The organism is Bradyrhizobium tropiciagri, assembly GCF_018130505.1.
Lineage (GTDB): Bacteria > Pseudomonadota > Alphaproteobacteria > Rhizobiales > Xanthobacteraceae > Bradyrhizobium > Bradyrhizobium tropiciagri_B.
This window is the reverse complement of record NZ_JAFCKH010000004.1, coordinates 337173-390762: the sequence shown is the minus strand read 5'-3', so window position 1 is coordinate 390762 and position 53590 is coordinate 337173. Positions and strand designations below refer to the sequence as shown.

Here is a 53590-nt window from a genome sequence, read left to right as displayed (position 1 = left end):
GCGTCTTGGCGCGCGCCATCGCATCGTTCAACCGGTCGACGGCGACGGCAGCCCGGCCGGTCTTCGATATGCCGTCGATCTTCTTTGCGATCTTGTCGAAGACCGCGCCGGTCCTGTCCTCGGCGCTGATGACCGCCTTTGCCTCGATGATCTTTGCCATCAGCGCCGTCCGGGTTGACGTGGTCGCGGCTTCTTCGCCCACGCGACGGCGCGGGCGTGCCAGTATCGAAGGTCGGAGATCGTCAGCTTCTGGAGGTCGGAGAAGCCCTGCCTCCCGACGCCGCTGAAAACAAGCTCGTCCGCTAGGTCGCGGAGACTTCGCCCGTTTCGACGTCGGGCCGGAAAAAATCCAGCACGGCTTCCTTGACCTGCTTGGCCAGACGCGCCTTGCCCTGCGACAGGATCGCGGGATCCTTCGGCTCGACAAGGCAGACCTTGATGTAGACGGCGATCACTTCCGGGTTCTCGACCATGAAGGGATTGCCGCCGGCGAACGAGGCGGCGATCGTGTAGGGATCGCCGTGGATCAGATACTCGTCGAAGGTCGGCTCGCGCAGCACGATCTGGCTGACTTCGCCAGAGGGCGACTGCAGCGGCTTCTTCAGCGGGATCGTAATCGTTTCAGGCATACGACCCCTCGCCTTACGCCGTCAGCGTCTTGTAGGTATCGGCGGCGAGGCCAAGGTCGCTGACCTCGCCGGTCGCCGTGTTCAGCTTGGGCTTGCCGGTGAAGAAGCCGCCGGACAGCAGATGCGTGACGCCCGTATCCTGTTCGATGAAGGTGATGCCGATATTGGTCAGCAGCATCAGGTTCTCGTCCCAGCGCAGTGGGGTTCCGTTGACGTCGACGAAGCGGTCGAAGGTGATCTCCGCGGTGCGGGCCTTCGGCTTGACGGTACGATAGAGGCTGCCGTCCTGGTTGACGCCGGCCTCGGACTCGATGTTCGACGGATCGAGGGTGATCTCGCCGCGGGCGGAATAAGCCACGCCGCCGATGACGGTGGAAACGCGGCCGCCTGAGGTGTGCATGATCGGTGCCTTTCGGGTTTGGGTTGGATGCGTTGAAGACCGCCGCGCCGCGATGATGCTTGCGCATCACGCGGTCGCGATGTCGATGAAGCCTTTCGGCTTCACGACGGGAATTGCAGGAAGGTCGTCGCGTTGGCGGCGAACACGCGGAACTGGTTGACCGTGTCGACCGGCAGGTAGGCATTGACGCGGTTCGGATCGGACGAGCGCTCGACGACGAGCGCCTTCGCGAAGGCGTCGGAATTCTCGACGAGGCCGCCCTGCTCGAGCTCGTTGTAGACGTGCACGCACTCGGCCTTGAGGATCTTGGTGGTGACGATGCCGGGATTGCCGGTCGGGTTGTCGTCGGCGAGCGCGCAGCGGCTGTACTTCTGGGTGATGCGCTGGCGCATGTAGCGCACGAAGTAGACCATCTGCAGCCGGGTCTCGATGTCGAGCCAGGTGATGTCGGGCTGGCCGAACGAATTCAGCCGGTAGGTCGTGACGACGCGGTCCAGCGCCACGGTGCCGTCCGTCGCCACCTTGAAGCCGGCGATGCCGTCCTGGTACAGCGTGTTGCGCTGGGTGATGCTGAACCAGTTCACCCGCGACTGCGGCGGCTGGATGCCGACCAGGTCGAGCGTCTGCACCGGCATGCTGATCCGATACGCCTGGTCGGATTCACCGCCGAGGTTCTTGTCGCCGGCGATCCGCGCACCATAGGCCGCCGCCCAGCGCCAGGGCGACGACGGGGAATCCACCACGCCCATGATCGAGACGTTCGGATCATTGCGGCCCGACCCGAACGCGGCAAGGTTCGCATAGCTGTCGAACATCGCGGTCAGGTAGTGGCCGTAGAGCTGCTGGATCGGCGACCAGCGGCCCGAGGTGGCCCCGAGGAAGTCCTTGATCACGTCCAGCGTCGTCGTGTCGGCATAGGGCGCGCAGATGTAATCGAACTCCTGATCGCCGAGCGCGGCCAGCGCGGTGCCGAGCGTCGGCACGCCGGTGCCGGCGGTTCCGGCCGCGATCGTGATGTACTGCTGCAACGGCCCTTCGTCGCCGACAAGATCCTTCAGGATCGACTGCTTGCCGCCGAGGGCGCCGGCGTTGCGCGCCGTCAGCGTGACGACGTTGGTCGCGACCGACGCGATCACCGGGAACGACAGCTGCCGGCCGAACTTGTAGAAGCCCTGGTTGATCGCGGCCGACAAATTGGTCGCGACGTCGGCATTCGTGTCGGTCGACGCGACGCCGATCGAGACCTTCTCGCCGCCGATATAGACGCTCAGCGTTCCGCTGCTGCCGGCGATGCCGGAGCCGATCGTCAGCGTGTGGGTCTGCGTCGCGCCGCCGCCGTCAGCGAGCGGCAGCATCCATATCTCGCCGAACGGATTGTTCTGGCGCGCCCAGATCGCCATTTCGGTCAGCATCGACCCGGCGCCCATCAGCGGCGTCGGATCGCCCGACAGGATGACCGGTGCATTGGCGGGCGCTGAGCCGCCCGAGGTCTTCTGGCCGATCAGCAAGGTCCGCGACGGGCCCTGATACGGCGACTGACCGGCATTGACCTCGGCATAGAACAGCGGGACGCGCAGGTTCGACGGGATGTTCTGGAAGGCGACTGACATGGTTCACGATCTCCTGTTGACGGGTTCGCTCGCAGCGCTGGTGATCAGCCGCGGGACTTGCGGGGAGCCTCGGCCGGAGGCGGCGGCGGTTCGAGCGCACTCGACTCGTCCGGCCCGGCCGGTTCGGAAGCGGGCGGCGGCGGATCGCATTCGACGACATCGCCGCCGATCAGCAGGCGCTCGTAAAAGTCGATGCGCGGCACCCATGCGCCGGACTCCGGCATGGGCATCGAATTGCGCTCCGGCATGCGGACGCGCCCGCCGGGCGACGGCTTGACGTAGATCGAAGTCATTGCGGGTTTCCTTGATTAGGACTGCGGCAAGTCGATTGTCGCCTCGACCGTCGGCGCGCCCGGGTCGACCGGGTTGCCGGCGGCATAGGTCGGGTCGAAGCCTCCGAGCGGCGGCGTCGACAGCGGCGCCAGCGCGGCGGCCAGCGCCATGCAGACGTCGGCCTCCGAGGATCCGTCCGGCATCGCCTTCGCGACCCGCAACAGCGGCTCGGGAAGCACCTCGAGGCCGGTCGGAAGCGATGCCGTCTGCGCCTGGTTGTAGACGACTACCTGATCGTCCTTGGTGTCGCAGGTCAGGGTCAGGATCCGCGCCGCGACCTTCACGCCGGCATCGTTCAAGACCTGCCGGTGGCACGCATACTTCACGATGCGGGCGAACGACCGGAACAACACGCTCAGCGGCGCAGGATCGTAGGACAGCCGCCGCACGATCTGGAATTCCAGATAGTCGAGCGACGCCTCGAGCCGCTTGTCGGTGTCGGGATAGCCGACGATATAGGCCGGCCCGCCATCGCCCTCCTGCGCCAGCGCCTGGACCATGCCGATCTCGATGACGAGGTCGATCATGCGCCGGAACGGCGAGCCGCCGTTCTGCCGGGACAGCGCGTCGCCCTCGTCCGCATCCGTGAAAACGATCACGGCCGCCTTGGCGTCGGCGACGTAGTTCTCCGGGTTCAGGTCGTCCATGCGGCTGTCATAGACGCGGTTCTGCGCGATCGTCGGCCGCGCATCGGCGGCGCCCTTCAGCGCCGCCGTAGTGCAAAGGCGAAGGGCCGTGCGGGCGAGGGTCATCGACTATCCTATGCCCAACATCGTTTGAGACCCACCGGTCGTTACACTGGTCACGGACCGCCAGACCTCTACGCCGATTTGGGTAAATTGCGCGGACGGAAGAACGCTGAACCACGCATCGACACCAACCTGAGTGAAGACAGCATTGGGCTGTATGAGAGGCCACAATTCAACGCCGACTTGGGTGACGACGGCATCGGTCATGCGACGACCTTTGGTCCGATCTGCAAGGCGTTGACGGCTCCGACGGACCAGGGCGAACCGGTGTCCGGATCAACGGGCAGCACCTGCGATTGCCACTGATACGACGTGGTCAAGGTCAGTGTCGCACCGTCCTGAAAGGTGCCGCCGGATTTCAGACGAGTTGTCGCAGTTCTGGACCCTGCATCACTCTTCTTCAGCAGAGCGCGAGTGATGACCGCCACGATGGCCGTCGGGGTGCCAGGGATATCCGCAAGATCGTAGAGATCAACGTTGCCGGCTGCACTTCCGGACACATAGTCTGTGTCGCCATTCTGCTGCGGATCGTTCACCTGGGAGTAGTTTGCGGTCGCGATGGATAGACGCACCGAACTTGTTCCGCCCACTCCCGAACCTGTCGTCACCGTGGAAGGAAAATTGCCGGAAGCAGTAGCGTAGTTGAGCGCCTGCGCCTTGGTGGTCCCTCCGCTTGCGGTGTTAAGAACAGCGGCCGTATCGGTCCAGAAGGCGATCCAATACGAATTGCCATCAACCAACGCTGGAGGGGACGTAAACGCAAAGTCGTTGTCCCCGGTGACGGGGTTGATGACCTCGCTGGTCTGCGCGACCAACGTACCAGGGAGACCCGAAGTATCGGTGTAGAGCGCGCACTTCATCTTGCCGGTGAAGCCTGCGTTGAGCTTCGCAGTGATCTTGCTCGCCGTTCCACCGACCGCCGTTACCGCACTCGGCTGGAAATAGATGGTGTTCGCGTTAAGCGACTGTGTGTTGGCCGTCGAATTCGTTCCCACCACCGAAGTTACAGCACTGGGAACGAAATCTTTCTGGGCGGTGTCCGCGGTCGGCATCAACTGCATTGATCTCAACTGCCCGGGCCAGCTGGTCGGTGCTGCTCCGCTGGCGGAGTTGACGAACAAATCGTCGAGGCCCATGCCGCCAGACGAGGCGATGGATATCTTGTTTGCATACGCGTTCGCCGTACCGTTGCGGGTGTTCACCCCGGTCAACGTGTAATTGTTGGTGGGGTTACCGTCTTTGCGAAGTTCCACAGAGCCGGTCGTATCGTTGATGACCACTTTCACCTGATAATGCGCCCACAGGTTCTTCACCATGCCATGCGGCCACGTTCCGATGATGGTGCCGGTCGTGCCACCAGCGCGCACATAGAAATTGCCGTCATAGGCCCACTGCAAGGTGACTTGCGACCCCGCAGTTTCACCAAGGGTCACAAAGGCTCCCTGGCTGTTGGTGCCCGTGATGTTGTCGGAGAGAACAACCGCAAAGGCTAGATAGATGGTGCTTTCATTGCTGAACGCATTTGAAGAGATACTCGTCGACGATGATCCCATCGACCGGCCAACACCATACGGCGTGCCGGACGACAGGTTTGTGTTAGCCGTAGCCCACGAACCTCCAACCACGACCATGTCGGAATTGGAGCTGTAGAAATCGAAGCTGTCAGCAAGCAAAATGGCCATCTGGATCAGCTCGCATCATCGTCGAAATAGGAAATCGCGTAGTCGACCGTGTCGGTGTTGCCGACGTCGATCGAGAGTTTTTCCCCCGCGGCAGTCGCGAAAAGCCACGACGGCGCCTCTACGGCGAGATTGGCGCCGAACAGTGAGTTCAAGGCGGGCGCCTGGAGGCGCGTACGCCAGATTTCGGTTGCGGCGTTGCTCTTGAAGATCAGCGGGTTTGAATTCGTGCCGCTCGAAATCAGCGAATAGGCGATGACCTTGATCCGCTTTCCGGCAACAGCAGTGACAATGTCCGCATCCGCCGTAAGGCTGCCGGACACGCTCTTGATCGACTTGCTTCGTCCGGCCAGCGCGGCGACAACCGCGTCAAGCTTCACGTTCGATATGCCAACGAGCGTTTCCAGCCCATCGATGTAAGTCGCCAGAGCCGCGTTGTCGGTGTGCAGAACGTCCAGCTGGTCGGCCAGCGTCTTCAGCCGATCCTGCATCGTGTTCGCCGTCGGCTCCGGTGTGACCTCGCCGATCAGCGCCATCAGGTCGGCGATCTGGTTGATCGTGACCGGATCGCCGTTACCGTCCAGGACTGTGATGGGCATTTGTGGCGTTGCTCCCGCTATGTCCGCTTCCGGGCGGACAGGTAGAAGATCGTCCGGCGCACGCCGTCCGGCATCGGCCGCGAGATCTCGAACGTCTCTCCAGTCTTGAGACGAGTGACCCGGTCGCCGACCGTGGCAGGCCACGCCAGATTGGCGTTGTCGAACGACACCAGCGGCACCGAAGCGGAGATGCGCTGCGCGTTGTCCTCGGTGGCCGGCCCGCGCGTCGGCGGGAACATCGACTGCGACGGCGCCGCGTAGGCGCCGATCGCCGTGAACGTCGGCCGCGCCGGATCCGGCACCCGCGGCAGGTCGACATCCGGGCTCGCCATCGTGGCGACGAACTGAAACCCTTCTTTCTCGCCGAAGATCCGGTCGACGGCGGCCGACGTCATCGACGCGGCGATTTCGAAGGGTGAGGTCATGGCTGCCCGGCCGGAGAGAGAGCCTGGCGCGAGAGCTCGCGCCAGGCGGAGACGTCAGTTCGAGGTCATGCACTCGACGAGCGCCTCGGGCCGCTTGCACACCGCGAGGCAGTTCGACTGCGACTTGAGCTCGATACCCTCGCCATGCTTGAGGATTTCGGGCGAGATCCAGATGTCCTGACCAGGCTGGTTGACGACGCGCACGTCTTCCGCCGGCGCGTTCCAGGTCTCGAACATGTTCTGGGTGCCAGCCGGATAGGCGTAGCCATAGTTGGCGGGCACGAAGGGCGTCGAGACCGGCGGCTTGCCGACGGGCGCGGTGCCGTAATATTCGCGGAACAGGATCTGCTGGAACTCGAACACCCGGCCGAGCTGTCCGCCCGCCGGGTCGTACTTCGCCCGCGCCAGTTCGCTGGCCGCCTGCCAGTTGACCCAGAACTTCTCGACCTTGGCATGCTGCACGAACTTGCTGAAGAAGTTCGAGTCCACGATGACCTCCGGACGGGTCATCGTCTCGCCCTTCAGATTCGTTGCCATCGACTGGCGCAGCTCCTGGCACTTGGAGATGATGTCGGTGCCGGCGGTCCCGAGTGCGAAATCGATCGTCTTCTTGGTGACGCCGAAGAAGTCATAGAGATCGAGCAGCGTGTCGCCGTTGCCGTCCGTGATCACGCCTTTCAGCGCGCCCATTCGCACCCACTCCAGGGTCACGGAATGCTTCTGGCGAATGCTGAACAGGCGCTTTGCGACTTCGCTGTCGAGGGTCCGCGTCCCCTTCGACCGCCCGATGATTTCCACCATGTTCTGCAGGTCGCGCGGGGTGATCAGGTCGAGCATCGGAAAATGCGGGATCTCGACCCAGAACGATTTGCGCTGGCCGCGATCGTTCGCCGTGCCGGGCGCGCCGCGCTCCTTGGCGGCCAGCACGCGAATGGTGCCGTCCTCGATCGAGATCTCGACGAGGGTCGACACCGAACCCTCGGAGGGGAAGAGGCCCAGCGCATTGAGCAGGCCATAGTTGTTCGGGATGCGGTTGACTGCCGTGGAGAGCTGCAGCGAGGTGTAGGGAAAATTAATGACGTCGAGCGTGTCCGACATGGCCGGGGATCCTTTGAAGCCCGGCTATGCCGGGGAGCCTGGTTGAACGTAAGGGTGAACCGGCGCAGCGGACCGCGCCGGGCAAGAGCGATCAGGGCAGCTGGATGATGTGCTTCTTCTCGAGCTGATCGAGCGCGGCAGCTTTCTGGTTGTCGGTCGCGCCGGCGGGCCAGATCAGATAGTTCGGATCGATGGCAGCCAGCCGCTTCAGCGTGAGGATCGGCTGATCGGCGCCGCCGTCCTTCGCCACCTTCTTCGCCAGCGCGATCGCGTAGGCATTCTGGCTGCCATCGGTCGCGGCGAAATTGATCGGCACCACCTTGGCCGATCCGGCCGCGGCGGTGACGGTGATATCGGCCGCGTCGCCGACCGCGGCCGGGGTGCCGCCCGCGGTGATGGTGAACTTCAGCGCGTTGGTGAACGCAACGCCGGTCGTGCCCTCGCCGAGCTCGATGCCGTCCGGATCCTCGACCCGGAAGCGCGTCGCGGCGACGAAGGTCACGGTGTAGACGCCGAGCTTGGAGCCCGGCGCGACCTTCGGATTGGCGAACGCGTTGGTGAAGTTGCCGGTATTGCCGGCACGCGCGGCATAGGCGGCGTCGAGGGCGCCGAGGGTGATCTTGCCGAGCACGGTGCCGAAATCGGTAACGTTGTCGGAGCCACTGCCGGCGGCGAGAATGTCCTGCCCCTTGGAGATGACGTTGTCGACGACGTACTTCAGGACGTTGGTCTCGATACGCGGCTCGGTGGCCTTGAAGGTGGTCAGCATGATGGAAAGTCCTTTGAGCTGGGAATCGTTGAAACCGCGAGGCTGGGCAAATTTGCACAGCCTCACCGTGAGACTGGCCCGACTACGCCAGGCGCTTTTTCTGGGCAGCCACCATGCCGTCGACGGCGGCGTTGAGGCCGTCGCCCGGCTTGACCGGCTCGGTGCCGGGCTCGACCTGCGGATTCGGCACATTGCCTTCCAGCCGCGAAGTCTTCACGTCGCCGCCCTTCGGCGCCTTGCCGAGCATCGCGGTCGCCGCCTCCGCGGTCATGTCGGTGTCGAAGGCGAGATGCGCGGCGAGATCCTCGCGGCCCTTGGCATCGGCATGGACGAGGATCGCCTTGGCCCGGCCGCGCTCGGCCACTGTCGCATCGGCCTTGATCTTGATCACTTCGTTGCCGGCCTTGACGATGCCGGCCTTCTCGCCTTCCGCCAGCGCCGCGGTGATGGCGGAATCCAGCGCGGCACGCGACACGGAATCCTTGGAATCTGCGCTCAAACCGATAGCCGCGAGCACGGCGGCAATTCCGGACAATCCAGACATTTGCAACTCCTCTTGATGGCTCGCCGCGCGGGCCATTGGTGGTGGAAAAGCCGCTGAGAGACTCAGCGGATCAGCGAAACGAACTGCTCGAAGGCCTCGGAGGGACGCGCGACCTCGTCGGCCAGGCCGATCCGGACGGCCTCGTCTCCGGTGAAGGCGTCGGCCTCGGTGGCCAGCGCGGCGGCCTTGGTCATGCGGCTGCCGCGATAGCCGCCGACGGCCGCGGCGAACTGGTCGCGCATCCGGTCGAGGCGCGCCTGCATCTTCGCAAGAACGTCTTCCGAGAGCGGGCCGAACGAATGCCCGTCGCCCTTGTGCTTGCCACTGGCGACGATCGTGACCTTGGTGCCGGCCTTCTCGAGCCGGGCCGAATGGTCGAGATGCATCGTGATGGCGCCAATCGAGCCGGCGGCGCCCATGGCGGGAATGATGATCTGCCTCGCCGTCGAGGCGAGCAGATAGGCGGCCGAGAACGCGAAATCGTTGAGGATCGCGATCGTCGGCTTCTCGCGCGAGAGCTGCGCCATCATGTCGGCGGTGTCGAACACGCCGGCGCCCTCGCCTCCGAACGAATCCACCTCATAGGCCACGCCGCGCACCGACGGATCGCGGCGGATCGCCTGCACCTTGGTCTGCAGGCCCTGGTAGGACATCTCGCCGGACGATTGGCCTAGGAACGCGCCCTTGTGGATCAGCGTGCCCTCGATCGGCACCAGCGCGACCGGTCCGATCCGATCGAAGATGCGCCCGCCCTCGCCGGCCTTCTCATAGGCGCGGCCGAGGCGATCGCCGAGCGTGCCGAGACTGTCCGACACCCGGCCGCCCTCGAACGCGATGTGATTGAGCGGAACGGCGCCGGTGAACTCGACGCCGCCGTCGACGACACGGCCGCCCAGGCCGGTCAGGATCGCGGCCGCCTTGCCGGCGTCGATCAGCAGCGGCGTGTTGAACATCCGCGACGCGATATGCGGCATCAGCATCGTCATGCGTTCGCCCTCTTGTCCTGTTCGGGGTCGTTGCCGGCGTCGGAAGGATCGGCCAGAAGCCCGCTGCCCGCCGACAGCGTGCGGGTCAGCCGGCGATCGGCCAGCATCTCCTCCTCGTCCGCGATCTGATCGAGCGTGTCCTCAAGATCGCGGCCGAGGTCGGCGCATTCGTCCTCGAGCGTCGAGGTCATGTTGCCCATCCGAAGCGAGGCGCCCTGCGCTTCCTTGACCGGATCGACATAGCCGCGGCCGGGCCCGATCCAGCGGGCGCGCAGATAGGCGCCGGGCATGTCCCAGAAGTCGGGCGCGCCAGGCGGCGGCTTGATGTAGCCGCGGTCGAAGGCCTCCTCGAGCTGCGCATAGTGGATCGGCGCCACGACCTGGTCGACGAACACGGCGAACAGCATCTGGATGTGCCGCCAGACCTCGTTCAGCGCGGCGCGCGCGCTGGAATAGTTGATGCTCTCCCAGTCGCCGGACAGCTGCTGGTAGGAAATGCCGAGCGCCGCAGCGATCGACTGCAGGAACGCCTTCTGGAAATCGTTGAAGGCCGTGGTCTGGCGCGGCGACGAGTTGATCTGGATCTCGTCACCGATCGGCATGACCGGGATGCGCACGCCGCCGACATGCGCGGGATTCTTGGTCCAATAGTCGAGCCGTTTGCCCTCCATCGTCAGGACGGTCTGCGGCGTAAAGGCCGCGGTCGCCTCGCCGACGGGGAGCGACGACTTCACAAACGCGGCGAACAGCGCGTTCACGGTCGCCGAGGCAAGCTCGGTATCCGAGAACTTGCCGATCATGTGCAGCCGCTTCACCAACGCCGCGAACGGCGTCATGGCGCGCGCCTGGTCCTCGCGCTCCGGCTCGAAGCCGTGGATCAGCACCGGCCGGCCGCTCGGCGTGCGGAACGGAATCCGCGTCCAGGTCATCGGCGGCGGCACGATGTACCAATCGGCCGGGTGCCCGTTGCGGATATGGCCGGCGATCGGCGCGCCGTCTTCGTCGAACTCGATGCCGCCGCGCAGCTTCTGCGTGGTCGGAAGGCCGTTCGGGTTGGACAGCCGGTCCGGATCGATGGCCAGCACACAGGTCGAATAGCGCCCGCCGGGCTTCCACTTCAGGCAGGACGTCGTCTCGTTCATGGTCGCGAAGGTGCGCGCCAGCAGGCGGAAGATGCCGTTGATCGTCAGCCGGCGCTGCGCATCGCAGCGCCGCTGCGGATCGTTGCCGAACTGGTACCACTCGGACTCGATCGAGCCGGCGAGATCGCGCAGGATCTTGCGGTGCGCCTTGTCGGTGCGGTCGAGACCGAGCGCGCGGGCGTCCGGCTTCGATGACAGCGTTAGCTTGGCGCCGACCAGCATCTCGACCAGGCGCGAGACGCCCGACTGCGCGGTCGGATCGTTGCGCACAACGTCGCGGGTACGCGCGACCGTGAGATCGCGGTTCGGCAGGACGGCGGAATCCGCCGACGTCGGCGCCGGCATCCAGGCGGCGAACTCCTGCCCGCGCCAGCCGCCGGCGCGATAGGCCGGATCGGGCGCATCGCCCTGCCCCTGCCGGATCGCAGCGATGCGTTCGGGCGGAACCGGCGAGCCGGTACTGTCGAAAACGGCGAGACGGGTCATGCGATCTTTCAGTTGAGCAGCGAGCGCTTCAGCTTGGCCATGGCCTCGTCCGGCGAAGCGCCGAACTCGAACCAGACGTCGCCCGGCTCACGCAGGGGATCGCCGTTGACGAACGGCTCCTTCTTCGCCATCGCGATGAAGTCGCCGCCGGCGTGAGATGCGTGCACGTGGAAGTGCCAGCCCTCCATCAGAACACGATCCCCATGGCACCGCGGACCGGCAGGCCCGCGATCCGCGCCTCGAGCTCGGCGACGTAGGCGCGCAGTTGGTTGATGTTGGCCTGCCCGAACTTCGTCTTCTGACCTTGCCACTCGCACTCGACGACGGCTTCGCCGATCATCAGCCGATGCAGCGCGGCCTTGGCCTGGTCGAGCATCTCCTGGTCGGTCATCAAATCCCCCGGTTCATCTCGGCGAGCCGCGCCCACGGATCGTTCGGCGGCGGCGGCTCGATCGGCAGTTCACCCGTCACCATGTCGGCCCCGCGCTGAAACGCACGCGGTGAGAACAGGTCCGGCTTGCGCAGATCCTCCGGAATGCCGCGCTCGCTGGCGAGCAGCGCCCAGTCATCCGCCGTGAAGCTCGCGAAATACGCGTCGAGCGAGGCCATGTTGTAGATGCGGGTGTCGAGCCAGTGGTTATCGAGCCCCTTGCTGCGCGGCTCCCAGACTTGCTGCTTGCGCCCGCGCGACATCTTCTGATCGACGAGGTGCTCGCTCGTGATCTGCTTGAAGTACGCCTCTTCCTGAAACAGCCCGAAATGGCAGTAGCCGACCGGGTAGATCACCGAGGAGCCGTCCGCCTTCACGGCGAGGTTCACATAGGCGTAGAACGTGCTCTTCAGCGGCCATGTGCCGACGAAGCGGACCGTCGAGCCGCCCCTGATGACCTTGCCGCGGTAGTCGATGTCCTGCGGCTGCGCCGCCGACAGCGGCGGCCGGCCCCATCCATCGCGGCCGATCACCGCTTGCGTGCCCGGATGCATCCGCGTCCACGTCTTGACGGCGCCGGTGTTGTAGTTGGCGTCGACAGAGAACGTATCCGGCCGCCGCTTGTTGCCGTACGCATCCGGCCAGGAGCGATGGTAGAGCTTGGTCAGCTCGATGAACGCGCCATCGTCGTGATCTGTCGTTGTGCCCGGCAGAAAATCGGCGTCGATGACCCAGCTTTCGCGGTTCGGCGCGACGGCCAGGGCTTCGTAATAGATCCCGGTCTTCTGCACGTCGGCCGCGATCGCCAGCAGCAGTGCGCCCGGCGGGATGTGGCCGCGGCGGTAGTCCTCGCGCCGCTCGAACAGCCGCATGTGGTCCGGCGCATCGCCGCGGAAGCGGTAGGCCCGGCCCATTTTGAGGGTCGAGAAGTCCTTTTTCGCGGTCTCGCTCTTGCGCGAGCCGATATAGTCCTCGGCGATCGCCTCATAGCTCATCATCAGCGAGATGAAGGCGTCGATGTGGAAGCTCGGCTGACGCGCGAGCTCGTCGAGCACCTCGGCGACCCATTTTCCGGCCCGCACCGCGTCGACACGCTCGCTCTCGGTGACGTGATGGCCGCAATCGCAGCGATAGACCGACAGATGCGGCCGCTTTTCGTCGATCAGGAACTGCTCGAACCGGTGCACGAAGAATTTCCGGCACTCCGGGCACAGGCAATTCCAGTATCGCTGATCGCCTCGCTCGAACTTCAGCGTGATCCGGCAGTGGCCCTCGGTTTCGCCGCTCGGATCGCCGGTGTCGATCTCCGGCGTCGAGATATTCAGGATCTTGAAGTTCTTTCGCCGGCGGAACGCGGTGAAGCGACCCTTGAACAGCGTATCCGGATCGCCAAAGCCCGGAATGTTCTGCCACTTCGAGAATTCGTCGCGCACGCCCTTCTTCGCGGTCTTGCCGCTCATGTCCATGACGGAATGAGCGTTGGCGAGCCACAGCCGGCCGCCCGCGAACACCTTTTCGAACGTCGTCGAGCCCGCCATCGTCCGTGCCAGCGGATAGATCACCGGCGGCTTGTTGCTGCCGATGCCGTCGCGCCTGGTGTGCTTCTGCCAGGCATCGATCATCGGCTGCAGTTTTGCGTTGTTCAGGTCACGCAAAAACTCGATGCCGGGCGTGGCGTAGAGCGTGTTCGCCGGTTCGCAGTCGGCGATGTAGAGACACCATGCGAGCGCAAGGATCGAGGCGCCCGATTGCTCGGATTTCCTGAGGCTCACCTCCGTACAGGGGTGGTCGTCACTCAGGCAGTGAGCGATCTCCAGCAAATACGGCGCGCCGTCGGCATTCCAGAGCTCGCCGGCGTTGGGCCCGTCGACCAGCTTGATGTTTCGCGGCAGCCAGTCGGCGAAGGAGATCTCCTCGCGCGGCGACAGCGCCGCATCGAACACCGCCGCAAGCCGGTCATACGCTGTCTGCAGGAACTGGATCGTCATGACTGAGCGGCATCTCCGCCTGGACGGCCACACCGGCCGCAGCAGACGCCGCCCGGGCACGCACCGCGATCGCCATATCCCTCATTGCCCGCACGATCGCCTCGCGCTGGGCCCGAACGGTCCGTTTGAGCGCGGCGCGCATACCGTTTTCGCCTTCCCTCACCGCGATCGCCGTCAGCTCGCTGTCGCGCGCCTGCAGACTGTCGACGATATCGGCGATACGGCTCGCCGCTTCGTCGGCCACCGCGTCGAATTCGGCGATCGGCAGCAGGTTGCCGCGCGCGCGCTCGAGCTCGAGGAACTTCAGATCCGCGGCGTAGGCCTTCTCGCGGGTCTGTTCGTCGCGGAGCCGGCCGTCGACCGTCGCCCTGGGCGCGCTCGGCGCCGTGGTCCGCCCCGCATCGGCCGCTTTGGTCGCGGCGCCGAGCTCGCGGGCACCATCACCGACCTCTCCGACCGCGATATCGTATTCGGCGACGTTGATCAGCTTGGCCTTGCCCGGACCAGGCTTCACCCTGACGCGCTGCTCGGCGACGAGCCGCTTCAGTTTCTCCGAGATCGTCGACTTTCGGACGCCCTTGCGCTCCGCCAGCTCCGTCACCGAGAGCCACAACCCCTCATCCGGCGGCGCTGCCGCGCCTTGTTCGGCGTGTTCGGTCATGGGGCGTTCGGATGTTCGGCGTGTTCGGTCAGTTTTCAACCCCGTTTAACTGGCGAACCCCCGGGGCCGTTTCTGGCCGCGGGGGTGGGGGTGGCGGGAAGGACCCGCCCGCCCTCAAGCGTCTCACCCACGCCCATCGCCCCATGTATTGCTCGCCGAGAGGCCGCACGTTCAGCCCGCGAGGATGCGTGACAGTTCGTGCTCGAGGCGCGGCGCGAGGTCGGACTGCAGCACGCCGTAGAACGCGGCCTCGGACTGCCCCTTGACCATCTCCTCCGGGATGAACAGTCCGGACTTGACGCCGTGCAGCGGCAAGCGCCTTGACCCTGCGCGCTGCATCACCTGCCCGCCCATCCCGAGCGGCTTGCGGTTGGGAAACCGCCCGCCCTTCATGAACGTCCCGGGATAGATACGCCGGGCATTCCATGGTGCGGCGCTGACACCCTTGCGGGTCTCGCGTGCACGGAAGAACTTCAGGCGGATGTTCCCACCGTGCGACTTGATGATGTAGCCGAGGCCAGCCGATGATCCCTTCACCGCACGGACCAGCGTCCCACGCTTCAGGCCGGTCTGGTCGACGAGCGCCGAGCGCATCGCCGACGTCGCCTTGCCGCCGGTATGCTTGACGGCCAGGCGCAACACATCGGGAGCCAGCTTCTGCGCGCGATGCATCACGTCGGACACGTGCCGGATCGATGAGAGATCGTATTTGATCTCGATCCCGCTCATCGGCGGATCAACCGCAAGCGCGCGGCCGCGATCGACTGCCGCAGCATGGCTGCGGTATCCTCGGCGCTCGACTTCACGACGAAGTCGATATTCCTGACCACATCTTCCGTCTTTCCGACGCTGGCACTCTTCACGATCCGGACGATCGCCTCGCGCCGTTCGTTGCAACGACAAGCCATCTAGACCGTCCCGGGAAAAAAGCCGCGCGGCCCGGATCGCCGCGCGGCGTCAAGTTCAACAGCGAAGTAAGGTGGCCACGCTCAGGAGAAATGGTCACCTGACCAACTACAAAAGCAAAAGCCCCGGACGATGCCGGGGCTTTGAATATTGCAGGCTTCGCACTCTGCGTGGCCAACAGGGTGGCTGCAGGGGTGGCTGGTGGGGTGGCTACGCTTTGGCGACTTGCCAGTGCTCGAGTTCGACAGGCGTTGCCCGTCCGAAGATTTGTACGGCTACCTTGATTCTCGAACTGGCGTCCAGCTTCTCGATCGGAAGGTCCACCGCTTGTTCGACGACACCGGGGAATGACGCGAACGGGCCATGGGTGACGATCACCTTCTCACCGAGCGCGAAGAAGTAGCGCAGCGTCTCGGTCGTGGCGATCGGCTTGCCGCATCGCTCGCGCACGCGGGCGATCGCGTCGTCGGGCATCCATACCGGCATGCCGCCATGGCACATCAGCCCGCCGACACCCGCAAACTCAAAGGCGTCCCGCCAGCCCAGCGACCGGATGTCGAACCGGGTGAAGACATAGCGCGGGAAGATCGCGACGTCGTGCGGCTGCATCACCGTGAGACCCGACCGGCGCTGCACCGCAGACATGCGGCGCCGTGGCATCGGTTTCATCTGCACCACGGTCGGATAGTAGGTTTCGATCTTGTGCCGTTCGAACGCATCGAGCGCCTGCCGATCCGTGCCACGGATGCACTGGACGATGTACCATTTCGGTCCCGCCGCCTCGCGCTCCCGCGCGCGCTCGGCCGCACGCTCCTCGGCGTAGATCCTGCGCTGCTCGGCTTCCTTATCGACCGGCGTTTTCATGAGCATTGCTTCCTGCCTCGCTGTTCACTGGAAATCGCTGAAGTCCTGTTCCGTCATCAGGCTGTCCGGCGGCCCGGCCGCCGACAGGTTGCCGTCCTTGCGCGGCGGCCACGGCCAGGGCGCCTGCGAGCCCTCCGCCATGCGTTGGCGGACCTGAACCGTCACCGCATCGGAGATCAGCCCTTCCCACGCCGCGGCCTGCTGACGCTCCAGCCGCACCCACTCCGACCGCTGTGGCGCATCGGCGAGCGCGAGCAGTCGCGGCGAGATCGGCCGGGGGTAGTTGATCGCGCCGTTGCGCAGCATGAATTGCCGGAGGAAGTCGCCCTTGCCGGCGATCTCGTACAGCGCGGTGAGCGCTTTGCCCTCACGGCTGGCGAGCGGAAACGCCATCGAGGCCGACACGGCCGCGCCGCTTGCGTTCGGCGTGTACCGAAGCCACTGCGACCAGCCGGCGATGTCGCGGAGGAACGATTGCGCGCTCTGCGGCGATGGCGCTTTCGGGTGCGCCTTGAGCCAGGCCCAGTAGCCCTTCGCTGCGGCGACCCCTTCCGACCGCTTCACGGTCGCGATGTGGTCCCATGCGCTGCGTGCCAGTGCCATCTTCGGGATCGGCTCGCCCCATGCGGTGACGAACTCATCCCAAAGCTGATCCGGCACGCTCGTCCCCCCGGAGGGGGGTAAGGGGGGAGTTTTGGAATCTAGTATGGAATCCTTATGCATTCCCACGATTGGGAATGGGCCAGTCCCACCCGTGGGACCAGTCTCACCATGAGACTGGCGCGAAACGTCGACGCTCGGCGCGTCTACGCTGCTGATTTCGCTGCCGAAATCCTCATCGTCCACAGCCTCATCGTCGCCAGTCTCACCATGAGACTGGTCCCGCCCATGGGAATGAGAGGCCTCGATCTCGTCGATATCGTAGCGCGCCTCGAGGTCGAGGCGGATGGTCGGGCGCTTCTGTCCGTCGGCCAGCACCACCATCGAGCGCTTGCACAAGCCGAGCTCGATCAGCGTGTTGATGTGACGGAACAGACTCGATTTCGACAGGCGCGTGCGGTCGACGAGATACTTCCACCAATGCTCGCGGCCGGGCCATTCGGCGAATGCGACGCCGCTCGGATCGGCGCAGTTCGCCAGCACCAGCAGGATCAGCTGCTCGTGCGGCAGCTTCATCCGCTGCCGGCTGGCCCAGGTGACAGCCTCCCAGCTCATGAGAGCACCTGTGCACAAGTCGGAAAACGAGGAGAAACGAAGGTCCGCGCGCCCTCGCGAGGCGACGAAGTCGCCCGGAAACGGCAGGATCGGACTGTGGAGAAGTCTTGGGTCATTTCCCCCTCTGCAAATACATCTCGGCCAGCTTCTTCAGGCGGGATTCATCGGACGCGACGGCTTGCACGCCGCGGCCAGGATCGAGGATGCCGAAGGCCTGCGACGCCTTCAGGCCGTGCAGCTCGGCGATCAGCGGGTCGGAGCCGCCGTTGGTGATGACGTAGAATTCGTCGATCGGATCAAGGCGCGCGTGCGGGCGCAGGCGGCCGCGCAGCTGCTCGTGGACCTTCGGCGACCAATCGAGCTCGCCGTGCACCACGGTCTTGCAGCGGTGCTGCAGGCCGTCGAGGCCGGCACCGGAGCGCAGCGACATGATGATGCAGTCGCTCTTGCCTTCCATGAAGGCCTTTTTGACCGCGTCCTTCTGCTTCACCGTCTCGCTGCCGGTGTAGAGCAGCGGATTGAACGGCGCGAGCTCGCGCAGCCAGATGTCGTAGACGTCGCGGTGCCAGCCGCCGAGGATGATCGGCGTGCCGGCCTCCAGCAGCAGCCGACAGAACGCGGCGACGTGCACGGCCTTGGCGACGCCGGTGGTGTGGCGCGCCATCATGTCGAGCTCGCGCGCTGCCTGCCCGCGCTGGGTGAAGCTGCCGGACAGCACCTTGATCGCCAGCTGCCGCGCCAGCTCCTCATCGGCTGCGGCCGCCTCGGCGTCGTACGGCACCTCATGGATGATGCGGTTCGGCGGCGGTCCCTTGCCGACCTCGCGCAGGATGAAGTTGAGATCCCGCAGGTGCGCGCCGAGCGCGACCGGATCCTTGACGATCATCTTGCTGTCGTCGTCGAACCGGCACCACTCGCGCACGAACTCCTCGCGCGTGCCCAGAATGCCCGGCTCGATGATGTCGCAGATGTTGAACATCTCGCCGCCGTAGTTGAACACCGGCGTCGCCGACAGGCCGATGCGCAGGCCTGCGTTATTGGCGAACACCGCGGCGGCATCGCCCTTGCCGGTGCCGCGGCCGTGGCGCAGCTCCTGCACCTCGTCGAAGACGGCCGAGCGAAAGCGCCCGGTGTCGGCGATATCGACCCATCCGAAGATGTTCGAATATTTGAAGATGTAGCAGTCCCGCACCGGCAGCACGTACGGCGTCGTGCCGGTGATCACATGCGCCGACAGCGTGGTGAACTTCTTGATGAACTCGTCTTCCCACTGGTTGGCGACGTGCGGCTGCACGATGATCGCGCAGGGCAGGAATTCCGGGTCCATCACGGCAGCGAGCGCCGCCAGCGTCTTGCCGAGGCCGACGTCGTCGGCAACCATCAGCCGGCCGAGCCGCCGCGCGATCTCGACGGCCCGCGCCTGGTTTGGCCGCAGCTCGAAGCCGTCCCTGAGCCGCGCCGGTACGGTCTGCGGCTTCCAGTCGCCGCGCATGATCTGCTCGAGCTCGATGCGCGACTGCTCGAAGCGCAGCCGTCCCTCGCTGAGGCGCTGGCGATCGGCCGCGGAGACCTGCAGCGGATAACGCGCCATGAACCATTCAAGTTCGGCGCGGCCCTCGTCATTGTCGGCGAAGTGGAACGCACCGACCTGCGTCGGGTTAATGCGCGGGAAGACACGCTTGATCCTGATCGCGACCTGCGGCTCCAGCTCCTGGATCACCCAGACGTTGCCGAACAGGTTCAGTTTGCCGTAGGTCCGCTCCCGCGCATCCTCGTCGCGCCAGGCGAGCCGCGACGCCGCGGCGAGGAATTCATCATCCTGCACCAGCGCGCTCACAGCCATGCCCTCCCCAGCGGCAGGACATGGGCGGGCTTGCCGCCGATCGTCTCCGGCAGACCCATGTAGACGGCGGTCGCGAGGATGATCTCCTCGACCGCGTCATGGGCGCAGTAGCGCTCCAGCTGGCGGAAGATCGCGCGGCGGCTGCCGCCGATCTTGACCTCGATCGCGACGCCGGGCGCCGTGCCCTTCTGCAGGCTCAAGCCCGGGCGGAGCACCATGAAGTCGACGATATCGCCACCGCCGAGGTCGACCTCGCGTTGGTGCGGCAGGTCGCAGGACATCAGCACCTTCGCGATCTCGACCTGCAGGGCCTTTTCGTCGGTGAGCGGCATCCGGTAGCGCGACAAGACCTCGAGGATCCGGTGCGAAGGACCGTTCATGTCCGATCCTCCCCGCGCGCCGGCGCCGGTTCGCCGAGCACGTCGCGCAGCGTCCGCTCGACGAAATCGAGCGCATCATTCCAGCCGCGCGGGTGCGCGTACTGCTGGCCGCGCTCGACCGGCTGACGGTTCGAGGCCAAGCGGCAGCGGAAGTTAGTGAGTTGGTCGGGGGTCACGCAGCCGCCTCGACAACCGCACTGCGATTGTGCAACCTAGTCGAATGCAACCTCCTGCCACGCACACGATTTACGAGATTCTGAAGGATTTCCAGCCCGCTCTGGCAGCGTTGATCGCGCTCGCCGCGGCGGGAATTGCCTATCTGGGTGCAACACATAAAGCTCGATCGGACGCGAAGATCGCACTTCGCGAGCATCAGCGTGCAATGTTGGGCGACCGCCTTCGACTTCGATATGAGGTCGGTCGCATCATGCTGGCCCTCAAGCACCTCGAAGAGAGCGCCGACAAAGTCCAACTCGTGTTGCAGAACCCTAATCGATCGCCGGTGGACGAAGCTGTGATCAAGCTTTATGAAACTGAGCTTGACACCACACCAGAGCTGGACTGCGCCTGGAACAAGCTTCAAAACTATTCGGAAGAGACCGCGAACGATATCGATTTGCTTCGGCGTCGACTGTTCGCAATCAAACTGGGTCTCAGAGTGGATTTTGCAAGTTTCAGCACCACACCTGATGAGGCAGCGAAGTTTGCAGTAGACGGTAGGGAACCGGCACAGCGATTGCTCCAAACCTTGTCGCGCGAAATTCGGAAAATGCATTCTTAGGCCGCTGCTTACCATCACAGCATCCCCAGCGCCTGCATGTAGGTCTCGAGGATCGTCTCCTGCTCCTGCCGCTCGTTGACGTCCATCTTGCGCAGCCGGACCACGGTGCGCAGGGCCTTGACGTCGAAGCCGTTGCCCTTCGCTTCTGCGTAAACGTCGCGGATGTCGTCAGCGGCCTGTTTCTTCTCCTCCTCCAGCCGCTCGATCCGTTCGATGATCGATTTCAGCTGATCCTTGGCGAAGCGGGTCGACGGTTGTTCTGTCATGGCAGCAGGTTCCGTGCGCGCGAGCATGGCGCGGTCTCCGAGGTTGACGGTTACAGGGGACGCGAGGGACGCTACAAAACAGGATCAGATCGGGTCATGCGTACTCGGCTGTAGCGCAACGTGATGATCTCCTCGCGTCGCGCAACGCATCAGGGCGCCGACCCCGCCATCAAATCGAAAGAGCAGCGGGCCGGGCGTCGCGGTCTCAAAGGCGATCTCGACGTTTGGCAGCGACAGCAGTTGCCGGACATACTTCAGCGCGAAGATCGCGCCTGCAAAGTCGACGGACACGGTCCGCTCCGGGTCGATCGATCCACGGCCGCCGCAGGCTTCGCACTGGCATTCACACCTTGGACAATCGTGCTCGGTGCCGCGCCCCTCGCAGGCGTTGCACTCTTGAGCCGGCATTTTCGCTGCCAGCACGATTGTGCCGACCGGCGCAAAGGTTGCCGCGTCCAACCCAATGAGAACCTTTTCAGCAGCTATCTTGTCGTCGATCGGCGCGCTGTCCAGGCGATCCACGCGGATCAGGATATGGCCATCCGTCGCGTAGGTGTAAGCCCCGCGCGTGAACGGGCTTTGCAGAACAATCCGACGCTGTTCCGGTCCGGCACAAAAGGACTGAATGTCGACCGCCGCGGTTGCCTGATTCATATTCATTTCTCCGGTCATCGCGGCTCGATCTTGTAGCCGGCCAGTTTCAGCGACAGCAGCACCAGGCGGACCATCGGCCCGTCCGGCGAGATCAGCCGGGCCGGTCCCGGCTGAGATATCGAGAGCGCGACCGCGACCGCCTCGCCGGGATCGATCAGCGGCGCGGCCGTCGGCTTGCGCAGCGACAGCGCCAGTTCGTCGATCAGGACGCGTTTAGGTTTCCGGCGCATCACAGAACCTTGGGATAGCCGATCTCGACCGACTTCGCGTTGAAGACCTCGATCGCCGCGTCCGCGATGTTAAAGCCGCACGACTGGCACAGCAGATCGAGGTACACGAATACGTCGCCGAGCTCCTTGCGCAGCTGGTCGCGCAGCTCTTGCTCCGACTGCTTGTTGCCGGGCACTCCATCCCGGTATCGATTGAGCTTCTTGATGACGTTGGCCGCCTCACCGAGTTCACCGACGGTTGCCGTCATCCAGTCGGATGACGACCATCCGTTTAGAGGGTGCTTGAAGCCCTGCGGGCTTTCGCAGCGTTCGCGATTGGCATTGCTGAATTCCTCAAACGACAGGGGCGACATCTTCATTCTCCATCGGTTTCGGTGGGGGTGTCGGAGACATCCGCCTTCGCCGAGGCTTCGGCGGACGCATCGAACTTCGCCAGGTCGAATAGCGCCGGCGTCGCCATCTTTTCCTCCGCCGCACGCAGATAGTGCACGCCGTCCATGAAGTACGTGGCGGAGAGCTCGGTCGCGGCGCCGCGGCGCTTCTTCAGCAGCGCGCGATAGGGCACGGTCATCAGCCCGCCGAAGGGATCAACGACGAGATCGCCCTCGTTCGAATAGCGCTCGATCAGGCGGTCGACGATGTCGAACTGCAGCGGGCACAGGTGCATCTCGGCGCCCTTGCGCTGCTGCAGCATGTTCAGCGTGCGCATCCGGTTGACGTCGTGCCAGACGTCCGGATGATGCGAGCCCGGCGCGATCGACATGAACGTCGCCGGCAGCGTGCCCTGCCGCTCGAGGTTCTCGCCGATCTTCACATGCGCCTCGAAATCATAGACGCGATCGGCGCTGATCTTCGAAAACAGCTTGGCGTGATCGCCGGATTCCAGCGCAGCGAACTCCTCCGGCGTCAGGTGCCGGTTGCCGCTCGATTTCCAGTAGGCATGGGCATCGATCTGCCAGCGCGCCCGGGAATAGCCCTCGCGCGGCTCGCCGCCGTCCTTCGGCCGCAGGTCGGCGTTGACCTTGGTCACCGGCTCGTCGGCATAGGATCGCGTCCGGTCGCTCTGGGGTTTACGCATCAGCAGCACGTATTCCGGCGAGCCGCAGCCCATCTTGGTGGAGTCCTTGGCGTTCTCGCTCCAGCCGAGCCGATAGGTCTGGTTGTTCTCGCGCACCACGTCGGTGACGACGGTGATCATGCCCATGTACTGGAACCCGTGGGCCCGGTAGTGCATGATCGCCTCGGCATGGAACGGCGAGATCGTCGGCACGCCCTGCCCGGTGACGGCGCCGAACAGCACGCGATCCTTGACATGGATGCAGGCCAGGCGCCCGGGCTTCAGGATCCGCAGCAGCTCGCAGGTCAGGAAATCCATCTGCGACCAGAAATGGCCGTTGTCGTCGGTGTGGCCAAAATCCCGGTAGCTCGGCGAATATTCGTAATGGTTGGAGAACGGGATCGAGGTGATGATCTCGTCGACCGAATTCTCCGGCCAGGTGCGCCACTCCGACACGGCATCGTTGTTGATGGCGCGAAAATTCTCGCCCGCGATCTCGACACGCTGCACGCCGATGGTGCGCAGCAGCGCATCGCGCAGCGGCAGCGTGTTGAGCCCGTGCGCCTTGATGATCTCCGACATGCGCCGCCGCATCTCGGTATCCAGCGCCCATTTCTCTTCCAGCGTCGCCCGGCCGGCCCGCTCATCCTCGCTGTAGATGATGTCGACCTCGACCGGGAATTGCTGGCCGAAGCGCTGCAGGCGATACAGCGACTGGATGAAGTCGTTGAACTTGTAGCCATAGCCGGGCATGGCGACGTAGATCGCCTTGTGGCAGTGGTACTGGAAATTGGAACCGGAGCCTGACAGCACCGGCTTGGTTGCGAAGAATTTGGTCCGTCCCTCCTCGAAATCGTGCAGCCGCGCCTCGCGGGTATCGAGGTCCATTCCGCTGCCGGTGATGGTGACGACGTCCGGCAGCGCATGTTCGATCGCCTCGCGCTCGGCCTCGAGGTCGTGCCAGATCAGCCGGTGTGCGTCCGGATCCTGCGCGATGATCTCCATCATCTTCGCGATGCGGGTCGCCAGGCTGTCGCGCCGCGCGGCCGCGGCGTCCTTCAGCGAGACCGCGACGTTGCGGAACATGACGCCCTGCCCGTCGCGCTCCGGCTCGGCCTTGGTGTGATCGGCCGGCACCTCGTGCCAGGTGAGTTTCAGCGGCGGCAGCTCATAGCCGTCGTCGCTGTAGCCGAGCTCCGACGGCTTCTGCAGGAACGCCGCCCATGAGTGCACCCACATCCAGAATTCGTCTTCCTTGTGCGGGTAGAGCGTGAGGTCGCCGGCCTTCTCCGAGTTGCGCTGGAAGAACCGCGTCAGCGCCAGGCCAGTGTCCATGACGCCGAGGAAGCCGGAATAGTGGATCAGTTCCTTGTAGCGGTTCGGCGACGGCGTTGCGGTCGCGACCAGCTTGAACATCACCTTGGCGAACAGCGGCAGGAATTCCTGAAACGTCTTGCTGCCATAGCTGCGCAGCACGCTCGCCTCATCCAGCGAGACGGCCGCGAAGTGGTTCGGGTTCAGCTTGCCTTCGCGGATCGATTCATAGTTGGTCAGGTAGAACGGCGTGTCGCCATCCTTGCCCAGCAGATATTCCTCGGTGGTCCGGATGAAGCGCACGTCCATGCCGAGCGACAGCGCCTCCTTGATAAAGCCGTGCCGCACGCCGAGCGGCACCACGCACAGCGTCGCGCCGCCGGTCTTGCGGTGCAGCTGCCGGCACCACTCCAGCTGCATCGCTGTCTTGTGCAGGCCGAAGCTGGCGAAGATCGCCGCGCAGCCGAGCCGCAAGGCCCAGACAACGAGATCCTTGCAGTGCGGCTTCAGGTACGGATGCAGCTCGTCGCGCGCGACCTCGATCCCGCGCAACGGCGCGGTCACGATCTTGTCCTCGAGGAAGGAGTCATAGGACGGCCACTCGATCGAGAGATCGTCCACGTCATCAGGTGACGTAACGACGTTTTCAGCCGCGGGTGGGCAAATTTGCCCAGGCTGGCACGCGGCGCATTTTTCGTCGGAAAGAGGTGAGCCCGCGTCCGCTGGGGTGATGTGGGCGCTAGTCTCGGACGCGGGCTCGTTCCGCGGGGGGACAACCGCGGAAGGGGATGCGCCCGCGCCAGGGGTGGCTAAGTCCCCTGACGCGAGCGCGGGCGCTGGCGAAGTTTCAGCGCCGATCTGATCTGACGTTCCGGGCGCTACACCGGCTTCTTTTCTCTCGCGCTCGTCAGCCGATGGCCCCGGGAGGTGGCGCGGCTGATCAGCGGCTGGCGTCACGGCCTGTGAAGGCTCGGCAAGACGGTCGCCAGTGCCTGCGGGTCTTTCGGCCGTAGCCGGAGCTTCCCCGCCTCCATCAGAACTTTTGCGTTTGCGCGATTTCTTGGCCTGCGGGATCCGCGTGCCGTTACCCGGCACGATCGGCTGGCCGCGGCCGTCGACCATCGGTCCCTCCGGATGCCGGCGCCAGTGCGCCTCGATCGCGGCATTCATGCGCAGGTAATCGTTCGAACCGAACTTGAAGACGACGCCGCCGCAGCTGCAGGTCGCAACCGAGACGATCCGGCCGTCGTCGACCGCGGTCGTCATCGAAAAGGTGTGCTTCAGCGGGAACTGCTTGCGCAGCCCGTGCTGTTCGACCAGGTAGCGCACGATCGGATCGCTGATCTCGGCGCCCGCCTCGATCGCGGCATAGCCGGCCTGATCGGCCTGATCGACCGTCGCTGGGGTGATTTCCTCCGGCGTGGTTTTCACGTCCAAGACGCTGTTCGGATTGACCTCTTGGTTGATTTCCTCCGACGCCACAGGTGAGCCGCCGTTATGTCGAGCCCCCGTTTCAATGACATCTTCGGTTGCTGGGCTCGGTACCGACGGCTCGCCTGCGACGTCAGGCGCCGGGGTATTCGCAACGGCGTGCTGATCCGCTGCTACTGGCCCCGGCGCCGACGTGTCCGGTTCTCTCCGCATGACTAAGGCGCTGCAGGCACCGGCAACCCCGCCCACCTTCTCGCTCGCCGCTTCCGACGAATTCCCGTCGAGGAAGGCCGGGCCTTCCTCGGTCAATTTCAACGCAGTCGTGGTCGCATGCGCCAGGCCTTCGCCGACCAGCGCGCGTACCAGCTCCCGGTCCTCGACCGGCACCCCGCGCGAGATCGCGACCAGGGCGGCGCGGCGCGGATCATCAAGACAAGCATTCCGGTCAGTTTGCGAATTTGCGCAAACTTGCAAACTGGCCTCTGGCATCAAGGTCCGCGCCCAGCGGATCACCTGGTCGGCGTAGTCCCGCTCCCAGCGCGTGCCCTCGCCCTCCGGCGTCGTCGCGTATTTTTCCGCCTTCAGCACCAGCGCGGCGACCGCGAACGACAGCGCCTCGTCCCGCGCGCCGAACGGCTCATAGCCATCCCGGAAGCCCGGCGGCATCGCCAGCCAGCGGCCGTCGTTGAGCTCGAGCACGCCGACCTTCGTCAGCGGCGAGCGGTAGCGCGGATTGTCGTGCTCGAAGATCTCGCCCTGGTCGTCGCGGAACGACAGCCCGCCGGCGCCGAGCGGCGGCTCGCCGGCGGCGGTGCGAAGGATGGGCGCGGCTTTCAGGGCGGGCGCGGTCATGACGTGGCTCCGCCCAGCATTGCAGCGCCGGCCGGGGTCAACCTGCATGTCACCCGGTTCTCCGCATTGCGACCCCACTCAATCATTCCCATCTCGGCGAGCGGCAGCAGCGGAACGCGTTCATCTGGCCGCACCCACTCCTCTTGCACGGTGCCGAGCAGCCTCAGTTCCTCATCGGTCAGAACTGGCGCAACGTCGAGCGCGGCCAGCGCCTCGGCGAGGCTCGTGCACGGCGTCTTTCCGTCAACGAGATAGGAGCGCTGCGTCGACCGATCCTTCCTGATACACTTGTCGATCACCAGCAGCCGCGGCTGGTCTACGCAGCGATGGCCCCAGCCGAAGAATTCCTTGCCGCCGTTGAAGTGCACAACGTCACGATTGAAGCGCCAGGCGTTGAAATCGGCCTCGGTGAAGCTCATGACGCATCCCCATCCTGCTTCACCGGCTCGGCATCGACGGCGAGCGACAAGCCACGGCCCGACGTCAGTCGCGACTGAATGTCCTCGCACAGCACCTGCGCGCCGTAAGCATCGGTGCAGATCAGCTCGATCAGCACGGTCTCGCGCTTGACGCTGACGGCGATGGACTTCGCGATCTCGGCGAGGCTGCTGGTCACTGCGCTGACTCCGCAATCGGATCGCGGTAGACAAGCGGATGATCGGCCGGGAACTCCGCGCGCCACTCGGCGAGCGCTTCCTCCAGGTTCGGATGCCGCCGCGCCATGCCGCCTTCCACCCCGCGCTGATGCAGCATGATGCGCAGGTACTGGGGCGCCAGCGACGAGATTTCACCACGGATACGCGCCTCGTGGCAGAGCAGGACAAAACGCGTCAAGTCGCGGAAATCATAGGTTGCCAGCGACTTGAACCAGGACACGCCGATCGCGTTTGGCGCCCAATAGACGCTGTCCCATGAGAACGGCGCGTTATAGATGCCGCCGCCAACGATGCCGAGCACGGTAAAGGCGCGCTTGTGGAAGTCGTTCAGCTCTTCAGGCGCAGCCGGCCCCCATGTCTGAAACTCCTCGACGTTCTCGAGGATGATGACGCGCGGCTTCACCGTGTTGGCCCAGTGCACCACGACCCACGCCAGGCCGCGGATGTTCTTCGAGACCGGCTTGCCGCCCTTGGCCTTGGAGAAGTGCTTGCAGTCCGGCGAGAACCAGGCGAGGCCGACCGGCCGGCCGCCGGTCGCGGCATACGGATCGACGTTCCAGACATCCTCGGTCAGGTGCAGCGTGCCCGGATGATTGACCTCATGCATCGCCAGCGCGGTCGCATCGTGGTTGATCGCGATGTCGGGCGAACGGCCGAGCGCCATCTCGATCCCGGTCGAGGCGCCGCCGCCGCCCGCAAAGCTGTCGACGATCAGCTCCCTCATGCCGGCACCATCACTTTCGCGATCGAGGCCTGCAGCGTCGCGGCGGCCCAGGTCTTGGCGTCGCCGCCGAAACCGTTCGGCCCGTCGCCGACATGCAGCTCGCCGATCTGCCGCGCGGCTTCCGCGAGCCAGCGCGACGACGCATCGCGGATAGACAGCGCACAGTGAACGCCCTTGATCGCGTTGAGCACGGGGCATTCCGGCCAGCCGTCGAAGTCATCGTCCAGCAGGCTGATCAGGTAGTCGACGTCGGCGTGGTACCGCGGCATCAACTTCAGCAGGATGCCGACCGTCTCCGCACCGAAGTGACAGAGATCGGCCTTAGCGCGAATGCCTTCGATCAGGTCGCTGATGAACATGCCTTCGCAGCATTCGCACAGGCGCGCGTCGCCGGCCGGCAGATCGATGCTGCAGCCGAATTCACGCGCGGCGCGGCGAAGCCGATCGATGGCTGGAAACTCGGTCATCGGCCCCTCCCCCTGTTCCGCGCGCGATCGAAACGCTCGCCTTCGGCCACCAGCAGCGCGCCGGCGCGCACCAGGTCGCGGCGGCGGCCCTGCGGCTTCCACCACGATCCGTCCCATGGCCACAAAGACGGCACGGTCCGGGATTCCGTCCCGGCGTGGATCAGGTACGTCGCGCCCGCCAGGCCGAGCTCGCCGCGATCGTGCTTGTCGTCGTGATCGAGCGACCAGCCTTCCTGGTCGATCTGACGGAAGCGCTCGGCGATGACGGCCTGCATGAACGGCGACAGCTTCCGCTGCCGCCAGCCCATCGCCTCGAAGCAGCGTTCCAGCACGTAACCGCGCGCGATCGACACGGCCGTCATGATCGCGGCAAAGGCCAGGTTCGCATGCAGCGGCACGGGCGCGCCGATCAGCACGGGGAGGATCAGCCATTGCAGCAACAGCGAGAGCGAGAAGCCGACCGCGGTCGAGATCACGCTCTTGAGCAGGGAGATCGAGCGGGACTGTTTCATGCCGCCTGCTCCTCGCCATCAGGTCGAGGCTCCGAGAACAAGGTCCCGGCATCGCCCGTGTATTCTTCTTCGCTGTCAGTGAATGCGAGCCCACCCTGCGCCGGCTCCGGCGCCTCATTGCCCCACGGAATCCAACCCTCGCGATGCCGCCGCGCGTTCAGCTCGACCTTCGGCAGGCTCGGGAAATAGTGCTCGGCGATCTCGTATTGAAAATCGGGCTTCTCGGAGTGCTCGCCCTTCGGCGCCGGGATCGCGCTGTCGAACTGGTCACCCATCGCCGGCGCCGGGATCTTGCCCTTGACGCCGATGAACAGCAGCTCGTGCTTGTCGCGCACCCAGAAGCCGGTGCCGATCGACGGCTTGATCCAGGCGAATTGCGAGACATAGGTGAAGCCCTGCAGCTCCATCACCTTGTGCCCGATCGCCGAGAAGCAGGCCGGCACCCACATCAGGTGCACGCAATCGTCGGCCGCGATCGACATGCGCTCGCGCTGGCGCTCGACGATCGCCTCAGGCGTCTGCGCCTCGCGCGCCGTGACGTAGTGGTTGGACGCGTGCCGGTCCATGCCGGTCTCTTCGGACCGCACCTTGAAGTGCCATTCGAAGTCGGAGAGGATCAGCCCGGCCTTGACCTCCGGCAGCGCTAGGATCTTGGCTCCGAGCTTGGCCTCCTTATCCGCGCGCTTCTGCTTTTTCACGGCCTGGTCGTCGGCGCGGACTTCCTTGGCGACCGCGCGGACCTGCTTCTTCGCCTCCGGCGTCAGCTTGCCCTGCGCGTCGCGCGGCAGCGCCTCGAGGATGGCCTTCTGCTCCTCCGCCGGGCGCTCGGCGATCTCGGCGGCGGCGGATACCGCGACCTCGCCGCGGTCGACGGCTTCGACCACCTCCGGGATGGCCTCGCGCTGCACCTTCGCCGCCGTTTTCACGCTGCGATGGCTGACGTTGAGGATCCCGGCGGCCTCCGACTGCGAGACGGCCGGCTCCGGCTCCGGCGGCGGCGCGACCTCGCTGAGCAGATCGGGCGTGGTTGGGCAAATTTGCCCAGCCTGCGAATGCTGGTTGTCGCCGAGCTTCAGCGTCGCCAGGCGGGCCGCGACCATCGCGCGCTGGCTCTCGGTCAGATGCCGCCGCTTCAGGTTCTTGGAGATGACCCAGTCGAGCGCCTCGCGATCGGTGCCCGGAAACACTTCGGTCCGCACCGGCAGGCCGCGCTTCACCAGCTGGGTGTAGCGGTTGCGGCCGTCGAGGATCATGCCCTTGTGCAGCTTGACCGTCTCCAGCTGCTTGTTCTTCTGCATATCCTCGCCGAGCTCGTCCTGCTCGCGGTCCCCCATCATCGGGAACAGGTTCGCCAGCGGATGATGTTTCAGCGGCGCGTGGCCGGGCATCAGCGTGCTCATTGTGCGACCCGCATGCCGAAGGTCCGCTTGGCCTGCTTGGCGGCCGACCGGCCAATCAGGCGCCTGCGCGTGCTGCCAACGCCGTGATGCGCCTCGACCGGGCGCCGCGCGATCGCCTCGAGCTGCTCGCGCGAGAAGCCGGGCATGTCGCGATAGGGCGAGGCATGCGGGTCGGGTCGACGGCGGGCCAGCGTGACCGCACAGACCAACGCGATGGCCGTGAATGCCATGAGGATTGCGAGGACAACTTTCAGGAGAATGATCACGCGATATGCTCCAGTGACGAGAAAATCCGTTCGCCGTGCTGAGGCACGGACGGCGCGACGGTCGAAATTCGGGTACGCGAACTGAGGAAACTAAAGAGGCGGGCTGCGGCTAAGCCGCCGCCCTCCGGCGAGGCGGCGGATAAAGCGAGAGCAAGTAGTTCAGCATGCGGCGTTCTTCGGCGATCAGGGCATTCTCGATCGCTTCGAGACTGTCGTAGCGGGGCTTGGACCTGCCCCCGAGCGTCGCCCCGACGGCCTTCTCCGACCGGTCGGCCAGCAGCGCCAGGGCCTTCCGGTCGAGCCGGATGGCTTGGGCGCGGCAATTTATTTGTTCCGGTGACATCTTGGCGGGTCCGAATCAGTGATGTACGATCTCGTACATTCAGATGGCGTTAACCGTACTTCGTCAAGGCAGATTTTGGCCATAGCCGCAGCCATATCCACAAGGGATAGTTCGATGGACGCTTTGCTCCATCGGAACCGCCCTTTCGCCATGCCTCGGTCAACGACCTCGCCGCCGCCTGCTCCGAAGAACCGTTCCGCGGTTCATTCGGAGGAACATGCGCGTCAGTTCGCCTGGGTCGATTGGCTGCTTGCGCGGACCGGCCGCACCGACGCCTCGCTGGCAAAGGATGCGGGCCTCAACGTCAACTACATCTACCGGAAGCGGAAGGACGGAACCGTTTTCGGCGCGACACAGATCCGCATGCTCGTCGAGCACTACGGCCTGCCGGGCCCCGACACCTATCAGGTGCCTGGCGCCAGCGGCATTGCCGACGAGGGCGCGCCGTTCGATACGCGTGGCACCAGCGTGGCGATACCCTCAATCGTGAGGTTCCTCGCGCAGCTCGCGAAAGACCATCCCAATGCGACGCCGTGGGAGTTACGGACCCGGGCACTCGAACAGGCCGGCTACCAGCCGGGCGATATCGTCGTTGTCGACCCAAGCGTTCCGCACCGCGCCGGCGATGCCGTTGCTGCGCAAGTCCACGACCCCCGGTCAGGCGCGATGGAAACCGTGTTCCGGATCTTCGAGGCGCCCTATCTGATGTCGGCCTCGAATGATCCGAGCCTCCGCAAGCCAATGCTTGTGGACAACGACCGGGTCATCGTGATCGGCCCCATCACGGAAAGCATCCGGGCTCGCCGGCGCTGACGGCCTTTCCGGACTACGTCCATCTGGATGTACATTTCAGTATACATTGATGGCCGAATAGGGTTAGGCTGCTGACGCAACCTTGGGGGTTTCGTCAATGGCACAACTATTCAGCCCACTCGATGGTCCGCTTCTCGATCCCGACGATCGCCGCGCGGAAGTCACCAAGCGAATGGCCCGCGACCTGCGCTTGCTCGACGCCGCCGGCAGCGAGCGCGAGGCCATCGTCGCCCTGATGCACATGGGTTACAGCGCGTTCGACGTCGCCCGGCTGGCCGACGATGCCCGCCGCCTTTGCAACGTCGCGGCGGTGCATTGATGACCGCACAGCTCGTCCAGGCACAGGCCGACCTCGCACGCGCGCAGCTCGCCTTCGAGAAGATCGTGGTGGCGGAGTATCCCGTCGGCAGCACGGCGACGTGGTGGCGCAACAGCCGGATCCGGACCGGCAAGGTGATCCGGCACGGCTTCAACGGCCGGCTGATGGTGCGCAATGGCACCAGCATCAAGAGCTACTGGATCTCCGCCGGCGACATCATCGAGGCGATCGCGCGGCTTCCCGGCCGGCCAATTCCGCGCGAGGCCGACATTCTACAGGTGGCGGCCGAATGAGCCTCAGCGACGCCTGCGCCGACTTCGTGATCAAGATGCGCGCCGCCGAGAGCGAGGCCGCCCGCCAGACAGCGGTCGTCGGCCTGCTGGCGTCGACCGCGTCCTGCCTGCGATCGCCCATCGCCTACGGCGACGAGCTGCTGATGGTGGCCGCCGGCTGCCGCGAATATCTCTTCGCATCGAAGTCGAACGCCGATCCGGTCCAGCGGATCATCTTCGTGGCGGATTCGGTGCGCGAGTTTCTCGATCGGCCGCCGTACGTCGAGGCGCGCGCATCATGACGGCGCCGGTCACCGAGGAGCGGTTGATCAACGCGATCGCCCTGGTGTCCGAGATCATTCTCGAGCACGGCCCGAAATATGCGCCGCTGCTCGATCGCCTCGAACAGGAGCTCGAGGACCTTCGCCGGCGTGGCGATCCCGTCAGCCGCGCGCGGCAGCATCTGGCGCGGGCGTCCGTCGCCGCCCACTGACCTACTCCGGCTTGTATAGCGGATGCGCCTCAGGGGCCGGATAAACGGGCGGAGCTTCAAATACCTTCGCCCACGCTGCCGGATCACCAACCAGACCGTCGAGCTTGTTCTCCATAACGCGATAGAACGCCCAGACTGTCGCCGCCACAAAGTCGGTCTTGTCTATGAACGACTGGAGCCGTTTCTTGCCGTACCAGCGCGCCGGTTCATCTTCCATAAGCGTCGACCAAAACACGTGGGGCCGCAGCTCCTCCTGGGTCTCACCGACCCTCCTGCGAGCGAAGACAGTGTGCCAATGAACAATTTCATTTCGCTGTTGGTCTAGCGCAGTGATCATGGCAAACAGCCCAGGCTGTCGCTTCTGGCCGGGTGCACCCGATATACCGCGAAAGAAGTCGTCATATTTCTTCCGGTGCTTTTTATCGAGCAGATCCTCAAGCATCGTGTTCCGCGCGCGTGAATTGACGACGCGAAAAAAAACGACGCCGGCCTTGTCGGGGCTCGTCTCGAGAAGGTGGCCAAATAGATAGTTGAGCGCACTCTCCAGGCCAGCGTACGCCTCGATAGCGAGACCTCTTTTCATTTGGAATTCTGGATCGCGTGGAAAATCTGACGACATAAAATGTTGCCCCGTTAGTTGATCAACAAACCCGCAGGCTATCACTCCTGCCAGTGCCGCGGCCGTTTCCAGGGACGGTCCTTGCTGTTCGCCTCGTACTCCCGCGCCGTGCGGATGTCCTCGTCGGTCAGGGTCGGCCGGATGGCACTCCACACCAGCCGCACCATCCTCTTGCACTCGTCGAGATCCGCGCAGTGCCCGCGATGCTTCGGCGGTTGCGGCTTGCCGGGGAATGCGACGCCCCACGCGACATGCGGCCGTCCCGGCGGCAGGCCGGCCGGGCGATGGATGCGGCCGATCGTGATGCCGTCCCAGATCACCACGTAATCGTCGGGCGCGGTCTCACCGGCGATCACCGTCCGGCGTAAGAGGAGCTGATCAGTCATGGCGCCTCGCCTGCCGTCGATCGACGTGGCGCCAGCTGCAGCAGCTCGGCGATAGGCCGCTTGCCGGCCTTGCGGCATTTCTCGCAGCGCAGCCGGCCGGCGAGATCGTGCACGCAGGTGGTCGGCACGTGCGGCAGGGCGGCGAGGTCGACGGCGCGCGGCGTCTTACAGCGCGAGCAACGGATCTCGAGCCAAGCGTAGCCGCCGTTGATGGCCTGGTCGATCGAGGGCGACGGGTCGATCGGTCCGCCGTCCGACCACATCCGCTCATTCCAGCTCTGGCAGGCAAGATCGTCGGCCTCGCGGATCAACGCCTCGCCGGCCACGCGCTTCTCGGCCGAACGGGTGGCGAGAATCGTCGTCATCGCCCTCGCCTTCGCCAGCTCCTTGGTCAGCGCCTTGCGGTCGCCTCCAGAGAGCGGCATCGGGTGGTGTTTGGGGGCCATTTGCGGACGATAACGCAGCGAACAGGACAAGAACAGATCGGCGTTTTCGACTGTGCAACAAACTGTGCAACAGCAAATCGGGCACCAGCGCAAGTGGCTGTATTTGCTCAGATATTTTTGGGGATTTTGCGCGATGGCGCTCCCTAGCGGAATCGAACCGCTCTCTCCACCGTGAAAGGGTGGCGTCCTAACCGATAGACGAAGGGAGCAAAACTACCAGCAAATCAATATGTTAGACGTGAGATGCGCTGGACCGGCCACAGCCGTCAACGGCCGCGACGAGCGAACGTATAGTGGCGATTGGCCGGAGGGGCAAGCGTTCAGAAACGCCGTCGGTAGAAGGGTGTGTGTCAGTGGCTCAGCCGGCTGACCGGGACGGAAAGGGCTGAAACAGACGAGGCATGCTCATCCATGTCGGGAAGCGACAGCAGGGCCAACGCCCCAGCCACGAGCGCAAACAAGATCAAGCCGGTACGCAACATCAAATCCACCTGGCAAAGTATAGAAAATACTCAGCTGGCGCGCCCCCGCGTTTCCCCTGCGCTGGTGCGCCCCCCCTCAAATCGATTTCTTGCGCCGGTTGAGAACCATTTTCGCGTACCTCCTGTCATGACCCAAATGGATCAGTCGAGTGTGTCCGTTTGTGACAGCCATCCGGGTTCCCCGAGACGGCCGCGCCCTCTCCGCTCGCGGCGCGAGCGCGCCCGCGGTTACTCGCAGGACAAGCCGGCCTCGATTGAGGTCCAGAAGCCGCAATGTGGCGGCATGTGCGCGTGCACCCGCGTGCCGCTGAGGTGAATCAGGAGCACGGTGGCAAGCACGAAAATGATCGCGGGAACGATGGGTCTTCCGAACAGCATGCGCCTGCGCATCGAACGACAACGTGGCCTAACTATGGCCTCTGAACACATCACCCGTGCAGTGAAATGCACAGGCAGCAATCACTGCCGGCTCGCGAGGCTGGTCACGCCCTGCTGCTCGCTCGACTGCGTCGCGGCAGGCTTGATGCAGGTGCTGCAGATCACGAGCTTCCGCGCGAGCTGGGCATCCGTGTCCGCCGTCAATGGGTCCTGAGCGTCCGTCGTTTCGGCGACGGCTGGTGATGCCTTGCGCGCGTGACGCTGCGATGGACCGAGGTTGGGGTCCCGGCCCGCGCCGTCCCAGGCGAGCGGTCCCTGTCCGGACGGCGCCGATGTCGTCATGCTGTATTGCTGCGCATACTGCGCGCAGGCGCCGAGCGTGATCGGCAGCAGCAGCACGGCGGCCTTGCCGGCCCAGTTCCGGATTGCAGACATCATCAAACTCTCACGCTATTTCGTGCTGCGAGCTAAGAGCAGAACCGCTAAGAAATCGTTTGCCCTGTTTGAAACCGTCGCAGCCAACCAAGACGGCAATGAGGCGTCAAAGCGCTAATCCGGAGTCCATCATGCGTGAGATCAACGACAGATTCGACGGCGCGCGTGTGCTCGCGGACCTCAACGCGCTCCGCGCCATCGGCGCCTACAAGACCGGCGTGCACAAGCCGACATTCTCCGAACCGCATCTGCGCTCGCTCGGCTGGCTCGCCGAGCGATTGCCCGAGGCGGGACTCGCCGCCGCAATCGACGGCATCGGCAACGTGCTCGGCACCAGCGCGAAAGCTGGGCCGAAACTGCTCGCCGGCTCGCATCTCGAAAGCCAGAACCATGCGGGCTGGCTCGATGGCCCGCTCGGCGTCATTTATGCGCTCGAAGCGGCGCGGGTCATCAACACCGATCCGGCGATCAACGGCGCCGTCGAGGTTGCGTCGTGGTGCGACGAGGAAGGACATTTCGGCAGCTTCCTCGGCAGCCGCTCATTCGTCGGCACGGTGACCGAGGCGGACATCGACGCGGCGCGCGACCGCAGCAGCGGTCGGACCATGCGGCAGGCACTGAGCGATGCAGGCTTCGCCGGACGCCCGCGCCTGCAGGCCGAGCCCGGACGCCACATCGGCTATCTCGAGGCCCATATCGAGCAAGGCGATGCGCTCGAGAGCAGCGGTCTGAAGATCGGCGTGGTCACCTCGATCGTCGGCATCTGGCAGTACCGGATCGCGTTCACCGGTGAGCAGAACCATGCCGGCACGACGCGCATGGCGGTCCGCAAGGATGCCGGCCTCGCGCTGGCGCGGTTCTGCGTCGCGATCGACGACAGCTTCCCTGCGCTGTGCGGGCCGCGCACGGTCTGGACCACCGGCCGCATCACGCTGGAGCCGGGCGCACCGAGCATCATCCCGGGCCGCGCCGAAATGCTGTTCCAGATCCGCGACGACAATCCCGAAGTGATCGCTCGCCTCGAGCAGCACCTGCAGCACATGGCGGCCGAGGCCACCGCGCAAGGCCGCTGCGGCGTTGCCGTCGAGCGGATCCGCACCGGCGCACCTGCCAAGATGACATCAGCGTTCCAGGATGCGATCGAGGCCGCGAGCGCAGCCGGCGCCGAGGGCAAGTCGGTGCGCATGCCGAGCGGCGCCGGCCATGACGCCCAGATCCTCGCCACCATCATGCCGGCCGCGATGCTGTTCGTGCCGTCGATCGGCGGCATCAGCCATCACTGGACCGAGAACACCGCCGACGCCGATATCATCACGGGCGCCGCGGTCTTCGTCGAGACCTGCCACCGCCTGCTGACGCAGGCGGTCGCGGCGCGCTGACCTCAGGTCAGACCCGCCTTCCGAACGGAATGACCGCCCAGACCCGCTCGTGAAGGTAGTACCAGACGATCTTGGTTGCGATCTCGAGTGCGGCGATCGAGCTGGCGAGCCAGACCTTGCCGGTCATGAACCAGCTGATAGCGAAAGTGTCGAGCGTTCCAAGCGTCCGCCAACTGATCGCCTTGAGCACCGATCGCGTATGAGTTTCCGTCCCGCGTAGCAACACCCGGCAATGCCTCCCGATTGATCAAACGCACGTCTATCACGTCGTTCATCGGCGCGCCGCCGCCGGCAGCGCAGTGCCCCATGTCCGCCCGGAGCAGTGCGCCGGGCCATCTACAGCCAAACGTGAATTCCCAATCGCGTGGCCGCGGCCTCGGGCCACCTTGCAAATGGCTGGGTTTGCGGCCATTTTCCGCTCCCGACGAGGACAAATTGCCTTCATGTTGTTGCTTGAGTCGCTTCCGACTGTGATTGGGGCTGCCGCCATTGCGCCCGCCTTGCTGGTGCTGTGGCTGGTCATCGCCGCCGACGAGCGGCCCGGACCGCCGACCCAGGTGTGGCTGGCCTTCGTGCTCGGCGCCGCCAGCATCTCGCTGCTCGGGCTGGCACGGGCGCCGTTCAATGCGCTGCTCGCCATTCCCGACGATCCCTGGCTGACACAGGCTGTCCGCGCGGTGTTCGGCGTGGCGGCGCCGGAGGAGATCGTCAAGGTCCTCGTCATAGTGGCGATCTCGGCGCGCCGCCGTGCCCTCGCCGATCCGATGGACACGGTGGTCTACGGCGCGGCCGCCGGCCTCGGCTTCGCCGCCTATGAGAACCTCGCCTATCTGGTCCAGCACAAGGACATGTGGCGCGCGCTCGCGGCGCTGCGCAGCGTGCTGACGGTGCCGTTCCACGGCGCGCTCGGCATCATCGCGGGCGCGTATCTGGCGATCGCGCGCTCCGGCGGCGCGCTCGGCGCGCACCGGCATCATCGCGACTGGGCGCGGATATCGAGCTGGTCGATGGTGCTGTTCGCGCCGGTCGCGCTGCACGCGGCGTTCGATTTTCCACTGCTGTCGCTGCAACGGATTCCCGATCTCGGTTCGACCACCCGCTTCCTGCTCGGCACCGCCAGCGTCGTGATCGGCTTCTCCTCGATCGGTTTCGCCGTCCGACTGGTGCGGCGCGTCGGCCGGCACCATGCGCCGCGCACCGATGTCGCACGCGAGCGGCTCAGCCAGCTCAGGCGGATGTGGGCGCTGCTGCTGATCGGCGGCGGCGCAGGCTTTGCCGGCGTCTCCTTCCTGCTCACCTCGCTGCATCACTGGTACGTCAACCCCGAACGCAACGCCTCGTTCATCCTGGTGCCGATCGGCTTCACCTCGATCCTGATCGGCCTCGCGCTTTTGGTCGCGACCACCGCCGTCTACTTCTTCGGCCGCAACCGGATGCGCAACGCGGGAGAGGGCTTTTCCTCAGCATCGGGCCAGAGCTAAAATCCGTCTTACGTTTGCATATCGGGAGAGCCTGCGATGACCCTTCCCCACGACCTCGACAAGCTGCGATCGGAGATGAGTGCCGCGGTCAAGGCGCACTGGAAGGCGTTCCTGTTCGAAGGCATCCTGCTCGTGGTTCTCGGCATCGCGGCGATGCTCGTGCCGGCCTTCGCGAGTCTCGCCGTCACCATCTTCCTCGGCTGGATGTTCCTGATCTCAGGCATCGGCGGTCTGATCGTGACCTGGTGGGCGCGCAACATGCCGGGCTTCTGGTGGTCGCTGATCTCGGCCGCGCTCGCCGTGCTGGCTGGACTGATCCTGATCGCCCGGCCGATGCAGGGCGTGCTGACGCTGACCATCGTGATCGGCGCCTATTTCGTCGCCGAGGGCGTTGCCACCATCATGTACGCGCTGGAGCACCGCCGCGAACTGTCCGGGCGCTGGTCGTGGCTGCTGATCGCCGGCCTGATGGACATCCTGATCGCCTTCTTCATCATTGCCGGCCTGCCCGGCTCGACGGAATGGGCGATCGGGCTTCTGGTCGGCCTCAATCTGATGTTCGGCGGCGCCACCCTGATCGGCATGGCGTTGGCGGCGCGCAACACCTGAGGCCGAACCCGCTTGCCGGGTCGGATTTTGGGGTGACAGGCCCAATTCCATGGGCTATAGAGCCGCCCATGATCACCGTCGCCACCAGCTATTTTTGGTACTTTAGCTACGACAGCTTGCTGGCGGCAGGAGGATCGCGCTCAATCTGAAGAATTGCAGCAGACCACCAAAACAAGCCGCCAGACCTGGTGGCTTTTTTGTTGCCGGCAGGTCCCAATCCCAAAAGGAGCCAGCCGTGTTGAGTACGACAGACGATCTTCGCATCAAGGAACTGAAAGAGCTGAGTACGCCCGACGAGGTGATGCGGGAGGTCCCGCGCACCCTGACGGCGACCCGCGTCGTGATGGGCGCGCGGAATGCCATCCATGCCATCCTCCATGGCACCGATGACCGCCTGCTGGTCGTCGTCGGTCCCTGCTCCATCCACGATCCCGCGGCGGCCGTCGATTACGCCGAGCGCCTCGTTGCCTTGCGCGAACAGCTCGCCGACCGCCTCGAGATCGTGATGCGGGTCTATTTCGAGAAGCCGCGCACCACGGTCGGCTGGAAGGGATTGATCAACGACCCCGGTCTCGACGGAAGCTTCGACATCAACAAGGGTCTGCGACTGGCCCGCAGCGTGCTGTCGGCCGTGAACAATCTCGGCCTGCCGGCGGGCACCGAATTCCTCGACATGACGACGCCGCAATACATCGCGGACCTCGTCTCATGGGCGGCGATCGGCGCGCGCACCACCGAGAGCCAGATCCATCGCGAACTGGCGTCGGGGTTGTCCTGCCCGGTCGGCTTCAAGAACGGCACTGACGGCAACGTGCGGATCGCCGCCGACGCCGTGCGGTCGGCGTCGCACCCGCATCATTTCATGGCGGTGACGAAAGGCGGCCGATCGGCGATCGCGGCGACCAGCGGCAATGAGGACTGCCATGTCATCCTTCGCGGCGGCCGCGCGCCGAACTTCGATGCTGCCAGCGTCGATGCCGCGGCGGCCGAGCTCGGCCGCGCAGGCGTCGCCGCGCGGCTGATGATCGACACCAGCCACGCCAACAGCAGCAAGAAGCCGGAGAACCAGCCGGCCGTTGCTGCCGACATCGCAGGTCAGCTCGCAAACGGCGAGCAGCGCATCGCGGGCATGATGATCGAAAGCAATCTGGTGGCGGGCCGTCAGGATGTCGTGCCGGGCAAGCCGTTGACCTACGGCCAGAGCATCACCGACGGCTGCATCGGCTGGGATGCGACGGTCGAGGTACTGCATCGCCTGGCTGACGCGGTCGACGCCAGACGGAAAGCGCAGCAGAGCGGCCTGAAGGAGCTCTCGGCCTGACGCTGCGAACAGATCGAGCGCAACTGGCGGGGCGCGTCGCGCTCCGCCAGACTTGCTGCGTGGTCAGCAGCCGCGGCAGATGCTCTTGATCTTCTTGTCGAGCGCGGCGTCTTCCTTGTTCATCGCGCTGTTCGGATCGCTCAGATTCTTTTCGTTGGGCACTTCGCCGCGGCGCGGCTGACGATGGCCGATCGGCGCCTCCATCAACGGCCGGTCCTTCTGGATCGAAGATGATCCGCCCTGCTGCTGCGCCCAAGCCTCAGGCGCTCCCGCCACCATCACCAAAGCCATCGAGAAAACTGTTTTCCGCATCTTGCGCCTCCGCCTCTCGCCCTTCTTACCGCGCCCGCTCCGGGACGTCGATGGTCGTGCAATTGCGCCGTCCCTGCGCCGCGCAATCCTGCACCTTCCGTATATCGGCCATTGCGCCAAGTAGCCAGATTCCCGCGGCGACCAGCACTGCAAAGAAGCCGAGCATCACAGCATTTTCGATGCCGCGGTTGCCGTCGTCGTCGGGCGGCTCCTGCCGTCCCTGCCCCGACCCGTCCATCGCCGGCTCAGGGCTGCGGCGGGTAGTGATGAACATCGCCGCAATAATCGACGATACGATAGCGCGGGTCGGCGGTACCGTCACGTTCGCGGGAAGCCGGCTGCGACAAATAGCTCGGGCCGATCGGCGCCTTGCCGTGGCCGCCGGGGATGTCGAGCACATAGTCCGGCTGGCACAGGCCGGAGACGCGGCCACGCAGGCCGCGCATCAGCTCCTGCCCCGCCTCGATCGTGGTACGCAGATGCGCGGTGCCTGGCGCGAGGTCGCCGTGATGCAGGTAGTATGGCTTGATCCGGCACTCGACGAAGGCCCGCATCAACGCCGCGAGGGTCTCGGCATCGTCATTGACGCCGCGCAGCAGCACGGACTGGCTGACCAGCGGTATGCCGGCATCGCTGAGCCGCGCGCAGGCCGCGCGGGCGCCGCTGCTCAGTTCGCGCGGATGGTTGGCATGGACCGCGACCCAGGTCGTCGCACCCTCGAGCCGCAGCGCCGCGACCAGATCGGAGCTGATCCGTTCGGGATCGGCGACGGGCACGCGGGTGTGGAGCCGGATGATCTTCACATGCTCGATCGCGGCGAGATCGGCCATGATCTCGGCCAGCCGTCGCGGCGACAGCATCAGGGGATCGCCACCGGTCAGGATGACCTCCCAGATCTCCTGATGTCCGCGGATGTAGTCCAGCGCCGCGCGATAGGCGTCATCGGACAAGGCCGAGGCCTTGCCGGGCCCGACCATTTCCCGGCGGAAACAGAACCGGCAATACACCGCGCAGACATGCACCAGCTTGAACAGCACCCGGTCCGGATAGCGATGGACGATTCCGGCGACCGGCGAATGGGCGTCGTCGCCGATCGGATCAGCGTTCTCGCCAGGCTGCTCCACGAGTTCCGCGGCGGTCGGGATGAACTGCTGCGCAATCGGATCGTTCGGATCGTCCGGATCGATCAGCGCGGCAAGCTCCGGCGTCACCGCAACGGCGTAGCGCGCGGCGACCTGTTCGAGCTCGGCGAGCGCATCCACCGGCGCCAGACCTGCATCGATCAGTTCACGCGGCTGCCGCAGCGTTGCTGCGAGCTTTGGGTCGATTCGGTTCATGTCTCTCCTGCAGGCGGTGTCCAGACCACCTGATCAATGCGCGGCGCGCCGCTCGCCAGCATCACCAGTCGGTCGAAGCCAAGCGCCACGCCGCTTGCCTCCGGCATCTGGCCGACCGCAGCAAGGAAATCCTCGTCGAGCGGATAGCGCTCGCCGTAATGGCGGGCCTTCTCGTCCATCGCGGCGGTGAAACGTTGCCGCTGTTCGGCGGCGTCGGTCAACTCGCCAAAGCCGTTGGCGAGCTCGACGCCGCAGGCATAGACCTCGAATCGCTCGGCCACGCGCGGATCACGCGCCGCAGTTCGCGCCAGCGCCGCCTCCGGCGATGGATATTCGAACAGCACCGTCAGCCTGCCCTGGCCCAGATTGGGCTCGATATGCTCGACCAGCACCTTGCTGAAGATATCGGACCAGGTGTCGTCGTCCGCAATCCTCACCCGCGCCTTTGCCGCCTCCGCCAACGCCGCGCGATCGCCCTCGTTGCCCGCGATCGTCGACAACAGGTCGATCACGGCGAAGCGTTCGAAGGCTGCCGCGACGGTCAGCAGTTCCGGCTCAGCGAACGGGTCGGCGGTCTTGCCGCGAAACGAAAACCGCCCGATCCCGGTCGCCTGCGCGGCATGCGCGATCAGCACCACCGTGTCGGCCATGATGGCGTCGTAGCCGTCATTGGCGCGGTACCATTCCAGCATGGTGAACTCGGGCAGATGCAGGTCACCGCGCTCGCGATCGCGGAAAACCCGCGCGAACTCGTAGATCTTCGGCTCCCCGGCCGCGAGCAGCTTCTTGCAGGCGAACTCCGGCGAGGTGCGCAGATAGCGCGTCGCCGTCGAGCCGTCCGCCCGCAGCAGGTCGGTGCGCGGCGCATGCAGATGCGTCTCGTTGCCCGGTGAGACCTGGAGGACCCCGGTCTCGACCTCGACAAATCCCTGCTCCTCGAACCACGCTTTGGTCGCCTTGGTGATCGCGGTCCGCGCCTGCAGGAACGGTCTGCGGTCGGCGAAGCGTGACGGCGCCCACCACGGCGATTGGTCTTGCCCGGTCATGGTCGCACCGCTCCGCGGCCCGCGGATTCGACATCAAGATGCCGCCATCCACCCTCAAGAAATAGCAGCAAGCAATTGATTTTGAATGGATTTAAGACTGTCACGACCTTGATCCCGCGCCCTGTGGCGTCGTCCGTCCCTTCATGTCGAAAGATACCGGCGTTGTCCATGTGCGCGATGGGCTGAACCGGACCGGCTGCTGCGGTGTCCCATCTGCAATCCACGGATCAAGGGATACGACGATGTTTGGCCGGCTTCCAGGATTGGTGCTGTTGTTCGGGCTGGCCCTTGCGGCGCCGGCGTGCGCCAACGGACCCGGCAGCGAGTTCAAGCGGGTTAACGATGCGAAGGCCGTCACCTCGCCCGATGGCAAGCTTCGCGTCGAGCAGTATTCGCGCGACATGGGCGACGACGGCATGCTGTTTCAGTTCTGGACCTTCGACCGCGGCCGCAAGAACGCGTCGCTGCTCAATGAGGGCGAAACCACCGATCAGGCCGGCTATCGGGCCGGCTTCCGCTTCAGCCCGGACAGCCGATGGCTGGTGCGGATGCAGAAGATCGGCTCCGGCACCCAAACGCTGCATCTCTACAAGCGCAGCGGCGACCGCCTTGCGCCCGCGACCGAGAAGCCGCTCGGCGATGCCGCCTGGGACTATTTCTTCACCCAGCCCGCCGCCAAGGTCGTTCGCTACGACCCCAAGGACCCCTATTCGCTCGATCATATGCAAGCCGGCCTGGTTAAGGGGCTCGAGGACAATTATCGCTGGCTGGGCCAGAACTGGCCGGACAACCGCTACCTCGTGATCGGCCTGTCGTTCGACATCCAGGGCGAGGACACGCCGTTTCCCTGGGTCGAGGACTGGCGCTGCCTCTACGACCTGAAAACCGGGACGTTCTCGGTTCCCGAGGCCTTTGCCGAGCACAACGCCAAGGCATGGAAAACCCCCGAACCGAGGCCTAAATAGCGCCAATCAGCGCCATCCGGCCGTTGGCAACCTGCCGAAATCGGCCGCAAAAGGCTGGCATCTCAGGTGCAAATCAGTATGTTGCAGCCCGAAATCGCCGCCATGGCCGAGGGCTGGCGACCGGTTTGCGCCCCCGGCTCCCCAAATTCAGGAAAACACCTTTGAAAGTCATCGCCAGTTCTATCCGCAAGGGCAACATCATCGAGCAGGACGGCCGGCTCTATGTGGTCCTCTCCGCCGAGAACATTCACCCCGGCAAGGGCACCCCGGTCAGCCAGATCGAAATGCGCCGCATCGGCGACGGAGTGAAGGTCTCGGAGCGCTACAAGACCACCGACCAGGTCGAGAAGGCCACCGTCGAGGATCACAACTACAACTACCTTTATGAAGATGGCGACGGCTTCCACTTCATGAACAACGACAACTACGACCAGGTGCAGGTCTCCAAGGAGATCGTGGGCTCGTCCGCGCCGTACCTGCAGGAGAACATGACCGTGAAGCTCTCGATGCACGAGGGCAATCCGGTCGCGATCCAGCTGCCGCAGCGCGTGACGCTCGAAGTCGTGGAGACCGAGCCCGTCACCAAGGGCCAGACCGCCTCCTCGTCCTACAAGCCCGCGATGCTCTCCAACGGCATCCGCACCGGCGTGCCGCCGCACGTCACCACAGGCACCCGCATCGTGGTCATGACCGAGGACGGCTCCTACGTGGAACGCGCCAAGGATTAAGCTTGATACGCGATGCTTTGGAATGAACTTCCGGATCATGCTTTAATCCCTCCGGCGTAACAATCGAGCCGGAGGCGAAGTGAATACGAAGGTTGTCAGCCTGTGCGGTTGCTGGCTGGCAGCCTTTTTTCTGATTCTCCCCGGCGCTTCCGCCGACGAATTCAGGACGCCGTCGATTTCGGCCATGCGGGTCGAATGGCGCGGCGCACTGGACCAGCTGCGGCAGGAGATCAACGCCCGGCCGGCGATCGCTCCGAGCTTCAGCTTTGCGAGCCAGCGTCGCGTCCCGGCCTCCGATCCACGTTCGACACCGGCTTTGGTGCAGTTGAACGCGATCACATCGCCGATCTTCCCGGGCATCGCCCGCAGCCCGATCCCCGTGCTGCTGCCGTTCGACACTGCGAGCTACCTCGAGGCGCGGCAAGGCGGCGCGCCGGACAGCCTTTCCGTGTCCCGCTATCAGGCCGACTTCCGCGCCGCCGACGTCTTCCATGCCGGCGGGTCCGGCTATGACGCGGTGTTCTCGCTCGCGCCGGGTGCCGGTGACGGCATGCCACCGCGGATCTTTGCCAAACCGGTCGAGGTGCAGATCTCGGGCTCGATCCTGGTCTACGACCTCGCCGACCGGCTCGGCGGCAAGGGCGAGCCGGTCAAGGCGCTCGCCAGTCAATTCCCTGACATGCGCCGCTTCATCCGCGAAGGCTATCTCCGCTATGCCTTCACCCGCTTCGGCATTCCCTATGTGGTGTCGATCCAGTGTCTCGACAGCGTGCCGCGGTCGAAGCGGCTGGCGTGCCGCGAGGCCTACCCGGTCGCCGAGCGCTTCCTGAAGGCGTTGCGGATCGCCGGCGGACAGCCGTCACGGCCGCGCAGCGACATCGCCTCCGAGCTCGCCGATCGGCCGGCGGCCCAATCATCCGATTTCACCTATCGCCCCAGCGGCGACATCGTGGCCGGCAGCGGCGGACGCAAGCAAGGCGGCCACGCCGACCTCACCGTCTATTCGCAGATCCGCTTTCCGCTCGAGAACGCGCCGGCGTTCGCGCATTCGCAATCCTTCGCGCCACGCAGGTCGGCGGCCACCGAATATCCGTGGCAGGACAATTTCTGCGAGGCGCGCAGCTTCGAGGTCGGGCAATGCGACAGCGGCTTCGGCCATCAGGGTCAGGACATCAAACCCGCCGCGTGTCCGGTGGACGGCAATACCGGCTGCGATCCCAGGCAGCAGGCGGTGGTGGCGGCGCGCGACGGCATCGTGATCCGCTCGGCACAGCAGCAGGCCGCGACGGTGCAGGTCAACACCCGCACCGAGCATGTCCGCTTCCGCTACATGCACATGAATCCGACGGCGATGGATAGCGACGGCCTGCTCAACGGCCGCCGCGTCGAAGAGGGCGAGAAGATCGGCGTGGTCTCGAACTATCTCGACCACCCCAACGGCACGTCGCGGCACCTGCATTTCGACGTGCAGGTGTTCACGCGCGACGGCTGGCTGTGGGTCAATCCCTACACCACGCTGGTGTCGGCCTATGAGCGGCTGATCCGCGGCCGCGGCCGCGAGATCGGGCCGGAGCCGCCGCCCGCGTCAGCCGTGGCCCATGCCCTGCCGGACGACGTCGCGCGCCACATCGACACCCAGGAAGGTGGCGGCAATTAGCGCGCGGCGCGCGCCTGCCGCACCATCAATCAATCTGCATTCCGGCCATGACTTCCTTGACCCGGCTCTGGGCCTCGGCAGGCAGCGGCATGATCGGCAGCGGCGGCTCAGCCACACAGATGCCTCTGAGATTGGCGAGCGCGTAGGCCACGCGAATACTCGAGAACGTCTTGAACAGGTCCCAGACCGGCTGCAGGCTCGCGTCGAGGCGTCGCGCCTCCGCGGCATTGCCGCTCGCGGCAGCACGGACGATCTCGGCGCAAATCCGCGGAAAGACTCCCGCGAGAACGCTGTACCAGGTGTCGCAACCGGCCAACAGCGCCGCGGTGCAATTCCAGTCGGCGCTGTAGCCGAGCGAGAAGCCATCCGGCGTCGCGGCTCGCAGCTCCTGCAAATGGCCCGGCACGGCTGCAGCATCCAGCGCCGGACTCTTCACCGCCACGATGCCATCGACGCGGCTCAAACGACCGATCAGCGCCGGCGTGAAACGAAAATGCGTGGTGCCGGGATTGTCGTAGATGCAGATCGGCAACCCGCTTTCGTGCGCGACCGTTCGGAAATGCTCGAACACCTCGTCATCCGTGAGCGGCGTGTAGGAGACGGCCGCCAACAGCCCTGCCGCCGCGCCGGCATCGCGCGCGTCCTGCGCCAGCCTCACGGTCTCGTCGGTGCGCAGCGCGCCGATCCCGACCAGGATCGGCGTCGTCCCCTCTGCAAGGCGAACGGCCGCCTGAACGGCACGCCGCCGCTCGTCCCGGCCGAAATACGGATATGAGCCGGTGCTGCCAAGCAGCCCGATCGAATCCACTTTCGCGGCGATCAACGGCTCCAGCAGCGCCCTGAGGGCGCCGACATCGACCCGTCCATCGCGATCCGACGGCGTGATGGGAAACGCGGAAAGTCCCTTCAGATTGGTCATCGGTTCATTCCTCTGCAGTCGCTTGCGCGTCGGTGGGCATCAGAACTCGACACATAGCGCGGACAATCACGGTCGAGGTGATCCAGTTTCCATCAATCACGCTGTACCACCCGGCCTACCTTGCCAACCCCCGATGGAAGCCGCGCGACAGGCGGCGCAGCCACCGGTTCCATTTCGCAACCACATGCGCGTCATGTCACGGAGACAAACGCCCGCTGCGTCGATCAAGATGGGCACGGCAGCCGCACTGACGAACGGCCGCCAAATCGCGGGATCCGATTCCGCTTCCATCGACGGACGCAGGTGTATCGCTGATGCCCTCACAGGCCGGACCGCAACCAGGCATGCTCTCGACTTTCATCTGGTTTTTTCTCCGAGTGAAAGGCCGCATCAGCCGGCAGGAGTTCAGCCTGGGCTTTTTTGGTCTCGTCCTGGTCGACATCCTCGTCATCCGTATCGGGACCAGGTTCGGCTCCGCGCCGCGCTACTATACCAACAGCCCACCGGGCGATGACGTTTCCATCACGAGTCTTCTGCTCATCCTTTCCTTGTGGCCGTTCGCCGCGATCATCGTGAAGCGGCTGCACGACCTCAACGTCTCCGGCTGGTGGGCGCTGGCCATTCTGGGGGTTCCCCACCTCGCCGGCGCGCTCCACGAAAGAACCTGGATACCCTACCTTGCGATCGTGGGGACGCTGAGCCTGCTGCCGGGATTGAAGGGAGACAACCGGTTCGGCCGGGATCCCCTGGCGCGCGCGGGTATCTAGCGCGCGCCGCTATTCCAGCATCGTCGTCAGCTGCGCGCCCTCGTCGGCGACGAACACCGCGATCAGCTCGGCCGGCTCGGTGTTGCTCGCATTGGCCGAGACCATGTGGGTGGAGCCCGGCGGCTCGAAGAAGGACTGGCCGACCTTGAAGGTCTCGACCGGCCCGCCGCCGAGCTGGGAGCGGATCTCGCCCTTGGTGATGTAGGCCGTCACCGAGCCCGAATGGCGGTGCGGCGGCGTGAATCCGCCGGGACCGTAGAACACGCGCACCACGGTGACGCGCTTGCCCGCCACGTTCGGCAGCGCGTGCGAGGTGATGACCTCGACCTTGTCGAGCGGCGACGCCGCATTCGCGCTGGCGCACAGCGGCGCGATCACCGCCGAGATCGTATCCATCGGAAGCGGCAACGCCTTGCCGATCACGAACGCGCAGGCGAGGCCTGCGACGACGGCCAGTGAGACCGGTCGCGGCGGTCGCATGAATGGAAGAGACACTGGCGCAGTCAGCGTGGTCATCGTTTCTTCTCCCTGTTCGATTGTCGTTCAGATCGTCTTGCCGGCGGCTTCACGAGGCCGCCGCATTAGCCCTTTGCTTGCGCGCCGGCGGCGTCCAGCGATAGGCCGCACCGAACCTGTTCCAGACATTGATCGATGCGATCGCCGAGGTGAGATAGGTCAGCTCCGGCTCGGGGAATTCGGCGGCGACCTCGGCATAGATCGCGTCGCTGACGCCGTTCGGCAGTGTCGTCAGCGCCTCGGTCCAGGCCAGCGCGGCACGCTCGCGCGCCGAGAACTGCGGTGCATCGCGCCACGCCACCAGAAGGTTCAGCTTGTCGGCGGGAACGCCGAAGCTTTCGCCCTGCAGGACGTGATACTGCACGCAGAAGGCACAGCCGTTGATCTGCGAGGCACGCAGCTTGACGAGCTCAAGCAGCTGCTTGTCCAGACCGGCCTTGGCCGCGAACTGGCCGAGCGAGCGCACCGCGGCGAACACATCGGGCGCGAGCTTCTCGAAATCGGTGTATTCCTTGCGGGCGTGTGACATCTGCCTGGCCTCATGTTATCAGTGCACTGATACATTATCAGAGCCCTGATATCATGGGCAAGGCACAGGCATCGGCGAAGACGGCATCGGGCGACATGGCGGGAATGCAGAAAAGAAGGAAATCCGGAGCCGCCCTCGCGCGTCCGGTCGGCAAAGCGGCCGCAGCAGATCGCTTTTCGGCCAAAGCCACGCCCGCATTGCACGTCCCTCCGCCGCCGGGCGAGGGTAAACGCGGCGAGCAGGGCTATCTTGCCTATCTGCTCCGGCAGGCGCATGCCGCCTCGCGGCTGTCGATGGAGCGCGCGCTGGCGCAGCTCGGCGTGACCACGCCGCAGTTCGTGGTGCTCACCATGCTGAAGGCCTATCCGGGGCTGTCGGGCGCCGACCTCGCGCGCGTCGCGTTGCTGACGCCGCAGACCGTCAGCGTGATCATCAAAAATCTCGAACGCGATGGCGCCATTCGCAAGACGCCGCACCCGGTGCACGGCCGGGTGTTGCAGTGGACGCTGACCGGCCATGGAACCACGCTGCTGGAGAAGTGCCGGCAGATCGCCCAGGCCCAGGAGCGACGGCTCGCCGCCGGACTGGACGAGAAGGCGGAACGCGCGGTCCGCCAATGGCTGTCAAAAATCGCCACAGATTTGCAGGATAGCTAGAGCTTGACCCGGAAAGTGGGCACCGGTTTTCCGGTCGGGTCATGCTCAAATGATGTTCCCGCGGCGTCATGGCTTTTGGCCCATTCCGGCAGCGCCGCTAGACTGGGCATATGAAACAGCTTGATTCTCCGACGTCCCCTGCCCGCCGCGCCATCCTGAAGGCGGGGCTCGCCGCTGGCACGATGTTCGTAGCTCCTCTCGGTGCGCTGGCCGCGGCGCCTGCCGGCTTCGACCAATGGCGCGACAGCTTCCGCGCCAAGGCAGCCGCAAAGGGCATCACGGACGCGACCTGGAGCCGGTGCATGGGCCGGGTCGAGCCCGACATGAGCGTGTTCCGGCAGATGCGCAATCAGCCGGAGTTCCACGAACAGATCTGGCAGTACATCAACCGGCGCGTCTCCGACTGGCGCGTCATCCACGGCCGCGAGGCGCTGAAAAAGAACGAGGCGCTGTTCGGCCGGATCGAGCGCGACTTCGGCGTCGAGCGCGGCACGCTGCTGGCGCTATGGGGCGTCGAATCGGCCTATGGCGATCCGCTGGTGCAGCAGAACCACATGACGCCGGTGTTTCCCTCGCTCGCCGCGCTCGCCTGGAACGAGCCGCGCCGCAAGGCCTATTGGGAAACCGAGCTGATCAACGCGATGAAGATCGTGCAGCGCGGCTGGAGCACGCCGGACGAGATGAACGGCTCCTGGGCCGGCGCGATGGGCCATTCGCAATGGATGCCGGAAGTCTGGCTCAATGTCGGCTTCGACTACGACGGCGACGGCAAGGTCTCACCGTTCGGCCGCCCCGACGATGCGCTGGGCTCGACGGCAAAATACCTGATCAACCGCGGCAAATGGCACCGTGGCGAGCACTGGGGCTACGAGGTCCGCGCCCCCGGCGGCGGCGCCGGCGGCAGTCGCAGCTACGCGGCCTGGGCCAGCGCCGGCGTGACCCGCGCCGACGGCCAGCCGTTCCCGCAGCCGAATGCGTCGGCGCAGCTCTGGATCCCCGTCGCCGGCGGCCCCGCCTTCCTGCTGGGGCCGAACTTCTATTCGGTGAAGAGCTACAACCCCTCGATGAACTATGCGCTCGCGATCTGCCATCTCGGCGACCGCTGCCTCGGCGGACCGCCCTTCATCCAGCCGTTCCCGGGCTCGGAGCGCGCACTGACGCTCGCCGAGGTGCAGGAGATGCAGACGCGGCTCACAAAAGCCGGTTTCGACACCGGCGGCACCGACGGGCGCGTCGGCAACGACACCATGAAGGCGATCAAGGATTTCCAGACCAAGGCAGGCTTGCTGCCCGCCGATGGTTACGGCGGGCTGAAGGTGCTGGCGCGGCTCAGGCAAGGCGGTTAGCCTTCTTCTGGCGTTTGAGCTTCGTAGCCTGGGAGAGCGCAGCGATACCCGGGGACATTCCCGCATGTCGCTTCGCTCATGCGGGCTACAAACTAGCCAGCCGGAGGCTGCCGCACCACGCCGCCCGCATTCATGCCGCCGTCGATCACGAGCTCGGTGCCGGTCACGTAACGCGATGCATCCGACGCGAGATACAACACGCCCTGCGCGATCTCGATTGCATGGCCGGCGCGGCCGAGCGGCGTCGCGAACCGAGCGCGCTCCTCCGGATCGATCGGCGCGTTCTGGCCGGCACCGGTGGCACTGGTGGGAATCTTGCCCCAGATCGGCGTGTCGATGATGCCGGGGTGCACCGAGTTGACGCGGATGCCGTCGCCGATCTGCGCGCATTCCATCGCGATCGCCTTGGCGAACAGCCGCACGCCGCCCTTGGTCGCGCAATAACCGGCGAGGTTCGCCGATCCGCGCAGGCCCGCCAGCGACGACATCATGATGATCGAGCCGCCGCCATGCTTGCGCATCAGCGGCAGCGAATGCTTCACCGACAGGAACACGCCGTCCAGATTGATCGCGGTCTGCCGGCGCCAATCCGCCAGCGTCATGTCGACGATCGAGGGAGCACCGATGCCGATGCCGGCGTTGGACACCATGACGTCGAGCCGGCCGTAGCGCTTGCCGACCTCGGCGACGACCTCGATCCAGCGCTCCTCGCTGGTGACATCCTGCGGCAGGAAGATCACCTCGCGTCCGGCCTTCTTGAGGCGCGCGGCAATCTCGGGCCCGTTCAACTCGTCGATGTCGGTCGCAACGACGGTCGCGCCCTCCTGCGCCAGCAACTCGACGATCGCCGCGCCGATGCCTGACGCGCCGCCGGTCACCAGCGCGACCTTGCCCTCAACCTGTCCTGCCATGTCCACTCCCGCTCGTTTCTTATCGGATCACCGCCGGGCCCTGATCCGGCACCGCGACGTCGAGGACACGGAATTGCACACGTTCGGTGCCTTGCCAACGGTCGACTGCGAGAGAGCCTGCCACATGCAATTGCTGGCCGCGATTTTGCGTCAAGGCGCTGCCGAGCTTCTGTCCCACCGCACGGAATGCGATACCGTTGACAACGGAGCCGTCGCCGGACTTGAAGCGCAGCCGCAAATGCGCCTGCCCGACTTCGTCGGCATACACCAGTTGATGCGAAGGCAACGCGATCACGGGCTCCGGATTGGCGGCGCCGAACGGGCCGGCGCGGTTGAGCGTGGCGGCGAATTCCGGCGTCACCGCGCGCGCGCTCACCGCACCGTCGATGAACAGCTCGTTCTCGTGACGCGAGTTGGCGACGTCAGCGGCGAGCGCGCTTTCCATATAGGCACGGAATTCGGCGAGCTTCTCCTTGCGCAACGTGACGCCGGCCGCCATCGCGTGGCCGCCGCCTTTCATGAGCAAGCCATCATGCACCGCCTGGCGTACCGCCTTGCCGAGATCGACGCCGCCGATCGAGCGCCCCGATCCGGTGCCGATGCCGCCGGGCTCGAGCGCGATCGCAAATGCAGGGCGCGCGAACTTCTCCTTCAGCCGCGCGGCGACGAGGCCAACCACGCCGGGATGCCAGCCTTCGGCGGCGGTGACGATCACCGCGCCTTTGTCCTCGAGCCCGAGCGAGGCCAGCGCCTCGGCTTCGGCCTGCGCCTCGGCCGCCTGCTCGATGACGCGGCGCTCGGCATTGAGGCGGTCGAGCTCGGCCGCGATCCGCGCCGCTTCCGAGACGTCGCCTTCGAGCAGCAGCCGTACGCCGAGATCGGCGCGCCCGATGCGGCCGCCGGCATTGATGCGCGGCCCCAGCATGAAGCCGAGGTGCCAGGCCTCCGGCGGCCCGTTCAACCGCGCCACATCCATCAGCGCGGTATGGCCGACATGATCGCGGCGACGCATCGCGATCAGGCCCTTGGCGACGAAGGCGCGGTTGAGACCGGTCAGCGGCGCGACGTCGGCGACGGTGCCGAGCGCGACGTGATGCAGCATGCCGAGCAGATCCGGCTCCGGCATCTCGCCGGTCCAGAAATCGCGCTGACGCAACTCGCGGTTCACGGCGACCAATGTCACCAGCACGAGGCCGACGGCGGCGAGATGGCCGAGGCCGGAGAGATCGTCCGGCCGGTTTGGATTCACCAGCGCGTCGACCTCGGGCAGTTCATCGCCGGTCTGGTGATGATCGATCACGACCACCGACATCCCGAGCTTCTTCGCCTCGGCCAGCGGCTCGATGCTGGTGGTGCCGCAATCGACGGTGACGAGAAGCGTCGCGCCTTTGGCGGCGAGCGCGCGCACGGCGTCCGTATTCGGTCCGTAGCCCTCGAAGATCCGATCCGGAATGTGGATCAGCGGATCGAGCCCGCAATGGCGCAGATGCCAGGCCAGCAGCGCCGCCGAGGTCGCGCCGTCGACATCATAGTCGCCGAAGATCGCGACCTTCTCGCCGCGCACCGCGGCGTCCGCGATGCGCTTGGCCGCGGCTTCCATCTCCGTCACGGTGTGAGGATCCGGCATCAGCTTGCGGATGGTGGGATCGAGATAGTCCGCGACACCATCGATCTCGACGTCGCGCCCGGCCAGCACGCGCGCCAGCATCTCCGGCAGATTGTGGCGCTGCACGATCGCGAGCGCGCGCGCCGCGCCGCGCGCATCCAGCCGGTCGCGCC

67 protein-coding genes, 1 tRNA gene and 1 pseudogene (2 of these 69 only partly in view) are annotated in these 53590 nt (G+C 65.3%); 16 read left to right on the top strand and 53 right to left on the bottom strand.

The window, feature by feature from the left end:
• The 25 genes from JQ633_RS12595 to JQ633_RS12475 all read right to left on the bottom strand — a co-directional run.
• Positions 1–160, bottom strand: the 5' portion of a protein-coding gene (locus tag JQ633_RS12595; protein WP_211985334.1) for a phage tail tape measure protein. It extends 2399 nt beyond the left edge of the window; the window shows 160 of its 2559 coding nt (coding positions 1–160); its start codon is at positions 158–160; the stop codon falls past the left edge of the window.
• Between the two features lie 142 nt (positions 161–302).
• The gene (locus tag JQ633_RS12590) at positions 303–629 is read right to left on the bottom strand and encodes a hypothetical protein (RefSeq protein ID WP_211985333.1); all 327 of its coding nucleotides are present in this window, start codon (positions 627–629) and stop codon (positions 303–305) included.
• Positions 630–642: 13 nt separating this feature from the next.
• Complete coding sequence (locus JQ633_RS12585) at positions 643–1029, bottom strand: phage tail tube protein (protein ID WP_211985332.1); 387 nt, start codon at positions 1027–1029, stop codon at positions 643–645.
• Positions 1030–1130: 101 nt separating this feature from the next.
• The gene (locus tag JQ633_RS12580; RefSeq protein WP_211985331.1) at positions 1131–2639 is read right to left on the bottom strand and encodes a phage tail sheath subtilisin-like domain-containing protein; all 1509 of its coding nucleotides are present in this window, start codon (positions 2637–2639) and stop codon (positions 1131–1133) included.
• A gap of 44 nt (positions 2640–2683) precedes the next feature.
• A complete protein-coding gene (locus JQ633_RS12575) occupies positions 2684–2932 on the bottom strand; it encodes a DUF2635 domain-containing protein (protein ID WP_211985330.1) in 249 nt (82 codons plus the stop codon).
• Positions 2933–2947: 15 nt separating this feature from the next.
• Positions 2948–3724 (bottom strand): hypothetical protein, encoded by a 777-nt coding sequence (locus JQ633_RS12570; protein ID WP_211985329.1) that lies wholly within the window; start codon positions 3722–3724, stop codon positions 2948–2950.
• Between the two features lie 200 nt (positions 3725–3924).
• A complete protein-coding gene (locus tag JQ633_RS12565; RefSeq protein WP_211985328.1) occupies positions 3925–5403 on the bottom strand; it encodes a hypothetical protein in 1479 nt (492 codons plus the stop codon).
• A 5-nt stretch (positions 5404–5408) separates the two neighbouring features.
• Positions 5409–5999, bottom strand: a complete 591-nt coding sequence (locus JQ633_RS12560) for a hypothetical protein (RefSeq protein WP_211985327.1) — start codon at positions 5997–5999, stop codon at positions 5409–5411.
• Positions 6000–6016: 17 nt separating this feature from the next.
• Positions 6017–6424 carry a hypothetical protein gene (locus JQ633_RS12555; protein ID WP_211985326.1) on the bottom strand — a complete coding sequence of 136 codons (408 nt, stop codon included), beginning with the start codon at positions 6422–6424 and terminating at the stop codon, positions 6017–6019.
• A 54-nt stretch (positions 6425–6478) separates the two neighbouring features.
• Positions 6479–7522: a major capsid protein gene (locus JQ633_RS12550; protein WP_211985325.1), complete on the bottom strand. Its 1044-nt coding sequence runs from the start codon at positions 7520–7522 to the stop codon at positions 6479–6481.
• A 91-nt stretch (positions 7523–7613) separates the two neighbouring features.
• On the bottom strand, positions 7614–8291 hold the full coding sequence (locus JQ633_RS12545) for a head decoration protein (protein WP_211985324.1): 678 nt from the start codon (positions 8289–8291) through the stop codon (positions 7614–7616).
• Between the two features lie 82 nt (positions 8292–8373).
• The gene (locus JQ633_RS12540) at positions 8374–8835 is read right to left on the bottom strand and encodes a hypothetical protein (RefSeq protein ID WP_211985323.1); all 462 of its coding nucleotides are present in this window, start codon (positions 8833–8835) and stop codon (positions 8374–8376) included.
• A gap of 62 nt (positions 8836–8897) precedes the next feature.
• A complete protein-coding gene (locus JQ633_RS12535) occupies positions 8898–9821 on the bottom strand; it encodes a S49 family peptidase (RefSeq protein WP_211985322.1) in 924 nt (307 codons plus the stop codon).
• The gene (locus tag JQ633_RS12530; RefSeq protein WP_211985321.1) at positions 9818–11449 is read right to left on the bottom strand and encodes a phage portal protein; all 1632 of its coding nucleotides are present in this window, start codon (positions 11447–11449) and stop codon (positions 9818–9820) included. The genes JQ633_RS12535 and JQ633_RS12530 overlap by 4 nt, the downstream gene beginning before the upstream one ends.
• Before the next feature lie 8 nt (positions 11450–11457).
• Entirely contained in the window at positions 11458–11637 is a 180-nt protein-coding gene (locus tag JQ633_RS12525; protein ID WP_211985320.1) for a hypothetical protein, read from the bottom strand.
• On the bottom strand, positions 11637–11840 hold the full coding sequence (gpW, locus tag JQ633_RS12520) for a gpW family head-tail joining protein (RefSeq protein WP_211985319.1): 204 nt from the start codon (positions 11838–11840) through the stop codon (positions 11637–11639). The genes JQ633_RS12525 and gpW overlap by 1 nt, the downstream gene beginning before the upstream one ends.
• The gene (locus JQ633_RS12515) at positions 11840–13867 is read right to left on the bottom strand and encodes a terminase gpA endonuclease subunit (protein ID WP_211985318.1); all 2028 of its coding nucleotides are present in this window, start codon (positions 13865–13867) and stop codon (positions 11840–11842) included. The genes gpW and JQ633_RS12515 overlap by 1 nt, the downstream gene beginning before the upstream one ends.
• Positions 13836–14528 (bottom strand): hypothetical protein, encoded by a 693-nt coding sequence (locus JQ633_RS12510; RefSeq protein WP_211985317.1) that lies wholly within the window; start codon positions 14526–14528, stop codon positions 13836–13838. The genes JQ633_RS12515 and JQ633_RS12510 overlap by 32 nt, the downstream gene beginning before the upstream one ends.
• A 171-nt stretch (positions 14529–14699) precedes the next feature.
• A complete protein-coding gene (locus JQ633_RS12505; RefSeq protein WP_211985316.1) occupies positions 14700–15257 on the bottom strand; it encodes a hypothetical protein in 558 nt (185 codons plus the stop codon).
• On the bottom strand, positions 15254–15436 hold the full coding sequence (locus JQ633_RS12500) for a hypothetical protein (protein WP_211985315.1): 183 nt from the start codon (positions 15434–15436) through the stop codon (positions 15254–15256). The genes JQ633_RS12505 and JQ633_RS12500 overlap by 4 nt, the downstream gene beginning before the upstream one ends.
• Before the next feature lie 208 nt (positions 15437–15644).
• Positions 15645–16298, bottom strand: a complete 654-nt coding sequence (gene nusG, locus JQ633_RS12495) for a transcription termination/antitermination protein NusG (RefSeq protein ID WP_211985314.1) — start codon at positions 16296–16298, stop codon at positions 15645–15647.
• Positions 16299–16322: 24 nt separating this feature from the next.
• Positions 16323–17513 carry a hypothetical protein gene (locus JQ633_RS12490; RefSeq protein WP_211985313.1) on the bottom strand — a complete coding sequence of 397 codons (1191 nt, stop codon included), beginning with the start codon at positions 17511–17513 and terminating at the stop codon, positions 16323–16325.
• Between the two features lie 112 nt (positions 17514–17625).
• A complete protein-coding gene (locus JQ633_RS12485) occupies positions 17626–19356 on the bottom strand; it encodes an SNF2-related protein (RefSeq protein ID WP_211985312.1) in 1731 nt (576 codons plus the stop codon).
• A complete protein-coding gene (locus JQ633_RS12480) occupies positions 19347–19736 on the bottom strand; it encodes a hypothetical protein (protein ID WP_211985311.1) in 390 nt (129 codons plus the stop codon). Before JQ633_RS12480 ends, JQ633_RS12485 begins: the two co-directional genes overlap by 10 nt.
• Positions 19733–19912: a hypothetical protein gene (locus JQ633_RS12475; RefSeq protein ID WP_211985310.1), complete on the bottom strand. Its 180-nt coding sequence runs from the start codon at positions 19910–19912 to the stop codon at positions 19733–19735. Before JQ633_RS12475 ends, JQ633_RS12480 begins: the two co-directional genes overlap by 4 nt.
• A 44-nt stretch (positions 19913–19956) precedes the next feature.
• Between JQ633_RS12475 and JQ633_RS12470 the strand changes: the two genes are divergently transcribed.
• On the top strand, positions 19957–20517 hold the full coding sequence (locus JQ633_RS12470; RefSeq protein ID WP_211985309.1) for a hypothetical protein: 561 nt from the start codon (positions 19957–19959) through the stop codon (positions 20515–20517).
• Positions 20518–20531: 14 nt separating this feature from the next.
• On the opposite strand, the gene JQ633_RS12465 is transcribed toward JQ633_RS12470, so the two are convergent.
• The 13 genes and pseudogenes from JQ633_RS12465 to JQ633_RS12405 form a co-directional block, all read right to left on the bottom strand.
• Complete coding sequence (locus JQ633_RS12465; RefSeq protein WP_433995648.1) at positions 20532–20783, bottom strand: DUF2312 domain-containing protein; 252 nt, start codon at positions 20781–20783, stop codon at positions 20532–20534.
• Between the two features lie 84 nt (positions 20784–20867).
• The gene (locus JQ633_RS12460; protein WP_211985307.1) at positions 20868–21437 is read right to left on the bottom strand and encodes a hypothetical protein; all 570 of its coding nucleotides are present in this window, start codon (positions 21435–21437) and stop codon (positions 20868–20870) included.
• A 14-nt stretch (positions 21438–21451) separates the two neighbouring features.
• Complete coding sequence (locus JQ633_RS12455; RefSeq protein ID WP_211985306.1) at positions 21452–21667, bottom strand: hypothetical protein; 216 nt, start codon at positions 21665–21667, stop codon at positions 21452–21454.
• The gene (locus JQ633_RS12450) at positions 21667–22020 is read right to left on the bottom strand and encodes a MazG-like family protein (protein WP_211985305.1); all 354 of its coding nucleotides are present in this window, start codon (positions 22018–22020) and stop codon (positions 21667–21669) included. The genes JQ633_RS12455 and JQ633_RS12450 overlap by 1 nt, the downstream gene beginning before the upstream one ends.
• Before the next feature lie 2 nt (positions 22021–22022).
• Positions 22023–26321 (bottom strand): DNA methyltransferase, encoded by a 4299-nt coding sequence (locus JQ633_RS12445; protein WP_249159225.1) that lies wholly within the window; start codon positions 26319–26321, stop codon positions 22023–22025.
• Positions 26318–26740, bottom strand: coding sequence for a hypothetical protein (locus JQ633_RS12440; protein WP_211985304.1), 423 nt, complete (start codon positions 26738–26740; stop codon positions 26318–26320). Before JQ633_RS12440 ends, JQ633_RS12445 begins: the two co-directional genes overlap by 4 nt.
• Entirely contained in the window at positions 26737–26937 is a 201-nt protein-coding gene (locus JQ633_RS12435) for a hypothetical protein (protein ID WP_211985303.1), read from the bottom strand. The genes JQ633_RS12440 and JQ633_RS12435 overlap by 4 nt, the downstream gene beginning before the upstream one ends.
• A gap of 386 nt (positions 26938–27323) precedes the next feature.
• Positions 27324–27701, bottom strand: a pseudogene (locus JQ633_RS12430) (DNA cytosine methyltransferase); the annotation flags it as partial.
• Entirely contained in the window at positions 27698–28168 is a 471-nt protein-coding gene (locus JQ633_RS12425; RefSeq protein WP_211985302.1) for a hypothetical protein, read from the bottom strand. The pseudogene JQ633_RS12430 and the gene JQ633_RS12425, both read right to left, overlap by 4 nt.
• On the bottom strand, positions 28165–28680 hold the full coding sequence (locus JQ633_RS12420; RefSeq protein ID WP_211985301.1) for a DUF7220 family protein: 516 nt from the start codon (positions 28678–28680) through the stop codon (positions 28165–28167). Before JQ633_RS12420 ends, JQ633_RS12425 begins: the two co-directional genes overlap by 4 nt.
• On the bottom strand, positions 28677–30080 hold the full coding sequence (locus JQ633_RS12415) for an MT-A70 family methyltransferase (protein WP_249159223.1): 1404 nt from the start codon (positions 30078–30080) through the stop codon (positions 28677–28679). Before JQ633_RS12415 ends, JQ633_RS12420 begins: the two co-directional genes overlap by 4 nt.
• The gene (locus tag JQ633_RS12410; protein ID WP_211985300.1) at positions 30077–30346 is read right to left on the bottom strand and encodes a hypothetical protein; all 270 of its coding nucleotides are present in this window, start codon (positions 30344–30346) and stop codon (positions 30077–30079) included. Before JQ633_RS12410 ends, JQ633_RS12415 begins: the two co-directional genes overlap by 4 nt.
• Positions 30347–30455: 109 nt before the next feature.
• Positions 30456–30689 (bottom strand): hypothetical protein, encoded by a 234-nt coding sequence (locus JQ633_RS12405; RefSeq protein WP_211985299.1) that lies wholly within the window; start codon positions 30687–30689, stop codon positions 30456–30458.
• A gap of 114 nt (positions 30690–30803) precedes the next feature.
• On the opposite strand from JQ633_RS12405, the gene JQ633_RS12400 reads away from it, so the two are divergent.
• The 5 genes from JQ633_RS12400 (at position 30804) to JQ633_RS12380 (ending at position 32586) form a co-directional block, all read left to right on the top strand.
• Positions 30804–31502, top strand: a complete 699-nt coding sequence (locus JQ633_RS12400) for a hypothetical protein (RefSeq protein WP_211985298.1) — start codon at positions 30804–30806, stop codon at positions 31500–31502.
• Positions 31503–31599: 97 nt separating this feature from the next.
• Complete coding sequence (locus JQ633_RS12395) at positions 31600–31821, top strand: hypothetical protein (RefSeq protein WP_211985297.1); 222 nt, start codon at positions 31600–31602, stop codon at positions 31819–31821.
• Positions 31821–32114: a hypothetical protein gene (locus JQ633_RS12390; protein ID WP_211985296.1), complete on the top strand. Its 294-nt coding sequence runs from the start codon at positions 31821–31823 to the stop codon at positions 32112–32114. Before JQ633_RS12395 ends, JQ633_RS12390 begins: the two co-directional genes overlap by 1 nt.
• Entirely contained in the window at positions 32111–32395 is a 285-nt protein-coding gene (locus JQ633_RS12385) for a hypothetical protein (protein WP_211985295.1), read from the top strand. The genes JQ633_RS12390 and JQ633_RS12385 overlap by 4 nt, the downstream gene beginning before the upstream one ends.
• Positions 32392–32586 (top strand): hypothetical protein, encoded by a 195-nt coding sequence (locus JQ633_RS12380; RefSeq protein ID WP_211985294.1) that lies wholly within the window; start codon positions 32392–32394, stop codon positions 32584–32586. The genes JQ633_RS12385 and JQ633_RS12380 overlap by 4 nt, the downstream gene beginning before the upstream one ends.
• A 1-nt stretch (position 32587) precedes the next feature.
• On the opposite strand, the gene JQ633_RS12375 is transcribed toward JQ633_RS12380, so the two are convergent.
• From JQ633_RS12375 to JQ633_RS12355, 5 genes are all read right to left on the bottom strand, one after another.
• Positions 32588–33205 (bottom strand): hypothetical protein, encoded by a 618-nt coding sequence (locus tag JQ633_RS12375; RefSeq protein WP_211985293.1) that lies wholly within the window; start codon positions 33203–33205, stop codon positions 32588–32590.
• Between the two features lie 41 nt (positions 33206–33246).
• Entirely contained in the window at positions 33247–33591 is a 345-nt protein-coding gene (locus tag JQ633_RS12370) for a hypothetical protein (protein ID WP_211985292.1), read from the bottom strand.
• Entirely contained in the window at positions 33588–34037 is a 450-nt protein-coding gene (locus JQ633_RS12365) for a hypothetical protein (RefSeq protein WP_211985291.1), read from the bottom strand. The genes JQ633_RS12370 and JQ633_RS12365 overlap by 4 nt, the downstream gene beginning before the upstream one ends.
• A gap of 134 nt (positions 34038–34171) precedes the next feature.
• Positions 34172–34246, bottom strand: a tRNA-Glu gene (locus tag JQ633_RS12360).
• Positions 34247–34978: 732 nt separating this feature from the next.
• Positions 34979–35335, bottom strand: coding sequence for a hypothetical protein (locus JQ633_RS12355; RefSeq protein WP_211985290.1), 357 nt, complete (start codon positions 35333–35335; stop codon positions 34979–34981).
• Positions 35336–35463: 128 nt separating this feature from the next.
• Between JQ633_RS12355 and JQ633_RS12350 the strand changes: the two genes are divergently transcribed.
• Positions 35464–36711 carry a Zn-dependent hydrolase gene (locus JQ633_RS12350; RefSeq protein WP_211985289.1) on the top strand — a complete coding sequence of 416 codons (1248 nt, stop codon included), beginning with the start codon at positions 35464–35466 and terminating at the stop codon, positions 36709–36711.
• A gap of 7 nt (positions 36712–36718) precedes the next feature.
• On the opposite strand, the gene JQ633_RS12345 is transcribed toward JQ633_RS12350, so the two are convergent.
• Positions 36719–36901, bottom strand: a complete 183-nt coding sequence (locus JQ633_RS12345) for a DUF2061 domain-containing protein (RefSeq protein ID WP_349631555.1) — start codon at positions 36899–36901, stop codon at positions 36719–36721.
• A 253-nt stretch (positions 36902–37154) separates the two neighbouring features.
• Here JQ633_RS12345 and JQ633_RS12340 point away from each other — a divergent pair, with 253 nt between their 5' ends.
• The 3 genes from JQ633_RS12340 (at position 37155) to JQ633_RS12330 (ending at position 40122) form a co-directional block, all read left to right on the top strand.
• Complete coding sequence (locus JQ633_RS12340) at positions 37155–38192, top strand: PrsW family glutamic-type intramembrane protease (RefSeq protein WP_211985288.1); 1038 nt, start codon at positions 37155–37157, stop codon at positions 38190–38192.
• A 36-nt stretch (positions 38193–38228) separates the two neighbouring features.
• Positions 38229–38801: an HdeD family acid-resistance protein gene (locus JQ633_RS12335; RefSeq protein ID WP_211985287.1), complete on the top strand. Its 573-nt coding sequence runs from the start codon at positions 38229–38231 to the stop codon at positions 38799–38801.
• A 235-nt stretch (positions 38802–39036) separates the two neighbouring features.
• Positions 39037–40122 (top strand): 3-deoxy-7-phosphoheptulonate synthase, encoded by a 1086-nt coding sequence (locus JQ633_RS12330; protein WP_211985286.1) that lies wholly within the window; start codon positions 39037–39039, stop codon positions 40120–40122.
• Positions 40123–40185: 63 nt separating this feature from the next.
• Here the strand turns inward: JQ633_RS12330 and JQ633_RS12325 are convergent, their stop codons facing one another.
• Genes JQ633_RS12325 through epmA form a run of 4 tightly spaced genes read right to left on the bottom strand, consistent with a single transcriptional unit; the run spans position 40186 to position 42817 of the window.
• Entirely contained in the window at positions 40186–40434 is a 249-nt protein-coding gene (locus JQ633_RS12325; protein ID WP_211985285.1) for a hypothetical protein, read from the bottom strand.
• Positions 40435–40459: 25 nt separating this feature from the next.
• Positions 40460–40672, bottom strand: coding sequence for a hypothetical protein (locus JQ633_RS12320; protein WP_211985284.1), 213 nt, complete (start codon positions 40670–40672; stop codon positions 40460–40462).
• Between the two features lie 7 nt (positions 40673–40679).
• Positions 40680–41771 (bottom strand): lysine-2,3-aminomutase-like protein, encoded by a 1092-nt coding sequence (locus JQ633_RS12315; RefSeq protein ID WP_211985283.1) that lies wholly within the window; start codon positions 41769–41771, stop codon positions 40680–40682.
• Entirely contained in the window at positions 41768–42817 is a 1050-nt protein-coding gene (gene epmA / locus JQ633_RS12310; protein ID WP_211985282.1) for an EF-P lysine aminoacylase EpmA, read from the bottom strand. Before epmA ends, JQ633_RS12315 begins: the two co-directional genes overlap by 4 nt.
• A 242-nt stretch (positions 42818–43059) precedes the next feature.
• Here epmA and JQ633_RS12305 point away from each other — a divergent pair, with 242 nt between their 5' ends.
• From JQ633_RS12305 to JQ633_RS12295, 3 genes are all read left to right on the top strand, one after another.
• A complete protein-coding gene (locus tag JQ633_RS12305) occupies positions 43060–43782 on the top strand; it encodes a hypothetical protein (RefSeq protein ID WP_211985281.1) in 723 nt (240 codons plus the stop codon).
• Positions 43783–43943: 161 nt separating this feature from the next.
• Entirely contained in the window at positions 43944–44510 is a 567-nt protein-coding gene (gene efp / locus JQ633_RS12300) for an elongation factor P (protein WP_211985280.1), read from the top strand.
• Between the two features lie 79 nt (positions 44511–44589).
• A complete protein-coding gene (locus JQ633_RS12295; RefSeq protein WP_433995647.1) occupies positions 44590–46167 on the top strand; it encodes a M23 family metallopeptidase in 1578 nt (525 codons plus the stop codon).
• Between the two features lie 25 nt (positions 46168–46192).
• Here the strand turns inward: JQ633_RS12295 and JQ633_RS12290 are convergent, their stop codons facing one another.
• Positions 46193–47086, bottom strand: a complete 894-nt coding sequence (locus JQ633_RS12290) for a dihydrodipicolinate synthase family protein (protein ID WP_211985279.1) — start codon at positions 47084–47086, stop codon at positions 46193–46195.
• A 344-nt stretch (positions 47087–47430) separates the two neighbouring features.
• Here JQ633_RS12290 and JQ633_RS12285 point away from each other — a divergent pair, with 344 nt between their 5' ends.
• Positions 47431–47853: a DUF805 domain-containing protein gene (locus tag JQ633_RS12285; protein WP_211985278.1), complete on the top strand. Its 423-nt coding sequence runs from the start codon at positions 47431–47433 to the stop codon at positions 47851–47853.
• Positions 47854–47862: 9 nt separating this feature from the next.
• Here the strand turns inward: JQ633_RS12285 and JQ633_RS12280 are convergent, their stop codons facing one another.
• Together JQ633_RS12280 and JQ633_RS12275 are read right to left on the bottom strand one after the other, a co-directional pair.
• Positions 47863–48369: a cupin domain-containing protein gene (locus tag JQ633_RS12280; protein ID WP_211985277.1), complete on the bottom strand. Its 507-nt coding sequence runs from the start codon at positions 48367–48369 to the stop codon at positions 47863–47865.
• A 49-nt stretch (positions 48370–48418) separates the two neighbouring features.
• A complete protein-coding gene (locus JQ633_RS12275) occupies positions 48419–48898 on the bottom strand; it encodes a carboxymuconolactone decarboxylase family protein (RefSeq protein WP_211985276.1) in 480 nt (159 codons plus the stop codon).
• Positions 48899–48993: 95 nt separating this feature from the next.
• Here JQ633_RS12275 and JQ633_RS12270 point away from each other — a divergent pair, with 95 nt between their 5' ends.
• Together JQ633_RS12270 and JQ633_RS12265 are read left to right on the top strand one after the other, a co-directional pair.
• A complete protein-coding gene (locus JQ633_RS12270; protein ID WP_211985546.1) occupies positions 48994–49554 on the top strand; it encodes a MarR family winged helix-turn-helix transcriptional regulator in 561 nt (186 codons plus the stop codon).
• A gap of 110 nt (positions 49555–49664) precedes the next feature.
• Entirely contained in the window at positions 49665–50900 is a 1236-nt protein-coding gene (locus JQ633_RS12265) for a lytic murein transglycosylase (RefSeq protein ID WP_211985275.1), read from the top strand.
• Positions 50901–50992: 92 nt separating this feature from the next.
• Here the strand turns inward: JQ633_RS12265 and JQ633_RS12260 are convergent, their stop codons facing one another.
• Both JQ633_RS12260 and recJ read right to left on the bottom strand, forming a co-directional pair.
• Positions 50993–51811: a glucose 1-dehydrogenase gene (locus tag JQ633_RS12260; protein WP_211985274.1), complete on the bottom strand. Its 819-nt coding sequence runs from the start codon at positions 51809–51811 to the stop codon at positions 50993–50995.
• A 19-nt stretch (positions 51812–51830) separates the two neighbouring features.
• Positions 51831–53590, bottom strand: partial view of a single-stranded-DNA-specific exonuclease RecJ gene (recJ, locus tag JQ633_RS12255; protein WP_211985273.1) — the 3' portion only. It continues 82 nt past the right edge of the window; the window shows 1760 of its 1842 coding nt (coding positions 83–1842); its start codon lies beyond the right edge, outside the window; it ends in the stop codon at positions 51831–51833.

Coding starts and splice junctions, on each gene's coding strand:
- JQ633_RS12590 (WP_211985333.1), bottom strand. CDS start 629: ATGCCTGAAACGATTACGATCCCGCTGAAGAAGCCGCTGCAGTCGCCC.
- JQ633_RS12585 (WP_211985332.1), bottom strand. CDS start 1,029: ATGCACACCTCAGGCGGCCGCGTTTCCACCGTCATCGGCGGCGTGGCT.
- JQ633_RS12580 (WP_211985331.1), bottom strand. CDS start 2,639: ATGTCAGTCGCCTTCCAGAACATCCCGTCGAACCTGCGCGTCCCGCTG.
- JQ633_RS12575 (WP_211985330.1), bottom strand. CDS start 2,932: ATGACTTCGATCTACGTCAAGCCGTCGCCCGGCGGGCGCGTCCGCATG.
- JQ633_RS12570 (WP_211985329.1), bottom strand. CDS start 3,724: ATGACCCTCGCCCGCACGGCCCTTCGCCTTTGCACTACGGCGGCGCTG.
- JQ633_RS12565 (WP_211985328.1), bottom strand. CDS start 5,403: ATGGCCATTTTGCTTGCTGACAGCTTCGATTTCTACAGCTCCAATTCC.
- JQ633_RS12560 (WP_211985327.1), bottom strand. CDS start 5,999: ATGCCCATCACAGTCCTGGACGGTAACGGCGATCCGGTCACGATCAAC.
- JQ633_RS12555 (WP_211985326.1), bottom strand. CDS start 6,424: ATGACCTCACCCTTCGAAATCGCCGCGTCGATGACGTCGGCCGCCGTC.
- JQ633_RS12550 (WP_211985325.1), bottom strand. CDS start 7,522: ATGTCGGACACGCTCGACGTCATTAATTTTCCCTACACCTCGCTGCAG.
- JQ633_RS12545 (WP_211985324.1), bottom strand. CDS start 8,291: ATGCTGACCACCTTCAAGGCCACCGAGCCGCGTATCGAGACCAACGTC.
- JQ633_RS12540 (WP_211985323.1), bottom strand. CDS start 8,835: ATGTCTGGATTGTCCGGAATTGCCGCCGTGCTCGCGGCTATCGGTTTG.
- JQ633_RS12535 (WP_211985322.1), bottom strand. CDS start 9,821: ATGACGATGCTGATGCCGCATATCGCGTCGCGGATGTTCAACACGCCG.
- JQ633_RS12530 (WP_211985321.1), bottom strand. CDS start 11,449: ATGACCCGTCTCGCCGTTTTCGACAGTACCGGCTCGCCGGTTCCGCCC.
- JQ633_RS12525 (WP_211985320.1), bottom strand. CDS start 11,637: ATGGAGGGCTGGCACTTCCACGTGCACGCATCTCACGCCGGCGGCGAC.
- gpW (WP_211985319.1), bottom strand. CDS start 11,840: ATGACCGACCAGGAGATGCTCGACCAGGCCAAGGCCGCGCTGCATCGG.
- JQ633_RS12515 (WP_211985318.1), bottom strand. CDS start 13,867: ATGACGATCCAGTTCCTGCAGACAGCGTATGACCGGCTTGCGGCGGTG.
- JQ633_RS12510 (WP_211985317.1), bottom strand. CDS start 14,528: ATGACCGAACACGCCGAACAAGGCGCGGCAGCGCCGCCGGATGAGGGG.
- JQ633_RS12505 (WP_211985316.1), bottom strand. CDS start 15,257: ATGAGCGGGATCGAGATCAAATACGATCTCTCATCGATCCGGCACGTG.
- JQ633_RS12500 (WP_211985315.1), bottom strand. CDS start 15,436: ATGGCTTGTCGTTGCAACGAACGGCGCGAGGCGATCGTCCGGATCGTG.
- nusG (WP_211985314.1), bottom strand. CDS start 16,298: ATGAAAACGCCGGTCGATAAGGAAGCCGAGCAGCGCAGGATCTACGCC.
- JQ633_RS12490 (WP_211985313.1), bottom strand. CDS start 17,513: ATGAGCTGGGAGGCTGTCACCTGGGCCAGCCGGCAGCGGATGAAGCTG.
- JQ633_RS12485 (WP_211985312.1), bottom strand. CDS start 19,356: ATGGCTGTGAGCGCGCTGGTGCAGGATGATGAATTCCTCGCCGCGGCG.
- JQ633_RS12480 (WP_211985311.1), bottom strand. CDS start 19,736: ATGAACGGTCCTTCGCACCGGATCCTCGAGGTCTTGTCGCGCTACCGG.
- JQ633_RS12470 (WP_211985309.1), top strand. CDS start 19,957: ATGCAACCTCCTGCCACGCACACGATTTACGAGATTCTGAAGGATTTC.
- JQ633_RS12465 (WP_433995648.1), bottom strand. CDS start 20,783: ATGACAGAACAACCGTCGACCCGCTTCGCCAAGGATCAGCTGAAATCG.
- JQ633_RS12460 (WP_211985307.1), bottom strand. CDS start 21,437: ATGAATCAGGCAACCGCGGCGGTCGACATTCAGTCCTTTTGTGCCGGA.
- JQ633_RS12455 (WP_211985306.1), bottom strand. CDS start 21,667: ATGCGCCGGAAACCTAAACGCGTCCTGATCGACGAACTGGCGCTGTCG.
- JQ633_RS12450 (WP_211985305.1), bottom strand. CDS start 22,020: ATGTCGCCCCTGTCGTTTGAGGAATTCAGCAATGCCAATCGCGAACGC.
- JQ633_RS12445 (WP_249159225.1), bottom strand. CDS start 26,321: ATGACCGCGCCCGCCCTGAAAGCCGCGCCCATCCTTCGCACCGCCGCC.
- JQ633_RS12440 (WP_211985304.1), bottom strand. CDS start 26,740: ATGAGCTTCACCGAGGCCGATTTCAACGCCTGGCGCTTCAATCGTGAC.
- JQ633_RS12425 (WP_211985302.1), bottom strand. CDS start 28,168: ATGACCGAGTTTCCAGCCATCGATCGGCTTCGCCGCGCCGCGCGTGAA.
- JQ633_RS12420 (WP_211985301.1), bottom strand. CDS start 28,680: ATGAAACAGTCCCGCTCGATCTCCCTGCTCAAGAGCGTGATCTCGACC.
- JQ633_RS12415 (WP_249159223.1), bottom strand. CDS start 30,080: ATGAGCACGCTGATGCCCGGCCACGCGCCGCTGAAACATCATCCGCTG.
- JQ633_RS12405 (WP_211985299.1), bottom strand. CDS start 30,689: ATGTCACCGGAACAAATAAATTGCCGCGCCCAAGCCATCCGGCTCGAC.
- JQ633_RS12400 (WP_211985298.1), top strand. CDS start 30,804: ATGGACGCTTTGCTCCATCGGAACCGCCCTTTCGCCATGCCTCGGTCA.
- JQ633_RS12395 (WP_211985297.1), top strand. CDS start 31,600: ATGGCACAACTATTCAGCCCACTCGATGGTCCGCTTCTCGATCCCGAC.
- JQ633_RS12390 (WP_211985296.1), top strand. CDS start 31,821: ATGACCGCACAGCTCGTCCAGGCACAGGCCGACCTCGCACGCGCGCAG.
- JQ633_RS12385 (WP_211985295.1), top strand. CDS start 32,111: ATGAGCCTCAGCGACGCCTGCGCCGACTTCGTGATCAAGATGCGCGCC.
- JQ633_RS12380 (WP_211985294.1), top strand. CDS start 32,392: ATGACGGCGCCGGTCACCGAGGAGCGGTTGATCAACGCGATCGCCCTG.
- JQ633_RS12375 (WP_211985293.1), bottom strand. CDS start 33,205: ATGTCGTCAGATTTTCCACGCGATCCAGAATTCCAAATGAAAAGAGGT.
- JQ633_RS12370 (WP_211985292.1), bottom strand. CDS start 33,591: ATGACTGATCAGCTCCTCTTACGCCGGACGGTGATCGCCGGTGAGACC.
- JQ633_RS12365 (WP_211985291.1), bottom strand. CDS start 34,037: ATGGCCCCCAAACACCACCCGATGCCGCTCTCTGGAGGCGACCGCAAG.
- JQ633_RS12355 (WP_211985290.1), bottom strand. CDS start 35,335: ATGATGTCTGCAATCCGGAACTGGGCCGGCAAGGCCGCCGTGCTGCTG.
- JQ633_RS12350 (WP_211985289.1), top strand. CDS start 35,464: ATGCGTGAGATCAACGACAGATTCGACGGCGCGCGTGTGCTCGCGGAC.
- JQ633_RS12340 (WP_211985288.1), top strand. CDS start 37,155: ATGTTGTTGCTTGAGTCGCTTCCGACTGTGATTGGGGCTGCCGCCATT.
- JQ633_RS12335 (WP_211985287.1), top strand. CDS start 38,229: ATGACCCTTCCCCACGACCTCGACAAGCTGCGATCGGAGATGAGTGCC.
- JQ633_RS12325 (WP_211985285.1), bottom strand. CDS start 40,434: ATGCGGAAAACAGTTTTCTCGATGGCTTTGGTGATGGTGGCGGGAGCG.
- JQ633_RS12320 (WP_211985284.1), bottom strand. CDS start 40,672: ATGGACGGGTCGGGGCAGGGACGGCAGGAGCCGCCCGACGACGACGGC.
- JQ633_RS12315 (WP_211985283.1), bottom strand. CDS start 41,771: ATGAACCGAATCGACCCAAAGCTCGCAGCAACGCTGCGGCAGCCGCGT.
- epmA (WP_211985282.1), bottom strand. CDS start 42,817: ATGACCGGGCAAGACCAATCGCCGTGGTGGGCGCCGTCACGCTTCGCC.
- JQ633_RS12305 (WP_211985281.1), top strand. CDS start 43,060: ATGTTTGGCCGGCTTCCAGGATTGGTGCTGTTGTTCGGGCTGGCCCTT.
- JQ633_RS12290 (WP_211985279.1), bottom strand. CDS start 47,086: ATGACCAATCTGAAGGGACTTTCCGCGTTTCCCATCACGCCGTCGGAT.
- JQ633_RS12285 (WP_211985278.1), top strand. CDS start 47,431: ATGCTCTCGACTTTCATCTGGTTTTTTCTCCGAGTGAAAGGCCGCATC.
- JQ633_RS12280 (WP_211985277.1), bottom strand. CDS start 48,369: ATGACCACGCTGACTGCGCCAGTGTCTCTTCCATTCATGCGACCGCCG.
- JQ633_RS12275 (WP_211985276.1), bottom strand. CDS start 48,898: ATGTCACACGCCCGCAAGGAATACACCGATTTCGAGAAGCTCGCGCCC.
- JQ633_RS12270 (WP_211985546.1), top strand. CDS start 48,994: ATGGCGGGAATGCAGAAAAGAAGGAAATCCGGAGCCGCCCTCGCGCGT.
- JQ633_RS12265 (WP_211985275.1), top strand. CDS start 49,665: ATGAAACAGCTTGATTCTCCGACGTCCCCTGCCCGCCGCGCCATCCTG.
- JQ633_RS12260 (WP_211985274.1), bottom strand. CDS start 51,811: ATGGCAGGACAGGTTGAGGGCAAGGTCGCGCTGGTGACCGGCGGCGCG.